We start from the raw sequence: 56,257 nt of genomic DNA on the forward strand, positions 1-56,257 counted from the left end.
TTTATTGAAGAGAGTGCCCCGCCCCGACTTGTCGGGACGGGGCCTGGAACAGCTTGAATGTATTTTCTCTTGGTATGTCATAAGATATTTGTTGTTGAAAGAAGTTCAACGACGTTTAAGTACTCATCAAAAGATGAGTAAGTAATCAACGAGCTTTAGGTGACTATAGCGACGGGGTCCACCTCTTCCCATTCCGAACAGAGAAGTTAAGCCTGTCTGCGCCGATGGTACTGCTGTGCAAGGTGGGAGAGTAGGTCGTTGCCTGATTTTATCAAACAACCCACAAGGTTGTCACAAGCCTCTAAGAGTAATCTTAGAGGCTTTTTTGCGTTTAAAAGGATTTAGAATCATGCGGAAAATCTGGGTGCTGATTGTACTAAGCATAGATTTTAGAGAGTCTGTATAGGAAGAAGCTGACGATTCTCACCCCTCTGAACTAACTTCTGAAGGCTTTTATCTTGGCATTGAAAGATCCAGCAGCAGCATTGATCCTTCTTTTGTTGAGGAAGTTCAGGCCGGTTTGATAGTGTTTGTAGATGCTTCTTGCTTCTTTGTTGAAAGATTTGAAGCCACCTTTCCCACTCATCTTGTTGGTTTGGCGAAAGCTTGTTTCCAGATGGATTCCGGTTAGGCTGCCGGACGGACTTTCATTCTTTTCAGGCAGAGTGCGCTGGAAGCCGTAGTTTATTCTTTTTGGGAAGCTAACAGGTCGGCAGCTTGAGGCCTGCCGTTGGGTACAAAAAAGAAGCCTCAATACAAATAGCTTTGAGGCTTCTTAATCTTTTCAGTGGGGTCTTGTTCGGCCCTATTCCTTATTCTTGGACTTTGATTTGGAAGAGCCGGAGCCTGAAATAGATTCTCTCATCTCAGTATCAGCTTTTACGTTTTGCATTTTGTAGTAGTCCATGATGCCCATGTTACCTGAGCGGAAGGCTTCTGCCATCGCTTTGGGTACTTCAGCTTCAGCTTCGATAACCTTGGCCCGGGCTTCCTGAGCTTTTGCTTTCATTTCCTGCTCAAGGGCAACGGCCATGGCTCTTCTCTCTTCCGCCTTAGCTTCAGCCACTTTCAAGTCGGCTGACGCCTGGTCAGTTTGGAGTTTGGCACCGATGTTAGCTCCAACGTCTACGTCGGCAATGTCAATGGAAAGAATTTCGAAAGCTGTTCCAGCATCAAGGCCACGGGCCAATACCAGTTTGGAGATTTTATCTGGGTTTTCTAAAACAGCTTTATGTGTAGCGGCAGAACCAATTGATGTTACAATGCCTTCCCCAACCCTCGCAAGAATGGTGTCTTCACCAGCGCCACCAACAAGTTGTTGAATATTGGCACGGACGGTAACTCTGGCTTTCGCTACAAGTTGGATGCCGTCTGCAGCTACCGCAGCTACAGAAGGTGTGTTGATTACTTTCGGATTAACCGAGATTTGAACTGCCTCAAACACATCTCTACCTGCAAGGTCAATAGCAGTTGCCTGCTTGAATGACAAGTTGATGTTAGCCTTGTCAGCTGAAATAAGTGCCCTGATTACCTGGGGCACATTACCACCAGCCAGGTAGTGCGTTTCAAGATCTGAGGTTTTCAATTGGCGTTTTTCCCCAGTGTGTTCATCCGAAATAGCGATACCCGCTTTTGTGGCTGTAATTAATGAGTTTACCACAACACTTGGAGGCACCTTTCTGATGCGCATAAAAACAAGTTCAAGTAGCCCAACCTTTACGCCGGAAAAGATTGCTGTGATCCAAAGGTTCACTGGCACGAAGTATAGGAAAATGAAGAATCCTATAATGGCGGCGAAGACTAAAAATAGAAAAGAAAGATTACCCATTATTGATTAATTTAAGATTGATTCAACGAATATTTTACTATCGACAATTTTCGAAATCTGTATTTTGGCATCGGCCGGGATATAGTCGCCACTGCTTCGAACTTCCATTATTTTCTCATCAAATAGACCGTTGCCTATAGGCTTTAGAGTTGAAATGGCTTTGCCAATATCGCCAACTTTTGCTGTTACTACAATTTCTCCGTTTACCTTCCCCTCCATGGTCGATTTGAGGGAAAACTTTTCCCAAACGCCACTCTTTAGGCTAACAACCACCACTGATATCCCCACAATCAGTGAGACAATAGAGATAATTGCGCCAATGGTGTTTCCGAAATACTCGAAGCTGAGATAGAGAGCAGCAACACCAAAGATACATCCAAGTATTCCAACGATAGTGGTTCCAGGAATAAACACCACCTCGATGACTATGAGTGCCAGCCCGAAAACCACAAGCCCGATAACAATGAACCACTCTGCCATAATTGTTTAAGTTCCTGAAATTTAGAAATTAACTTCGAGCTTACCTTGAGAAATGTTCGCTTAGTAAGCTCTGGCGAAAATTACTCTTTGCTTAGACGGCTTACCTGTTACCATGCATTTACCGGCTTCTTCTTCTCCATCAAGAGGAATACATCTAATAGTGGCTTTTGTTTCGTCCTTCACTTTTTCTTCGGTCTCGGGGGTGCCATCCCAGTGCGCTAGTACAAATCCACCCTTTTTGTCAAGCACACTTTTAAACTCCTCGTAGGATTCAACTTTCGTAATCATGCCGGCTCTGAAGTCATGTGCCTTCTTATAGATATTAGCCTGCATGTCTTCAAGTAGCTGATTTATCGTCGTCGTAAATTCCTCATTTAACGGAATGACCGACTTCTCCAGGGTGTCTCTTCTTGCTACCTCAACAGTTCCGTTTTCAAGGTCTTTGGGGCCGATAGCGATGCGAACCGGTACGCCTTTTAGCTCGTACTCAGCAAATTTCCATCCAGGCTTATGCGTATCTCGATCGTCATATTTTACGGAAATACCCGCTTTGCGAAGTTTGCTGATCATTTCCTTAGTTACCTCATTGATCTGTTCCTTCTCGTCATCTGATCGGTAAATAGGGACGATAACGACTTTGTTTGGAGCAAGATTCGGAGGAAGTACCAAGCCGTTGTCGTCGGAGTGAGCCATGATGAGAGCTCCCATTAACCTGGTGCTTACGCCCCAACTGGTACCCCAGACATACTCAAGGCCACCTTCCTTCGACTGAAACTTGACGTCGAATGCTTTGGCAAAGTTCTGCCCAAGAAAATGAGAAGTACCTGCCTGAAGCGCTTTTCCATCTTGCATGAGTGCTTCAATACAATAGGTGTCCTCAGCTCCGGCAAACCGTTCGTTTTCGGTTTTAACACCTTTAATTACCGGAAGGGCCATAAAGGTCTCGGCGAATTCAGCGTATACGTTGAGCATACGTACAGTTTCCTCAACTGCTTCTGCTTTGGTGGCATGGGCAGTGTGGCCTTCTTGCCAGAGAAATTCGGCTGTGCGAAGAAATAGCCTTGTGCGCATTTCCCAGCGAACCACATTAGCCCATTGATTAATGAGTAAAGGAAGATCTCTGTATGATTGAATCCAATTTTTGTACGTGCTCCATATAACTGTTTCGGATGTCGGCCTCACAATTAATTCTTCTTCCAACTTAGCCTCTGGGTCTACAATAATACCACCCCCGTTTTCATCGTTCTTAAGTCGGTAATGAGTAACCACGGCGCACTCTTTTGCGAACCCTTCTACGTGTGCAGCCTCTTTACTTAAATAGGATTTTGGTATGAAAAGTGGGAAGTAGGCATTGGAATGGCCCGTTTCCTTGAACATGCGATCAAGCTCCTGCTGCATTTTTTCCCAGATAGCGTAGCCATAGGGTTTAATTACCATACATCCCCGAACAGGTGAATTTTCGGCCAAATCAGCCCTTTTTACCAGTTCGTTATACCACAGTGAATAGTCCTCGCTCCTTTTAGGTAATCCTTTACTCATCGAAAAATTAATTTTTGGTACAGATATTGCTTAAATTGTAAATACCATTGACGACAAATATACGTGAATGAAAGGAAACGGGAAGGGAAACTCTTTACGTTGTTTTGTTGTCATTAAATTATAGGGAGTCAAAAAATATAAAGCTATGAAAAGGTACACGAAGTTCGCAGCGTTAAAGACAGCTCTAAGCTTAGGGGCAATGATTGCATTGGTGCCTTTTGCGGCAATGTCTCAGTCATCCAAGGAAGTGGACGATCTCTACTTTTCGAAAAATGACAGGGTTAAAATCAAATATGCTACCAACGAGGAAGGGCAACCTGTGACTGAGTCTCAGGCAACTTATGAGTCGTACAGCAACAATACGTACAACCCAACTTATTCCGCAAAGACAGTCAATCCTGAGTATATAGCTAAGTATAAGAGTGCTTCGCAGGAAAGTGTGCAGTCTCAGCTTGATGAGCAGGCTGCGCTCGACAATCAGGAGAATCAGAACTATAGCAGCGAAGACTACTATGTGGATGGTTATAACTCTAATGGCTATACTACATCGGGAGCCAGCACAGTTAATATCTACACGGGTGGTTACGGTAACAATTGGAATTCCTGGATGCCATACAATAATTATTACTTCAGCGCATGGAATAGTCCTTACTGGAATCCCTATATCGGCTTTTCAATAGGCTATAATTGGGGCTGGGGTGGAATGGGGTATGGTTTTGGCTACCCTGGTGGATTTTATGACCCATGGGGATATACCTGGGGAGGCTATTACGGTGGCGGCTGGGGTAGGTACGGTGGTTGGGGTTGGAACAGACCTTATAGTTACTTCGGATATGGAAACGGCTACTATCATGGGTTCTACGATGGCTACTATTCAGGCGGCGGCAAAGGCGTATATGCGAAAAATGTAGTGAGAGGTGGGAGAGTGAATAGAAGTGCCGTTGGTGGTGGCAGTTATGCAAACACGGCCGGGTCTAGCAGATACAGAAATGCCAATGTGCAGAATGTGACTGGGTCGACCGACAGAAGCGGTTCTACATCATCGAGAGGAAGAACTGTTTCGAGTTCGACAAGCTCAAGAGACTACTCGGGTACTCAAAACGAGTATTTTCAGAGATCCAGGGCTGGTTACAGTTCAGGAGTAGGCACTAGCGACAGAAATACTTCTGCTGTGACCGATAGAAACTCAGGCAGAACCACATATGAGTCGGGTGTGAGATCAAGGAACTCATATACGGCGGTCGGCAGGACTTCTGAGAATGCCAATACTGGCAGAGGTTCTTCCACTACAGGAACGACTACTAACTCCAATAGCTCAAGAAGTTTGAACCCGACATCTTCTGGAAGGACGAACAATAGTTCGACCAACGAATTCAGGGGAGTGGCGCCTAGCAACTCCAGGTCGTCATCTGGACAGATGAACAGGCAGGTAATTCCTAACAACAATTCGTACAGAACAAGATCCAATAGCAGCGGCTATTCCAGTCCATCATATTCTGCACCTTCTAATAGTGGGCGAAGCAATAATTCTTATTCAAGCCCCTCTTATAATAGAAGCAGTGGGTCGAGTAGTGGTAGCAGAAGCAACTCTGGCTGGTCTGCTCCGGCTCCCAGCAGAAGTAGTGGTGGGTCTAACACCTTTTCTGCTCCTAGCAGAAGTTCTGGTAGCAGCGGTGGGTTTTCGGCACCTAGCCGATCTTCCGGAAGCAGCTCCGGAGGAAGCAGGTCATCAGGATCCTCTTCGGGAGGATCAAGAAGTGGCCGTGGTAATTAAGTTTTATTCATAAATACCAGACTAAAATGAAGAAGTTGACTAAGCTTACTGTCGTAGGCATGCTAATGGTATGCTCTTTTGGAAAACTAAGTGCGCAGGTTGAAAGTGGGTCGTTTGGTTATTATACTGATGCACTAAGGTTCAGCAGTATTTCATCGACAACCGGTTCGGCCAGGATGCAGGGATTAGGGGGAGCCAACACATCGCTTGGGGGAGACATTACCACTGCTGCAAGTAACCCGGCTGGTCTTGGGTATTTTAACAGGTCTGTGTTTGCTGTTACACCCTCATTAAATTTTAATACTTCGGATGCCACGTTTGCTGACGAAAAAAATAGCGGCTACCTCAATAAATTTAATTTGAGTACGTTAGGTGTGGCCTTTAATTTCTCGAAAGGGGATGTTGTTCAGGATAAATTCAAAGGAGGAACGTTTGCTATTAACTATCAGCGGGTGAATGATTTTTATAATGAATTCACATATGAGGGCTACAACGACAATAGCTCGATAATTGACTATTTTCTGGAGCAATCGAACGGAATACCTGTAAACAGCATCGACAACAGAGGGTTGCTAAGCCTTGCTTACTACAATTATCTGATCAATCCTGTAGCAGATCAGGACGGAACTTATGATTCGTTTGTGCTGGGATATCCTCGTCAGAGCGAAACGGTTAAAACCGTAGGTGGCCAAAACCAGTGGAGCTTTTCTTACGGTGGTAACTACGACGACAAATTTTACTTTGGAGCTGGTCTAGGGATTGTGGGGTTAAGGTATAAGAATACTAAACGTTATACAGAGAATAGCTTTTACGACTTCGCTAATGATGCGGATGACCCGACCATCAACAGCATTTCGGCTGACGAAAGTCTTGAGATAACAGGAACTGGTGTGAATGCGACTTTTGGTTTCATCTACCGCCCGTTAGATTTAGTTAGGGTTGGGGTTTCGTATACTACACCGACGATCTACGATTTGAACGAAGTGAGTACATACGCTCTCACTACCAACTACAACAATTTCTATTATGAGCCGGAAGATACCGTTCTGAATGTTTTGACCTCCGATGGAGACCTTCTCGAGTCGAGCTATCAAATGACTACGCCAGGTCGACTATCGGCGGGAGTGTCAGTATTTGCTGGAAAGAATGGGTTTGTTTCTGCTGATGTGGAGTTGGTAAACTATTCTACTGCAAGGTTGAGATCAACCGATTTTTCAGCTAACGCAGATAACAGAACGATCGAAAATTTGTACAAGCCGACTTTAAACTATCGGATTGGGGCTGAAGCAAGGTTGGATATATTCAGGCTGAGAGCCGGTTATGTGCTTTATGGCAACCCTCACGCCAGTTCTGATTCTTCTACCGGGAACAAACAGTCAGTTACGGCTGGCGCTGGTATCAGATTAAGTAACTTCTACGTTGACCTTGGCATTATCAATACTTTTTCGAATCAGAATTACTCACCATACATATTGGCTAACAATGTAAGCCCGGAGGTTAGCATCAAAAACAGAACGACCTCAGGTCTGATTACCTTTGGTTTTACATTCTAAAGCCGGGCCAGGAGCTCTTTAGCTACGTTTGATGCTAATTTATTCTCGGTTGAGATGATGATTTGGGCTTTTTGATAGAACGGGAGTCGCCATGAAAAGCGCTCCTGGAGCTGGTTTTCTATTTCAGACCCTGCCAATCCTTTGAACAAAGGCCTTGTGCTTTCTTCTGGAGCTACCCTGGCTGCGAGTTCATTCCAGGGTGTTTCCAGATAGCAAGTGATTCCATGTCTTTTCATTTTTTCGAGATTATCGAAAAAACAGGGAGTGCCTCCACCAGTGGCTACTACCTTGATATCCTTTGATTCAATAAGAGTGGCAAGGCAAGCAGCCTCCACTTTTCTGAAATAGTCTTCGCCTTCTTTTTCAAACACTTCGCTGATGGCCCTGCCCTCCCTTCGCACTATTATGTCATCGAGGTCGATGAATGGAATGCCGAGTTGAGTGCTCAAAAGTTTTCCGACAGTGGTTTTCCCAGACCCCGGCAGGCCAATTAAGAAAATCGGTTTTCCGCCAGCCAACATTTAGCGAAGAAGACTTTGGACTTCGTATGCCGTTGGGACGTCGTTGAAATGCCACTTGCCTTTCACCACGCCATCTTTCACTAGTAGAAGCCCCGGATTAGACCTGATGATGGTTTTTAGAACTGTGGCGTCGGAATAGTAGTAAGGAACTGCCAGTTGCACTTCGTGCCTAAAGGCTTCGAAGCTTGTGGGATCTGACGCTGTCAGTGCCCAGGTGTCTGCTTGTCCACTAAGCTGACTGATAAGTGTGTTGATCTCAGAAAAGTGTTCTTTATTGACCTTTCCCACATTGTAGGTGATCACAAACAGCTTATTCCCAGTGAATGTTTCCTGCGTAAAGTCGCCATCATCGTTCCACACGGCATAGTCCGTGATTTTAGGTTGCACTTCAGGGTTAAGGATGACCATTTCCTTGAAGGTGTACGACTTATCGGTGGGGTACTGCTCCATTCGATGCTCTTTGCCATCCTTTTCCATCACGTATTCATACTTCAGTTCGCCTGACGGCTCCATAAGCTCGGGCAGGTTGTTGCCTACTTTGTATGCTCTGAAATCGATGAAAGGAAGGTGGCGAATGGCGTATATGCCAATGAAAAGTGATAGAGCTGTTGCGCCTCCAATGATAATATCCCTGGTGCGACTTTCCTCAGACTCGCTGGCTACGAGGTTTCTTTTGAGGAATAAGAAAGCTATGAAAATGGTGAGTATGATATCTTTTATGAATGACTCCCACGGAGTAAGTTTGATGGCGTCGCCAAAGCAGCCGCAGTCAGTCACTTTGTCGAAGTAAGCTGAGTAGAATGTGAGAAATGTAAAGAAGACAATGATGATAAGCAGCAGCCAATAGGTGATTTTTACCCGATAGTTAAGAAGGACGGCGATTCCCAGTACCACTTCCAGCACGCAAAGAAACACCGCCAATGGTAAAGCAAGCGGAACGAATATTTCGAAGAACGAGGCAATATCGGAAGCGAAAACCTCGAAGTACTCCTCAAGTTTGATGGCAGTGCCTACAGGGTCGTTGATTTTGATGGCACCAGAAAAAATAAAGAGACCACCGACGAAAAATCTTGATATTTGTAATAACCACTTCATTTGCTGAGATAGTTTAGTTTTATCAAACAAAACACTGCGTAATTGATCATGTCCTGATAGTTGGCTTTTATGCCTTCCGACACCAATGTTTTTCCTTTGTTGTCTTCAATTTGTTTTACTCTCAATAGCTTCATTAAAATAATGTCGGTCATCGAGCTCACTCTCATTTCCCGCCAGGCCTCACCATAGTCATGATTTTTGTTGAGGAGCAATTCCATTGTCTCCCGGGCAATTTTATCATAGTGGGGTTCCAACGCTTCATACGGCAGTTCCAGCGCCGGGTTTTCGGCCAGCTCCATTTGAATCATAGCAATGATGCAATAGTTGATAATACCAATAAACTCTCCACTGATATTATCTTCGACCTTCTGCGTCCCCTTTTCCTGAATAGAGCGGATTCTTTGCGCTTTGATGAATATTTGATCGGTGAGGGAAGAAAGCCGCAAAATGCGCCAGGCGGTGCCATAATCACGGGTCTTCTTTTCAAATAATTCTTTACAAGCCTTTATTACTTGAGTATATTCGCCAACAGTTTTTTCTTCCAAAGGAGTAAATCTTAATTGTCTCAACAGGGCGCTAAAAATAACGAAATTGCTTTCAATTCATAAACCCTTTGATGCTAAAAGGAGTATCGAAGTTCGGGGACAAATCATATCGCTGGAATATCCATGCGTGATGGGCATTGTTAACTTTACTCCCGACTCGTTTTATGATGGAGGGCGATTAAAGACTGACAGTGATATCCTGGCTCTCGCCGAAAGGCATTTAACCGACGGGGCCACTTTTCTTGACATAGGCGGTTATTCCTCCCGCCCTGATGCTGATCATATTAGTGAAGAAGAAGAGCAGCGGCGGGTTGGCCATGTAGTTGCTACCGTCATCCGACAGTTTCCTCAAGCTATTCTATCAGTGGATACCTTCAGAGCGTCAGTTGCCAAAGCAGCTCTTGATGCCGGTGCTCAAATGCTTAATGATATTTCGGGAGGAGAACTGGACGCTGAAATGTTTTCATTAGTAGCGGAGCGGAATGTCCCTTACATTCTCATGCACATGAAGGGTACGCCGCAGACGATGAGGCAGATGTCGGATTATGAGGATGTTTTACAGGAAGTTTGTGACTACTTTAGTAGCAAGCTTAACTACTTGCGTTCGAATGGGGTGAAGGACATCATTATCGACCCGGGTTTTGGGTTTGCAAAAGGGCCTTCCGCCGGCTTTGAGTTACTAGGAAAGATGTCGTTTCTCGAAGCATTGGGTGCTCCAGTTATGGTCGGGTTATCGAGGAAGTCGATGATTTATAAAACACTTGAAATAAATGCGGAAGAAGCGCTTAATGGCACAACAGCTTTGCATATGATTGCGTTAGAGAATGGGGCGAATATTCTGAGAGTACATGATACAAAAGAGGCTATTGAGGCCATAGAATTATACAGGAGGGTATATACTTGATACTAGCGTTCAAAATTGGGTTTTTAGAAATTGGGTGGGTTGATGTCATCGACATAGGCTTTGTGAGCGTGCTCCTGTACCACGTGTATAAGCTCATGAGGGGGAGTGTGGCCATTCGGGTGTTTCTAGGCTTCTTGTTTCTCTACCTAGTGTATCTGGTGGTGAGGGCTGCCGAGATGGAACTATTGTCGATCATTCTTGGTCAGTTCATGGGAGTGGGTGTGCTGGCGGTAATTATCTTGTTTCAGCAGGAAATCAGGAAGTTCCTGCTTATTATCGGACGAACCACCGCATTTGACAAGGAAAGTTTCTTCAAATCGTTTGGTGTCTTTTGGCGCAGCTCATCTGCCAGCAATAAATTTGATGTGACTCCCTTGGTAGAGGGGATGAAGAGCCTGGGCGGATCAAACACCGGTGCCCTTATGGTGGTTTCTAAGAACACTGAGCTCAAGTTTTATGCAGAATCCGGTGACAGAATGGACGCCATACTCTCCAAAAGGCTGCTTCTCTCTATATTCAACAAATATAGCCCACTGCATGATGGCGCTGTAATCGTTTACGAAGGGAAGATAGTGGCCGCAAGGTGTATTTTGCCCGTAACCGAAAGAGACAATTTGCCAGCTCAGTTCGGGCTCAGGCATCGGGCGGCAATAGGAATGTCGGAGCAGACAGACACGTTGATTCTGGTGGTTTCAGAGGAAACAGGTCAGCTTTCTGTCGTGAGGAACGGAAGAGTATTCTACAACCTGGCACCTCAGGACATTAGAAAGAAAATCAACGACTACCTTTCAGAAAACGAGGATGAGGAGCTGCTTTCTGAAGCAAATAAGGCAGCTGCCGCCGAAGCCGAAAAACCTCTAAAAAAGGAAAAGACCTCTGCTTAGTGATGGTCGGCATTTACTGGCTTTTCTAGCCGCACGCCGAACGAATACTCCAGCAGTTTGCGTACGGTGAGCCCCTGAAACAGGATAGATAGCACAACAACTGTATAAGTCATTGTGACAATGATGTCTTTTCCCTCAAATTCCGGGAGAGAGAGTGACAATGCAATAGGTATGCCTCCCCGGAGCCCTCCCCAGGTCATGATTGTCACAGAGTGTTTTTCGAAATGGTGTTGTTTGAAAACAGACATGAGCTTTATAGGAATTCCCACACTGATAAACCGGGCTACCAAAATCAACGTAAAAGCAAAAAAGCCTGCTGCGAAATAGTCGAGACGGATGGTGATGACCAACATTTCGAGCCCAATCAACACAAAAAGCATAGCATTTAGAGACTCCTCCATCAAACTCCAAAACTTAAACACGTAGTCGCTGGTGACGCTGGTGATATAGTTTCCACGGCCTTCGTTTCCTATAATCAGCCCGGCTACCACTGCAGCCTGCTTGGCGGAGATGTGGAGAATTGTTGCTATTTGCGCTCCCGTTAGTACCAGCGCCAGCGTAACCAGGATCTCCAGTTCCGATTGATCGTTGTCAATGTACTTAAGCAGCCGGTAGCCAACAAAACCAAGGATAAGCCCAAGTATGATTCCCCCCCCAACATCGAGGGAAAATATAAAGCCGACATCCCAAAAGCTGATTCTGTGGTCTTCGCCGGTATGCGCCAGGTCGAGCAATGTAAGTGCCAGCACCACAGCCACGCCATCATTGAAAAGTGATTCACCGGAGACTTGAATGGCCAGTCTTTTGGATAGGTTATACTTCTTGATGGTCGATGTAAGGGCAATGGGATCAGTGGGCGATATCAGGGCGCCAAAGACCAGGCAATAAATCAGGTCAAGATGGATGCCGGAAAACTTCAGAATGTAGAAAATGCCAAGGCCCACGATGACCGTGGAAATGAAAATACTGGCCGTGGCTAATATTAACACAGGCCATTTCTCCTGGGCGAGTTTCTTGAAGTCGATTTGGAGTGCGCCCGCAAAGAGCATGAAAATGAGCACTACCTGATAGAGCACATCGGAGTAATCGTAGTTTTCCATGACACGCTCGGTGCCTATGATGAAATCGGGGAACAGCCAGCCAGCTACTAAAATGCAAAAGGACAGGCAAAGCGCCATTAACATCAGCCCAATGGAAGAGGGCAATTTGATGAAGTATGTGTTTACGTATATAAAGATGCCTGCCAGGCAGACAAAAATTGCGACTATATCAAGTATATGCATAGAAGGCGTTCAATGCCGGGTAATTTTTTTGTTGATAATAACTATGCAGGTGATTTAGATAAAATTTGCCCAAATTTAGTGTATTATGAATAAATGACCCGTTTTTTTTTACGGTTACTCAAAACTTGTACGAATGCGGTCTTTTGAGTTCCAGACGTAAATTGTGTCAAAAGCGGATTAACCCGATGTCAGTAGCGTATGACCATCAGTTTTTTATGAAGAAAGAAAAGCTAAAGAAGCAATTTGAGGTGTTGCGGGAGAAAAGGGAACAGCTATTTAAAATAGTTGCGTCGGTAGATGCAGCCTTGTTGGATCGGCCACCTGCGGAAGGCAAATGGAGCATACTGCAAATTCTTTATCATGTGAAGGCATCTGAGGCGGGAACCCTGCGCTACATTGAGAAAAAATTATCGTTTTCGCAGGATGGACTTCCAAACTCATCTTTTCTTTCGGGAGTAAAGTTGGTGTTGCTCGAAATTACTTTGAGGTCACCGCTAAAGTTCAAAGCCCCGAAAGGACTAGCTGTGTTTCCTGAGAGGTTGGTGCTGGAAGAAATCAGTGCAGACTGGGATCGGTCCGATGAGGGCTTCTTGAAGCTTATTGATCGCCTCGACGAGCATCAGTTTGGCTGGCAGCTTTTCAAACATCCCATTATTGGGCGGCTCGACATGCAGCAGACAATCAAATTTATGATCAGTCATTTTGACCACCACGCACGTCAAATAAGACGATTAACGAGCTGATTTTCTTTCAGATAAAAAATCGTTGAGAAAAAAGCCGACCATCGGTAAAACCATTCCTATGAATGCGAATAAGATTGTCATTTTATACCTCCTGAGTTTTAAGTTGCGTTTTGATATTTTCTATGAGCTGATATATTTCTGTTTCAAGGGAGCTAAGTTGGTGATCCAGTTCCCACTGACCCTGGCTGGCAAGCTCTGAGATTATCGATATTTTCTTTGAAGCCGCTTCATCGCTTAGTAGTTCAAGCAGAGTTTTTGATTTGTGTTTGATGAAGTTCAGCCAATACATATTTTTTGTTTCTACTCCTTCTCTGATGCAAGACAAATAGTTTGCCAATTCTTGCGTGCTTTGATCAATAAATGTGTTGATGAATGACTCATCATCTTTTCCAAGCTCCAGTACCTGACTAAAATTGTTTGTGTTCATTTCCATAACTTTCAGCTTCAAAGTTATTGTGCGAATGCTGATTGAACCGTGGATAATTTCTTCATTACTTACACGGCTGAGAACATCTTGACTAATTAGCAATTCTGTCATTTCTTTCATGAAAGCCTTAAAAACCAGCTTTCTGTTAAGAGCGAAGAGTGAAATTTTTGCCGGGAAGTTGCGAGAAAGTTTCAAATTGGGGATAGAAACTACTTCAACGACCACTCAGCACATTCTCTGTGAACTTCGTAAAGCATCGTTTCAGGCTAACATATTAACCTCTATTTTTGACCCGACTTAGTTTTATGATAAGCGTACAAAGCGTTATTTACACGTATGGGCCAGACAAGCGCCTGGCATTTCCTGACTGGGAAGTTGAGCAGGGCAAGCATAGCCTTATCCTGGGTGGGTCGGGGTGTGGCAAAACAACTTTGCTTCACTTGCTGGCCGGGCTTAGAACGCCAACGGCTGGTATTGTGAAGGCAGCAGGTCAGGTGCTTTCTGAACTCGGAGGTCATAGAATGGATGTGTTCAGGGGCAAGCATATTGGGCTTATTTTCCAAAAGCCTCACTTGCTGAGTGTGTTAACAGTTGAAGACAATTTGCTGCTTGCTCAGTATATGGCCGAGCTTCCTCAAGACAAAAAAAGGATACGGGATGTGCTTGACGTTCTTAACCTGTCTGATAGAAGAAATGCGAAGGTTTATGAGCTAAGTCAGGGTGAAGCCCAGCGAATAGCAATAGCAAGGGCTGTACTTAATAAGCCAAAAGTGATTCTGGCGGATGAACCGACTGCCAGTTTGGATGACGATAACAGCGAAAAGGTTTTGAACATCCTTGAAGAGCAGGCAAATATGTATAATGCTACGCTCGTTATCGCCACACACGATCAAAGGGTGAAGAGTCGATTCCCTCACCAACTCAAGCTTTAAATAGAGATATGAACCTTTTTGTTTTGAGCTGGAAGTACATAAAAGGCAAGCCGCTGAGTACAGCGCTCAACGTGCTATTACTGTCGTTCGGAATAGGCATTATTGTCGTTTTGCTCCTTGTGAGCAAGCAGTTGCAGGACAAGCTCTCGGAAAATGCCAGTGGCATTGACCTTGTGGTGGGAGCCAAGGGCAGCCCTCTTCAGATAATACTTGGAAGCATCTACCATATTGACTACCCAACGGGAAACATATCTCTCAAAGAAGCCGCAAAACTTTCCAGGAACAGGCTGGTGAAAAACGTGATACCATTGGCCCTGGGGGACAGCTACAAATCTTTAAGAATTGTAGGGTCGACCAGGGGGTTTGCTGATTTGTATGGTTTGATGCTTGATGAAGGAACCCTGTGGGAGGATGACTACGAGGTGACACTCGGGGCAGCTGCGGCACAAACGTTGAGCCTGGCCATTGGCGACACCTTTTTTGGAGAACATGGCATGGCGGACGGGGGCGAGGCGCATGAGGCTCATGCCTACAAGGTGGTGGGGGTGCTACAGCCCACGGGCAAGGTCGTTGACAATCTTATTCTGACAAGTGTTCCCAGCGTATGGCTGATGCATGGCCATGATGAAGCAGGGGACGGGCACGAGAACTTGCCGGACACGGCGGCGATTGAGGTTTTGGGAATAGCAGTTACTCAGGAGCAGCTTGAGGAAAAAGAGGTGACTTCATTGCTGGTGCAGTATCGGGGTCCGATGGCGGCAGTTCAGCTTCCTCGCATGGTTAATACGCAAAGCAGCATGCAGGCTGCTTCACCTGCTTTTGAAACGGCCAGGCTTTTCTCACTGATAGGCATTGGGGTTGATGTGGTGCAAGGCTTCGCCTACCTGATCATTCTGATGGCTGGGCTAAGCATTTTCATAGCATTGTACAGTTCGCTGAAGGAGAGGCAGTATGACCTGGCCATTATGCGATCATTGGGGGCATCCAGGCTCAGGCTATTCATTCACATTGTTATGGAGGGCGTTATCATCACGTTGCTGGGAGCTGGGGTTGGTTTTGTGCTAGGCCATGGCGTGGTAGAAATACTTGCTCAATTCATTTTGAAAGGGTCGTCTGCTGGCATCACCGGCCTTGTATTTTTGCCTTCCGAACTTTACATATTATATATAAGTTTACTTCTGGGAGTGGTAGCTTCGCTTATTCCGGCTATCAATGCCTACAAGACTGACATTTCTGAGGTACTCGCTAAAGGAGCATAAATTATGAAGAGAATTTTGATCGCAGTGGCTTTTCTTATCGTTGGCGTGTCGTATGCGTCGCATGCGCAGGATAACAACAAGTCGCTGGCTACGGCTAACTGGGCCACTCTGGCCAAGGTAACTTACAAGGTAGGTAAAGATGAATATGGGGAGCTGAGTATTCCTGTGTTTGGTGATGAGATTCAAAAACTTGCAGGCAAGGAAATAGAGCTTCCAGGCTATATCATCCCTTTTGATGGGATGTTTAAGCCGGATCATATCATTCTGTCGTCGTTGCCCGTTGCGGCGTGCTTTTTCTGCGGTAGCGGGGGACCTGAATCGGTGATTGAAATTTATCTTAAGGAGCCCATTAAGTACACGGCCAACGGCATCAAGGTGAGAGGTAAACTTGAGCTGAATGAAACCGATTACAACCAGCTAATGTATATTCTGAAGGATGCTGTGATGGTTGGCCCGGCTAACTGATGTAAACTAAGAGCGTTAAAAAACCAATGGCAATGAAAATAAAAAAGGTAGCATTTCTTCTTCTCCTGGTGGCTACTGCCACTGCGTGCTCCAATGAACAGAGGGAGCAAAAGGATGCCTTAATGGCCGAAGTGATGTCGGCGCATGATGAGGTAATGCCCAAGATGGGAGAGTTGAGAAAGACGGCGAAAGCACTGCAGGCAAAGGCAGACTCACTGGGTGCTTTAACGGGGCAGGATTTTTCGACCGAAATAAATACTTTAAGACAGACTGCTCAGAAAATAGAACATGCCAATGACGGCATGATGGAGTGGATGAGGCAATTTGAAATGCCTGACAATGAAGCGCCGGTAGCTGAGGTTTTAGTTTACCTAAAGAACCAAAAAGAAAAAATCGACAAGGTAAGAGACGACATGCTGAAGTCACTGGAGGAGGGGCAGGCACTACAATAGACTTCTGCGTCCAATCTTCACTAAGAGACTTGCAGTGAAGGCAATCGATCAACAACAAAAAGTTTAAAAGGAAAGGCCGCCGCCATCGGCAGCCTCTTCTGTTACTTTGTTTCGCAATCCTTTAAAAAGCCAGCCACGTCATTCACATCAATCAACCCTTTTTTGTTGCCCCACGAATTGGAAATGTAGGTGAGTATTTCTGCTATCTCCAGGTCTTTCAAATTGAGCATGGGCATGACTCCGTCGTATTCAACTCCGTTTACCGTGATTTTACCGCTTTGGCCATTTTTAATGATGCAGGCGGCTTTTTTGGCATCGGCCATTAGAAAGTCGGAGCCTGCCAGGGGTGGGATGAGGGCAGCAAGTCCCTGGCCTTCAGTTTGATGGCAAGCAGAGCAGTTTTGCTTATATAGTTGTGCCCCCTCGCTCATGTACTGGCGCAGCCTGATGCTCGTTCTCTCATCGAGCCCGTCGTAGATATCGTCCGATTTGGCTTCTTGCTTTTTGTCGCCTGAAGAACAGCTTGTCATTGAAATGCTGGCAGCCATGAACGAAACCAGTGCCAATGCTAAAATTCTCTTTCTACTCATGATTTTTCTTTGTTGTATTCTTTAAGTAAAATTTTCATGTCTTCCATCAGTTCATTTACCGCTTCCTCTACCGTGCCATCGTAAACACCCCTGATTCGGCGGCCTTTGTCCACCAAAAGAAAGGCGCCGCTATGAATGTAACCACCAGGAGCATCGGGATCCTCACCCGCTACAACCATGTAGCTGGTTTCTCCCAGGTCGTAAATAGCATCTTTGTCGCCCGTAACGAAGTGCCACTTATCGCTTTTCACTCCCAATCGCTCTGCAAAATCGTGCAACACCGCTACGGTGTCATGCTCCGGGTCAATGGAGTAGCTTAGCAGGCCCACTTCAGGATTGCTCTCAAAGGTTTCATAAATGCGGATCATTTGTGTTTTCATGATCGGGCAAATGGTGGGGCAGCTTGTGAAGAAAAAGTCAGCCACGTAGATTTTGCCATTGTACGTTTCGTTGGTGACCCAGGCACTGTCCTGATCGAGAAACCTGAAGTCGGCAATGGTGTGGTAGATAGTGTCGGCTGTTGTTACGCCATCAATTTCTACCGTCGTCACTTCCCTTCTGCCAAGGATGGGTAGTTTTTTTTCGCCTCCGAAATTTGCACAGGCACCAAGGCTCGCAACCATTAGCACCGAGAATATTAATTTTTTCATTTTCAACTCTTTGAATTCGTTTTCTCTCTCCACTTCTTATAACTCCTGATGGCGAACATGAGTGCCCCGGTAAAAACTATCAGTCCTCCCATGCCCCATGCCAGGCTTACGATGTTTTTGAGCACTACAAGGAAAACAGTGGCTACGAGAAGAATGGTGGCTACTTCATTGAAAACCCGTAAGTAGTAGCCTGAGTCTTTATAGACATCCTTCTGCAGGTTCCTGAATTTTACATGACAAACCCACTGATAAACATATAGGAAGAACACGAAAACCAGTTTGGCGATCATCCATGGCTGGGTGGCCAGTGCCCACCCCAGGGAGTTGAGCACAAGCGGGCCAAATATCAGCGTTAAAATGGCGGAAGGCCAGGTAATGCCAAACCACAGCAGCTTCGAAATACGCTTGTATTCTTTGGTGAGGATGCTGCGCTCAGGCTCCGGTTTTTCCTGGGTTTCTGTTTGATAGATAAACAAGCGAACCATATAAAACAGGCCTGCAAACCAGGTGACAATAAAGATGATATGAAGCGCCTTGAGATACAGATAAGACATGCTTGTCCTTTTGCCTCAAAAATAGTGGCTGAAAGGCGAATCTCCTTGCTTTGGTCGGAATAAAAGCGTGTATTTCTTGCTCCGGGGAAATCAAAAGAAAAGGCCGTTTCAGGCACCGATGTGGCAAATGTTTACAAAAGGGTTACCACGTCCCCCACTTTTACCACTCCTTGTTTTTCGACGACGGCATTCATGCCAAAAAGGATTTTGTGCTCTTGTTTTCTGAATGCTGCCAGCGTTTTTGTGGGCTCCTTACCCATTTTGCCTGTTTCCTGATCGATAGTAGGTATCTGACACCTGGCGCAGGGCTTCAGGCAATGGAAAATGGCATCGCCGGCTGAAAGTTTCCCCCAGGTGTCTTCTTCAAACGGTGTTGCATTTGCCACTACAATATTGGGACGAAACCTGTTCATGGGAATGGGTTGTTCGAGCTTGTCGTTCAGGTCCTTCAACGAGGCGTCGGATATGAAAAGATAGGGATAGCCATCGGCGAAGCTCACCATGGAATTGGCTCCGTATTTTTTTTCCACTTCTCTTTTCTTGCTTTCGTGCTGAAAGCAGAACCATACTTTTTCGCCGAGCACGTCGGAAAACCAATCATTGAAGTTTTTTCCAACGATCCGTGCTTCTACTTCGTCGTCCCAAATGGAGACCTTCTCTTTGCTGCCTGAATAATGTTCGCTGTTCAGTGGTACCATAATGGAGCTGTCCTGATAGGTGATTACAAGCGACTCCCCAATGATTGCGGTATGAATCAAAGCCAGCATAGGTGTTTCTCTTTGCGAAATGAATTTACCTGTTGTGTCGGTCAGCATCCAGCGCCTGTCATACCTGAAGCCTTTTTCAAGCGCCTCCGCCTCTTTTACGCTTATCCCTTTCAAGCCCTTCACAGGGTAAATATTCAATTCGCTTATCTGCAACGCCATGGGCAATGAACTTTTTAGATGGTAAATATGGTTCCTTTTGCTGAAATTGCTTTTGTTTCAACCTTGATTTCCTGCCAATTATGAGTGAACGCACCAGTTTATGGTATTTTGAGGAGGTAGATCTTTACAACGTGCTCTGCCCTCACAAGGTACCGGACATGAAAGAGCGGCACACGTTCAATCATTTCCGGAAGGATCAGTTCATTTATTTTCCCAACGAACCATCAAGTCATATTTACCTTATTGCCGAAGGGCGGGTTAAAATAGGTTCCTATACCGAGGACGGCAAAGAAATCCTGAAGGCCATTCTTGGTGCCGGGGAAATTTTTGGCGAGTTATCTATTGCAGGCGAAGAGCGAAGGACAGACTTTGCGCAGGCCCTGGACCCTAACACCACGGTTTGCCCTATGACCATCGACGATATGCAGGAGTTGATGAAGGAGAACCAGGCCTTAAGTTTGCGAATTTTTAAGCTGATGGGCCTTCGCCTCAAGAGGGTGGAGCGCAAACTGGAATCGCTGGTATTTAAAGACGCCCGTAGCAGGGTGATTGATTTCATCAGAGAAATGGCAGAAGAGCGAGGGCAGAAGGTAGGCTACGAAATGCTGATCAAGACAAAATTTACCCACAAGGACATTGCCAGCCTCACAGGCACCAGCCGCCAAACCGTGACCACCATTCTCAACGAGCTGAAATCTCAAAATGTGATCAATTTTGACAGGCGAAGGATTTTGGTGAGGGATATGGATAAGTTGAAGTAGTTGACGAAGTCACAATCTGTGATGGAATGGACGTTATTTTTCCAAAATCACTTTTGCTGTCGAGTCATCGACTCCGTTCACCATGATTTTTTTCCCATCTGTAGTGATGATTTCTATGAAAGGGCCTTTGGTCGACTGAAGAAATAGCAGGCATTCCCCAAGTTGTTCAACCATAAAATGCCCCTTATAAACATCGCCCATATGAAAGCCGTTTGTTTTCAAACCAATCTTGCCGATTTCGTTCACCTGTCTGGCGCTTTCGACTTCCGCTTTTGTTCCAAAGAAGCCCGATATGGTAATCGTTCTTCCGTCGACTGTAATTTGAGCGGGTTGGCTGGAGTAGTATAGAAAACCGCCTGTTCCGACAAATAGTATGACAACAAAGGCGATGACTACAGCTAACTTGCCGGGCGACCTCTTGTTGTGATCATATTTTTGAGCCTGAATAAGCATGAAGGGAATTGGAACCATGACGGCAACAATCAACCAAACGCCTGACATGTTTTGCCAACCCATCCAATCCAAGATCAAACCTCCGACAATTACCAGCAAGCCCATGGCAATCAGGTGGTTTCTCATCATAGACGACAAGCCTTTGATGTCTACATTTTTTCGTTTTTCCTCCGACATCGTATTGTAGCCGGCAATAGCCATCGGGTTTGCTTTTACCAGAAAGCCAGTCCCAATTAAAAAGCCACCTATGATAAGATTAATGAGCAGATCCATTGATTAAAAATAGGAAAATGGGCGCAGGTTTTCCAATTGCCATTCTGATAAAAAGAAAGGTGGTGTACCCACTCAAGAGCTCGAATGAGTGGCTTGTTCAGGAAAGCAGATCCATGTTTACTTCTCCCAGTATTTGCTCCTCTTGTAGTTCTTCAGCCGAAGCTTGCGGCCATCCCAGGCGACCATTTCCACGAGGATGTTTGGATAGGCTTGCGTGAAGATGTATTGGTTGATTTTTTCTTCATCCAGCTGTACCGTCACTCGCCAGGTGTCTTGCTGGGGCAATCCGCCAGGCAGTGAGTCGATGGCCTCAAGGGGTGCCACGCTAAACTCGGCATCGTACACCCGGGGCATGTCGGCACGGCTATTGATTTGTGTGGCATACACTGGCATGCGGAACCACAGCTTGTCTTTGAATTTCAGGGTTCGCAGGGTGTACGGCAGCTGATCTTCCCAAAGCGGCGTGGCATCCAGCATTTTGGTGTCGTCGCCCTGCCCGTCCCAGTAGCTGTGGTAGGTGTACTCCAGCTGACTACCTTTTTCCTTCAGCATCTTGAAAGTATTGCCGCACCATTCCTGGCTGGAGTTGGTGAATTTGTGGATTTGCACCGGATTGTTTCTGTGAAAGAAGATGCTTGTAAGAAAGTGGTAGGGGTAGTTGTCAGTTGGGATATCCGCAAACTGGTTCACCTTCATAACTTCATAAAGGTCAGTTCTTTCGTAGTCATCCGTTTTTACGCCGAACTCAATATTGAAATCCTCCTTTACCAGGATATGGACGTAATCAAAATAGCGGGGTTTGTTGTAGATGGTTCGTGCGGCATTGTAAATGGCCACTTCTGCCTGCCCGTCGTCCCATAGTTCATTTTTGGCCCAACTTGTGTCGAAATATTCGTTGAGCCCCCGTTCATCGGATGAGTCAAATACTTGATCGCAGGCCGGAATTAATGCCACGATGGTTAATGCAGGAAGGATTAAGTTTGAGATTTTCATGGGGGCTTGCGAATGTGGCCGATGAAGTGTTATGGACTTTTGAACTATTACCCGAATTTGGGTTCTATTCTCTAGTGTCAAAGTGCTTTGACTGCTATGCAGCTTAGGCTGGAACGTAAGGAAGAGTATCGATGTCAATATGCATTTTGGCTATGACTTTTCTTAGTTATTCGCTTTAAGCTTCTCTTAGCACTTTAAGCTTCTCTTAGCACAAAGGACTTCCATGCCTTTCTCGTTTTGGTATAAGCGAAGGTACAAAAACCGCCGTCGCAAAAAAAGTTAAAAAATTCTAACAACACATTATTGTGAGTTATTGTACACAATGCTATATTTGTGTTCAGAGCACGAATACCTACTTATAGTACCGAACATTATAACTATCGTAACCATGCAGAATCCAATTGCAACCAAGGAATTACCAACAGTAGTTAAGACAGTCAGACTAAAGACTACCTTAGCTCAAGAAATTGAAGCAATTGCGGAGAGGGAGAACCGCAATTTCAGCAACATGGTGGAAACCATGCTGTTAAAATTTATTTATGATGAAGATAGACACAAAACTAAATTATCAGCTCAATAGAGTAACATTTAGAGCAGAAGTACAAATAGTAGTAATTACTGAAGAGGGCTCTAATTCCTTAATGGGATTAGACCCTCTTTTTTGTTTTGGATTAAACTAGAAAGGCATAGACATAATTTGAGAGAAAAACATAATTAAAAAAATCGGCCTTAGCTATTGGCCTTGTGATCTACGACTTGGAATGAAGAAAGTTAAACTAAAGCTTTAACTTAGCGGGTAATTGTGATACCTTTGTGTCGCAACTTGTTATCACGCTGAGAATTGCGCCTCTTCTATTCAACGAAAGGAGTAATCGCTTGGCGGAAAAAATAGCCCTGGCCCCTAAAGCCAGGGTTTTTTGTTTGTGATGTTACAAGCAGGGTAAAAACGGTTAGACCCATATCAACACCGGTTAAATTGGTTAAGCGTGAATAACAAGTTGCCACAAAGACGCAAAATCAATGGTAAGGAGCATAAATTGGTGTTTCGTAAATACAAAACCGACAAGAACGGTGAGCGTATTTATCCCAAGAATGCTACTTGCTTTGCATTTTACGTCCCAGTTTAGTGTAGTTTTTTAACTACAAAATGTGCTACGTGTCGGTGTAACCGGCACCCGGGCTTCCCGGTTGAGTGAGATTAGTCCGTATTTTAGGGATGCTGAACTATATCACTTTAATAAGGCCTGCACCTCCACGTGCGGGCCTTTCTTTTCTAAAGGAACATAAAAAAAACTTCACTAGTGCTCCATTTATATAATTTAACATACGGTAAACATCCGTTATGAGTTCGGCCAGTATTTCATTATTGGACAACTAAGACGCTTCTGTGTCTCGTAAGCCTTCTTCCTAGCGAACCTCTATGAAAATAGGCAAAGATTTCTTCTGAGGGTTCTTACTTTTCATTGTATCAATAATCTTTTCAGCCTCCCCAAATCATCGATGGTGTCCACATCGCTCAGAGGCGGGAGCTTGTGGAAGTCTTTGTTTTGGCTTTCAATATAGTCAGTTGTCTTTTTGTACACCGAGCTAGTGCTCCACTCAATGCCCTTGAAAATACCGCTGTCAAAAGTTTTCATTCCCAGCAAGTAGTAACCTCCATCACGGGCTGGGCCAATGATGAAATCACGAAAAGCAAGACACTCAAAAGCCTTTTCGATATAGAGGGTTTCTAGTTCCAGACAATCGCTGCCAATGATGGCTGCCCGTTCATAGCCAAGCCCGAGCACTTCTTCGAACGCATTGGACATGCGCTCGCCAAGGTCATCGCCCTTTTGCTGTTTCAATATGTATCCGGCGTTAGAGAAAATATCGTCTTCAGGAATGAAGCTGGAATAGAAGACGTATTTGTCTTGCGAAAGGTCGGCAGTGATGTCTTTAGTGTGCTGCAAAAGCTCAAGATAAACGTCAAGGGCTTTTTCATCACCAATGTCTTTTGCGAGGCGGGTTTTTACCTTGCCCAGCTCAGCATTTTTCACAAAAATAATGAGTGCTTCTTTAGTCATATACTTTTATCCCTTCCTTCAGCCACACTGACCAAAGCTTGTTGTAGCAATGCACACTGTCGGTTGCCTGGTTTTTCGAATTCACCACTGTGTGCCCTTCGTTTTTCCATTCAAAAATACCGCCGTACAGGTTTTCCACATGGGTATAGCCCAGGGCTTTCAGCTTTTCTCCAATTTTTTCGCTTCGATAGCCGACGGAGCAATACACCACAATTGGTTGATCTTTGGCAATGTCTTTGACCATTTCGGGCTTGAACGTTTCGTAGTCTACCCATTTGGCACCCGAAAGATGGCTAACATCAAACTCAGCTTTGGCCCTTGTATCAAGTAAAATTGGCTTTTTTGCCTGTTGGATACTTGCCAGCGAATCAGCCGAGATGGTAGGCACCGACCTGCTGTAAAGCGTTGAAAGCAGCACGTCGTAAGCACTTTGCGCTTGCGTAAACTGTGGCAAGGCAATGGCGAAAACGAGCAAGAGTAGTCTTCCTGGTGTTGTCATCTCTTTAATAAGCTTATTGCCCTCTGTTTTGTTCTCTGGGGTAACACCACTTCCCACATAAAAACTCCAATAACCAACAAATATTCTGTGATGATGGCCCACCAGGGAATTTCGTAGCCAGTGGCGGTATAGCCAATATATGTCCAAAGAATGGTGTATGACCACATGATGGGGAATTTATAGCCGGAATACACGGACAGGGCTACCAGTGGCACCACATACCATGGGTGGACGGTCGTGGCCGCCAGGTAGTAGATGAAAAAAACGATACTTAGGGCCTGGAAAAAACTGCGGCCTTTTGGCCAGTTTGTCCAACTTACTATCAGAATGAGAACGCCGCCTGAGAGTGCTAATCGTGGCCCAAGTGTAGCTATAATATTGTAGCCTTTCCACCAAAAGCCTATTTCCCGGAACAGATAGTAGAAGGAGGCATTGAACTCGAACTTCCGAAAATACAGATCGAGACTTTCCCCCTGGCCGGTTAGCCAGGTGAGGTCGATCAGTGGCATAAAAAAGAGCAGAGAACCTAGCATGGTCACCAGCACCACTTTCCACCAATTCTTTTTACCAGCAGCAAACATCAGCACCGGCCCGGCAATGACTGGCGTTAGTTTGGTAGCAATAGCTCCTGCCAGCGCCAGGGGGCCGGTAAACAATTTCTTGTCGGCGATTAGGATGATGGACAGTATCAGGAATAAAGCCATCATGCCTTCAAAGTGAAGGTTGCCAGACACTTCTGTGATAACCAGTGGATTGAGGGCATAGATGGCCAGCAGTGACGAGGGTTTGCCTGTTTTCTTCAGGTAGCCGGCGATAACAAACAGGAATACTATTTCTGAGCCTGTGAGCATCAGGCGCATTGGCAAAACAGCGCTAATCAATGATCCGTCGTAGAAAAAGGTGCTCAGCCAAAATACCAGTTGATGAAAAGACGGGTACACTGTGAAGTATTCTTTTGAGTTGAGCCCATCGTAGAGGTCAGTGGTTAGTGCGGGAATGGCATTACCTGCTTCCATATAAAATGATGGAGGGTGGCTGAAAGGATGAATGCCCTGGTGCCACAGCAAGCCATCCCATATGAATCGGTAGAAGTCATCGGAAAGCGCCGGAACGGAGAATAGGAAAACCAACCGAAAAAGGATGCCAAGACCAAGAATCCATTTCAATTCGGCTTTTTGTAAAGCCAGGAAGGCGAGAAAAAGTAAAGCGAACGAGCCCTGAAGAATCCAGGCGTCTGTTCTTTGAAGCTTGTAGGCCAGCAAAAAATAGACGAAGCAGGAAAGACCTCCTGCCATAGCCCATTTAACCCTTTGAGGCAGCAAACCCATAAGGTTTAATTGAGAGTAAGAAGATACCTCCGAAGCCTATGGTGAGCATGAGGTGGAAAAATATCAGCCCAAAGTCATACAAGTAGAAGGCCGACCATAGGCCAAAGGCAAAGTAAACAGCCAGGAGCCCCTCGACAATTGTGGCGGGCGTCAGCTTCCAGTTGACGTACTTATTGGTTTTCCAGGAAATTTTGTCCTTTAGCACATTGAATTTGGGCGTGCGCAAAAATGGTGTCTTAATGCCGAGCCAGCCTTCAAGCACCGCAATGGCATTGTGCAGCGACATACCCATAGAGAAGGTGATGAACATGGGGAAATGAACGATGAAGTATTTCAGTGTCTTTTTGGGAAATGAGGAGCCGCTGGCAACCCAGTAGAAATAGCTAACAAAGAGAAAACCTAATACAAATACACTCGCCGCATTGAATAGCGTGCTGTACGTGGGCAAATGATTCATTGTGTAGAGCAGGGGCAGGCTTAGAAAAGAAGCAGTGAAAAGGAAGAAGAAAAGGGAGCTGTTGAGCAAATGCTGGACGGCGTGAAGCTTGTTTTTCAGCGGCAGGGCCGATGTGAGCACAGCACCCAGGTTTTTTCTGGCTGTTTCGGCGGCGCCTTTGTTCCAGCGGTACTGTTGTGATTTTACTGCGGGCATAAGTATGGGCAGTTCGGCAGGAGATTCAATGTTCTCAAGGAAAGTGAAACGCCAGCCTTTCAACTGGGCCCTGTAGCTAAGGTCGAGGTCTTCGGTGAGGGTGTCTGCTGTCCAGCCGCCGCCGTCTATAATGCACTCCTTTCGCCAAATGCCTCCGGTGCCATTGAAGTTGATAAAACTGCCCGATGCACTACGGCCAGTTTGCTCTACCGAAAAGTGGGCGTCGAGCCCGAAGGCCTGTAGTTTCGTCAGCCACGAGTAGTTGCGATTGAGATGACCCCAGCGGGTTTGCACCATGCCCACTTTTGGGGTGGTAAAATGGGGCAATGTTTCCTTCAGGAATTGAGGGTCTGGCAGGAAGTCGGCATCGAAAATAGCAATAAACTCAGCACGAGCCTGCTCAAGTCCGTCCTGCAAGGCACCCGCTTTGAAGCCTGTTCTTTCTTGCCGGCGCAGCACTTTAATGTCGAAGCCCATCTGTCGATATTCTTTGGCCACTTTGTCGACAACCGATTTCGTCTCATCGTCGCTGTCGTCGAGTACCTGAATTTCCAGTTTTTCTTTTGGGTAGTCGAGCAGGCATACTTGCCTGATCAGCCTTTCCACAACGTACAGCTCGTTATAAATTGGCAGCTGTACCGTGACCAGCGGGAACTCTGTCAGTGGTGCAAGGGTGGCTGGTGTTGACTTCTTGCTTTTTCGGTAGCGAATGGCCAGGTGCAGCTGTCCCAGGCTGAACAGAAAGATCAGCGTTAAGGAAGCTCCGTACCCAATTATTACCAGCCAGTCGATCATAAGTACCTGAAGATTGTCCAAAGTATTTTGTAGCCTGCACCGAAAGTGCCTTTCACCGTGCCCGACACTTTGGAAACACCAATGCGCTGCCGATAGTTTACCGGCACCTCGGTGGTTTGCATCCCCAATTTAGCCGCTTTTAGCTGCATTTCTACAGTCCAGCCGTAGGTTTTGTCCTGCATGTTGATGCGCAGCAGGCTTTCATATTTCACAGCCCGGAAAGGCCCAAGGTCAGTAAACTGCACCCCGTAAAACCAGCGGAGCAGAGTAGTAGCCAGCCAATTGCCAAATATTTGCTGGGGTGTCATTGAGCCTTTTTCTTTTTTGCCCAGGGCCCTGGAGCCGATCACGAGGTCAGCCTTACCATCTATAATCGGTTGCACCAGTTGGTACATTTCTTCAGGATAGTCGGAGTGGTCGCCATCAAGAAACACCACGATATCTGGCAGGTCGTTGACCTCGCTGGCGACATGCTGCATGCCGCAAAGACAAGCGTTGCCATAGCCTCTTTTTTCTTCTCTGAGTGCCGTTGCCCCTCTGGATTGTGCCTGACCGAAGGTGTCGTCAGTTGAGCCATTGTCCACCACGATGATTTCGGATACCAGGGCTTTGGGAATCTCGTCAATCACCATACCTACGGCGTTCTGCTCATTGAAGGCAGGAATGATGACTTTGATATTGGGTTGGCGCACTTACGGTTGATTTACATGCAAAAATAGGGAATGGATTGGATTGGGAGGTCGGGGGTGGGACAAAAGGTTGGCATTAGTCCATATCCGCATCTTTTATCAGGCGTTTGATTTCGGACTTTAGCAAGGGGAGGTGTTTGGTCAAAATAGCCCAAATGTTTTCGTCTGAAATATTATCGTAGGAATGAATGATTTGATTTCTCAACCCGACGATTCTGATAGCATTTGTGATGGGGAATTCGGGCTCCTTGTCAAGAACCCTTCGAACGGCCTCGCCAATAATTTCCAGATTTCTCTCGACGCCTCTCTTCAAAAGAAGATTTTTTTTGTAGCTTATAAAGTCATGTGCTTGCCCGTCGAAATAGCTTTCAATTTCATTGATGGAGCCATCAATGTCATATAGCCACTTCAGTACCTTTTCGTCCATAAACCAGCGCCTTGGTTCTATTGATAGATTTAATTAGAATAGGATTCCGAAGGGTTTGGACTTCTAAAAGATCCACTTTTCTACCGAGTAGTGATTCCAAAGATTCTTTCAGATCCATATAGTTATCGAAATAGTCAGTCAAATCCACATCACCAAACTTCACCAGAAAATCAATATCACTGTTAGCGTCAAAAGAGTCTGATAGTATGGAACCAAAAGCGAACAGCTCATTTACCTGGTGCTTTTTGCATAAGGCGGATATTTCGGTAATATGATCCTTGATAATTTTCATCTGTCGTAAGTAAATATAACAAATATATTTCTCACATAATTTAATTCAGTAACGACTCCCGAAATGCAGAAGGTACTTCCAAGTATAGGAATAACTCTATTGATAGTTGCTTGCCAGGCCCACATCGCCGAAACCGTTCTTGGCCCTGGCTGGGCAAGCACGTCCATCAATGCCGTCAGCTTTCGCACCAATTCCATTGTCAGTGACGAGAACTGGCAATTTGCGGTCTATTATGATTCTACTGGTCACATAGTGCTGGCAGGGAGGCTTGAAAGAAGGGCAAAGCCTGCTGAGGCAGTGAGGGTGGTGGAGTTGAAGCTGTAGTTTTTACAATTTGGGAATCTAATTCCCAAATTGTAATTTCACTACGTGATTATCCGAATAGCAGATAAAGAAATCCGAGTGCTTGCCTCTATGTACAAGTCGCTGGCGATCGTTGGCCCAAGACAATCGGGAAAAACCACACTCGCAAAACACATTTTTGGGTCGAAGCCTTATGTGTCGCTGGAAAACCCCGATGCACGGCAGTTTGCCGAGAGCGACCCTCGAGGATTTCTCGAACAATACCCGAATGGAGCTGTACTGGATGAGATACAACGAGTGCCACAGTTGTTTTCCTATCTGCAGCAGATCATTGATGAAAGTAGCGAGACGGGCCTTTTTATTCTTTCGGGGTCGAACAATTTTTTGCTTCAGGAAAATATTTCACAGAGTCTTGCTGGCAGGATCGCTTACTTGTTTCTTCTTCCTTTTTCTATTGAAGAGCTCGCAAAAGAGGGGCTGTTGCCATCGGATGCATACCAGGCAATGTTTGCCGGAGGATATCCTCCGATTTATGATCTAAAAATACCGCCATCTACCTGGTATCTCAACTATATTCGTACCTATGTGGAAAGAGATGTGAGGCAGATAAAAAATATCACAAATCTTGGTGCTTTTGAAAGGTTCCTGAGGCTTTGCGCCGGCCGGGTAGGTCAACTGCTGAATATGAACAGCCTCGGCATTGAAGCTGGTGTGGATCATAAAACAGTGGCATCGTGGTTGGGGGTATTAGAGAGTAGCTTTATTGTTCATTTGCTTCGGCCTCACCATCAAAATTTCAATAAACGAATTGTGAAAATGCCCAAGCTGTATTTTTATGACACCGGGCTGGCCTGTGCACTACTCGGCATTCAAAATGAAGCACAGTTGGTTACCCATCCGTTGCGGGGGAGTCTTTTTGAAAACTTCATTATCAGCGAAATGGTGAAAACCAGGTTTAATAAAAATGAACCTAACAACTTGTATTTTTGGCGTGATAGTACCGGCAATGAGATTGATGTGATAATAGATAAGGGTGGAAAGCTATACCCGGTCGAAATCAAATCAGGAAAGACAGTCACTGACGATTATTTCAAGGGATTAAATTTTTGGTCTAAAATAACTGGAGCAGCGGAAGGGGTAGTTGTCTACGCAGGAGACGCTCAGCAAAAGCGAAGCAATGGAATGGAGGTAAGGCCGTGGAACCAGGTGGGAGAGTTGTAATGGGCGTCGGGTTCGCAGGTTTAACATAGTGAATCATCCAACATATTTGTCTTTCATGTAATCCACCGACTCTTTGACCAGCGTCTTTAGAACGTCAATATCCACATCAGTTAACTTGTTAATATAGAGACAAGACTTCCCTGTTTTGTATTTTCCGAGCTTTTGCATCAGCTCTTCGTACCGGCCGAAGCCTGGCATGATATAGAGCGTAAGGCTCGTTTTTCTTGGCGAGAAGCCGGTTATCATCCAGTCGCCTTCCTGTCCGCTGGCATATTTGTAACGATAGGTGCCAAAACCAACTATAGATGAGCCCCACATCTTTGGTTTTTCGCCAGTCACCTCCTTCATCAGCTTCAGCACCTCAAAGGCATCATTTCGTTTTTTCTCATCTTCCACTTTGTCGAGAAAGCCTTCCACGCTTACATCGTTGACTTTTGTTTTTAGTTCGTAGGCCATAGTGATGTATTTTGACTCTGGAATTAAGAAAAATCTACTTTAAATGCAAGATACTACAGCCCAAAGCATTACACCTTTTTGTTTTCCTTTTTATCGTACCAAAGCTGCACCAGCCCCGAAGGGAAAGTCAGACTTTTTTTAAAAGCCAGGTTTTGCTCCGGGCGGCCGCCTTTGAAAAGCCTGATGCCGCCGCCTAGTAAATGTGGGATGATAGAAACGATTACCCTGTCAATAAGAGAGTGCCTGAGCAGTTCAAACACCAGGTCGCCACCACCGTCGCAGTAGATGTCCTTGCCCTTTTCCTTTTTGAGTTTTTTAATGAGAGCCGACAAGTCATTAAAGTACTCAACGTTTTCATCCCTGCCGGTTCTGCTATTGGATAGCACCCACACCTTTTTATCCTTGTGATGAAAGTCTCCTCCAAATGATAAGACTTTATCGTACGTCTTCCTGCCCCAAATGACCGTGTCGATGCCAGCGGTGAATTCCGCATAGCCATAGTCTTCACCAGGCACTTCTACCTGTGACAGGAAATCTATATTGTCGTCTTCTTTGGCGATGTAGCCATCCAAGCTCATAGCGATGTAGAGATTTATTTTGCGCATAATTTAAGTTTTTTGACAAAGGTCGGTAAGCTGTTGTTACTTGAATTGTAAAAATCGGACATCAGAAAAGTACATTTTTTGCCTGCCGCAATTCGCCCGGTGTCATCCCGGAAAACTGCTTTGCATCGTGGATAAAATGCGCCTGGTCGAAATACCCGGCTTCATGGGCGACGTCTGTGAGACTCCATTTGGCCACTTTCAACAACTCAGAAGCTGAGAGAAATCTTCTCATTTTGATGTATTCTTTTGGCCCCAGGCCCAAACACTGGTCATACTTTCTAAGTAATTGCCGATGGCTGAGCCCTACTGCCCTGGCTAGCGAGTCAACGCTGACCTGGGCCAGCGATTTTTCAATAAGTGTCAGAGTGGATTGAAATGACTCTTCAGCTCTATAGTTTCGACTCAATTTCTCAATAAGAAACTCCTGAACGGCTTGCACCTTCTCCTCGTCGGACAAAGCAGCCTCGACTCTTTGTTCCATCTCTTTCGCCGCTTCAGCCTGCGATTTACCAATGTCGCTCAAACACACTGTTTGGTTGGCTACAAGTGACATTGGAACATCGAAAAAAGGCCAGGATCGACCCGGGTAAAACCATATGGTAATAAAGTGAACCTGCTTCGGGCTGGAAATATCCATAAAGCAGTTCATTCGGGACGTGATGAAGCTACCGCCATTTATTTTTCGTCCATTCACCTCAAATGAATCAGCGGTGTCGCCAATATTGACGAACAGTTCAACACATCCGTCAGGAAGTACTCGTGAATGGGGAGGGCGCTCCCCCGTGCCAGGTGCCTGCATCAGGTAAATCGCCTTAACAAAGGGACGGAGTTGCACTGGTATCTGGTAGTTTTTTAAATGTGTCATAAGCGACAGACCTAATTGTGACCCCGGGAGACGGTTCTATGACAATTTTTTACAATGTGTATAGCAGACACATTTCTGCTATTAACTACTTTGCGCACCAAGTTTGGTAATGCCCTTTCGGGGCAGCAACGTTTAACGTTGCACGGTTGATTAGGTTTGGTAGCCCGGCGGTCTTTTAGAGCGCCGGGCTTTTTTCATTTGTTCTGTTCGGCTCCAGGCAAAGCTCTCGGTTTCTTCACCAGCTTATGGTTGATTGATATAATCCTTAAAATATTTTTCTAGTACAAAAGGAGGTTGGTGCACGTCCGGCTTCCTTTCGAAAGTAGTTGGGTCGTACTCCATTGACACAATTGTTTTGGCTGTAAGCTTCAGCGTATCGTCGGTTCTCCTTTGCCAGCTGCTTAACAGGCCCATCATTTCCCTCACTTTTACCTTGTGCTCCTTTTCACCGGCCAGATTGACTAGTTCATCAGGGTCATTTTCAAGGTCGAAGAGCTGTGTGTAGTCGATCATCGGATATCGTATCAATTTCCATTTTTTGTCTCGCACTGCCCGATGCGTACCCCTGTAGGTGGTGAATAGTGAGGTTCGAACGCCTCCCTCTTTGCCCATAATTACCTTCGAAAGGTCTTTTCCATCCACTCCCTTAGGTGGCTCTACACCTGTCAGGTTGCAAAGTGTAGGGAAAATGTCGTAGAGGTATACCAGAGCATCGCTGGTTTTATTGGCTGGCAAACCAGGGCCGGCAAACACCAGGGGCGCTTTCATGCTGTGCTCATACAGGTTTTGCTTCCCCACCAGGCCATGGCTTCCCAGCGCTAGCCCATGGTCAGCAGCGTACACTATAATGGTGTTCTCAGCAAAACCGCTTGCCTCCACAGCGGCAATAATGTCGCCTATCCTGTTGTCGGCATGGGTAATCATGGCGTAGTATTCCCTCAGCTGATCCTGGATCATCCCAGAGTCTCTTGGCCAGGGTGCCAGGTGCTCATCTCTTACCTGCATTTCATTTATTTCCCCAAAATTGAATGGGTGCCAGTGCTTAAAGTTGGCAGGTAACGGAATGGTGTCTCCCGCATACTGCTCCAGGTATTGTGGCAATGGGCTTCTCGGGTCGTGAGGGGCTGTGAAGGCTATGTAAGCAAAGAAAGGCTTTTCGGCTCCTTTTTGTGAGGTAATGAAGTCTATCATCGCATCAGCAAAAAGATCAGTAGAGAAGCCTTTTTCTACAGGCTCTGTAAAAGTGGAGTCATTCACTTTGTCACGGACAGCGGTATTGAAGTGATCATCCATTCCGCCGAGAAAGACATTCTTGCCCTGTTGAAACGAAGCAAGAAAACTATCGCCTCCATTGTGCCATTTGCCGGTTCCAAAAGTAGTGTAGCCATTGGCGGCCAATACCTGAGGTATGGTGGTAACGGTATCGAGCTTGTCGTACACATGGTAAAGGCTTTTGCCACTCATGAGCATGGCTCGGCTCGGGGCGCAAACTGCTCCATGAATGGATCCCATGCAGTAGTTGTTGGTGAAGCGCACACCACTTTTCGCAAGCGCATCCAAGTTGGGTGTTTTAATAATTTCGTTTCCAGCTGCTCCGAGCGCATCTGCTCGCTGGTCGTCGGTAAAAATGAAAACAATGTTGGGCTTTTTAGGCTCCTCTTTCTTTTGTGAACATCCTACCAGGGCTTGACAAAAAAGTAGGGCGGCGAGAGCACCGACACTAAAAATTGAGCAATATTCTTTCCTCATGGCTAAAAATAGAAAACCATCCACATTTATAAATGGCTTCTTGCTAATATTTGACATGCCTAATTCTATTTTATTCATTAAACTGTGATATAATCGTTAAGTATGAAAGCAGTATTTGGCAAGGTCGCTCTTTTTACCCTCGTGGCGGTTGTCTTCTTTTGTCTGGGCCAGTATGTGTCGCTAACAAATGAGGAAACGATTAGCTGCGACAATATTATCAAAGCAGGTGAACTGATAGGCGTGCCGCTTACCCGTGCCGAAGCCGACTCCATGCTTGAGGGTGTTGCCTCACAGAGGGAGAGCTATCTTTCGATGCGCAAAAGCCCATTGACTAACGACGTGGTGCCTGCCATGCAGTTTAATCCGCTCCCATTGGGTTTTCAATATCAAAGCCATTTTAAAGGACTAAAGTTTGGTGATTACACTGGCACAATGCGACCTACGGCTGATGAAGAGCTGGCGTTTATGAGTATTGGCGAACTGGCTGAACTCATTACAACCAGCCAGATTTCTTCTTTGGAGCTTACCAAATTTTACATCAACAGAATAAAAGCACTGGATCCAAAGCTGCATGCGGTAGTAACATTGATGGAAAGCTATGCGCTGGAAAAAGCGGCAATTGCTGATGAGGAAATTTCGCAGGGTAATTACAAAGGTCTTTTGCATGGAATTCCTTTTGGTGCGAAGGACTTGCTGGCCAAGAAAGGCTTCAAAACCACATGGGGGGCCATGCCCTACAAAGACCAGGAGTTTGACGTCGATGCGACTGTTGTCGAGCGGCTGGAAAACGCTGGAGCAATTTTGGTGGCAAAAACCACACTTGGGGCTCTTGCCATGGGTGATATTTGGTTCGGAGGCAAAACACGGAATCCGTGGAATACCGAAAAGGGGAGCAGTGGCTCATCGGCGGGTTCGGCTTCGACGGTTTCAGCCGGGCTGCTTCCATTTGCTATTGGTTCGGAAACGCTGGGTTCCATCGTATCGCCGTCTACAGTCTGCGGTGTTACCGGACTAAGACCCACTTATGGCAGGGTAAGCCGCTATGGAGCGATGGCCCTAAGCTGGAGCATGGACAAGCTGGGGCCATTGTGCCGCAATGTGGAAGACTGCGCTATCGTGCTGGCCGCTATAGGCGGGCCCGACGGAAAAGACGCAATGGTGCTGGATTTTCCTTTCTACTTTGAGCCAGCTATCGACCTGAGGGCACTCAGAATTGGTTACGTGAAAGACGACTTTGACAAAGAATACGCCTTTCATGACCAGGACAGCGTGGCGCTGCAGGTCTTGAAAAAACTCGGGGCGGAGTTGATTCCAATTGAATTACCCAACCAGCCGGTAGGGGATATGACCATCATACTTTCGGCAGAGGCTGCGGCTGCCTTCGAGGAATTGACGTTAAGTGGGCGGGATGACCAGTTGGTGAACCAGCTAAAGTGGGGCTGGCCCAATAGCTTCAGAGAGTCCCGGTTAATTCCAGCTGTAGAATACATCCAGGCAAACAGACTGAGAACACAGCTTATTCAGGACATGACCAAAGTTTTTGAGAAAGTGGATGTATACCTGGCTCCTTCCAGAGGAGGCAGTAACCTAAGAGTCACCAACCTGAGTGGCCATCCGTCGGTGGTATTGCCTAATGGCTTCTCTGATGACGGCACTCCCACGAGCATGACCTTTACCGGCCGACTATTTGATGAAGGAACAGTGCTGGCGGTGGCAAAAGCATACCAGAATGCTACAGACTGGCATAGCAAACATCCGGTACTTGATTGATGTAATATCAAAATAATATTTTGTTTTTAGTCCCTATATCGGCGTATTTTATTCGTTTTTAATAATTACGCCCAAAATACTTCTATTAAATTTTTCCGAGAATATTTGTGAAGGTGACAAAAGTCACCTTTTCTGTTTTGTAGCGTCATACCCTCCCCTTGTTCCCGCCTATACCTTAGCATCATCAAAATGTTTCACCAAAACCAATTAGAAACATGAAAACGTTGCTAACAATTACCGCCCTCGTATTTCTGACTGTAGCCGCCACAGCCGGGCAGCCATTTAAGGCAGAAAAGGGATCAAAAATTACTGTAGCTGGCACCTCAACTATGCATGACTGGACGATGGTTTCAGAAGAAATTCAGGTTGAAGCAACCATAGCTGACGGAGGAGGAACCGTTGAAGGGTTGAAACTAATCGTGCCGGTTACCACACTAAAGAGTCATAAGAGTAGCATGGATGACAATGCTTACAAAGCGCTGAAGTCTGACAAGAATCCGCAGATCATTTTCAACCTGAAGACATCACAAGCTAAAGGCGCATCACTTCTGCAAGGATTTGGTCAACTGACTATAGCTGGGGTAACCAAAGACGTCAGTCTTGACGGAAAACTAGAGGCCCTGGCGAATGGTAAATACAAAATCACAGGTTCCTATACGCTCGATATGGAGGCTTACCAAGTTGAACCACCCTCTTTTATGTTTGGCACAGTCAACACAGGAAAAGAGGTAACAATCTCGTATGAAATTATTCTTTCTAAATAAATAAAAAAAACCAATAAATGTCCCTTATTATGAAAACGCTAAATAAATTTTTTGGGATACTGATTGTCTTAGGACTATCCGCATCCAGCACATTGATGGCTCAGCAACCTGACCTTCAATTCTTCAGAACAAATGACGCAAAAGGCCTGAATGTATTTGAAACCACCAAAGCCGACACGGTACCTTTTGACGGCTTAAAAGTAAGAGTAGGTGGCGATTTTGCCATCGAATTTCAGGGCATTAACCAAACGAACTCCCTGGACAGTCTTTTGGACTTGGGTACCAACTTGAACCTTCCCACAGCCAACCTGAACCTTGATGTTCAGTTGTCTGACGGTATGAGGATGCACTTGAGAACCTACCTTTCTGCCAGGCACCACAATGAGTCTTGGGTAAAGGGTGGTTACATCCAAATTGACAAGCTTGACTTTATTAAGCCAGACTTTGCAGCCAACCTGATGAAAGTAGTAACTTTTAGAGTAGGTTTGGATGAGATCAACTTTGGTGATGCACACTTCAGAAGAACTGACAACGCCAGGGCTTTATATAACCCTTTTGTTGGCAACTACATCATGGACTCTTTTACCACCGAGGCCTTCATCGAGGCAAATGCCCAAAGCAACGGCTTCATAGGTGTGTTGGGTATTTCTAATGGCAAGTTGAACCAGAGCGTGGTTCTTACACCTACGACCGACAACAAAATTTCCTTCTATGGTAAAGTGGGCTACGACAAGCAGTTCAACGATGACCTTCGTTTCAGACTTACAGGTAGCTGGTACATGAACAGTGGTTTATCTACAGGCTTTTACCTCTACGGTGGTGACAGAGCAGGAGATAGGTATTACAACACATTAATCTCTCTTGCTGAGGCAGCCAGTGGAGTGAATGCAACAAGTGCATATGCCAATGCCCGCTTTAACCCAAGATTCCGACAAATGACTGCCATACAGATCAATCCATTCCTAAAGTATCAGGGACTTGAGTTGTTCGGCATCTATGAAATTGTATCGAACAGTGAAGACCAGGGAAATGGTCAATATACTCAAACAGCAGTTGAAGCAATCTACAGAATTGGCGCTGCCGAAAAGGTATTTGTAGGAGGCAGATACAACTCCGTAAGTGGAAAAGCAACAGATGCAGCCACTGCTACCCAGAAAATTAACCGGATCAACCTTGGTGGTGGCTGGTTCATGACTGACAACGTGATTGCTAAACTAGAGTATGTTAATCAGCAATATGCTGAAGGATGGGCTGGTAAATATGACGGCGCCGAATTCAAAGGCATCATGATCGAAGCAGCCATAAGTTTCTAGTTGATTTTTGGTAAATTAGTGATGGAATGCCTGCTATGCAGGCATTCCTTTCTCAGTTTGATATGAAGCTCCTTCTCTTTGTAATTAGCTTGTACTCCTTCATCTTCAGCAATGGAGATGAAAAAAGAATGGTTGCCTGGGTGATAGAGCCTTCCAGTACCCTGGTTATTAATGGGGCTTCCAATGTCAATCACTTTACTTGTGGAATGTCGTCGTACCAGTATGCCGACACGCTGGAGCTTGCCGAACGGACGGCCTCATATATCAAATTTTCCCCTAACAAACTATCACTCCCTGTTGTCGATTTTGATTGTGCGCACAAAATGATTACCAGCGACTTTCAGGAGACACTGCAAGCCGACGTATATCCTCAAATCGGCGTAAGCTTTTTGTCGTTGAACGCCGCCTCACCTACGATCCCGGGCGTCACAAGCTACGATGCCGTGGTGCTCATAGAGCTTTCAGGAAGAAAACGAGAGGTGAGTATTCATTTCGATTTTTGGGAGAAAAGCTACAGCCTTTATAATCTGGTGGGGTCAAAAACTCTGCGTTTTACTGACTTTGAGATGGTGCCTCCGTCAAAGATGATGGGCCTGGTGAAGGTAGCTGATGAGCTTACCATCGACTTCAATCTGGTCATCCGGCCGCTGTAGTCGTAACTCCTTACGGATTGATTTTCAGTAATTTATCGAGCTAGCCTGCATTGGTTTTCAGTCGCTTTTGACTATTTTCATGGAAAAGCGAGTCCTATGAAAACGAAAAGGGCAATTTTTATCGTCGGCTTGATTTTTTACCAGGCTGCAACAGCACAAATTGGAACCAAAGTAAAGGAACAGACAAACCAGGGAGTAGTTGGTACATGGGTTAATAGCGAGTTTGGCTACACCATGACATTGCTGCTGCTCGACAATGGCTCCGGTGAACTTGATGGTGAATCTATTACCTATACTGCAGGTGAAAACAGTTTAGCGATCAAATTTGCCACCGAAGTAGTGACCTACCAGTATAACCTGGCGGGTGATCAGCTAACGCTTTCCGGAGGCGATTTGGATGCGGCAATCAATTTCGGGAAAAGCGGGGCCGAAAGGCAGGCCACTGGCAATACACTGCCGACCCAGGCTGCTGACCCTCCAGCAGGCTCAATCGTTGGTAAGTGGGAAAGCCAGGGGCAGGTGCTCGACTTCATGGCCAGCGGCAAGGTAGTGATCGACGGCAATTCCTTCGACTACCAAACACAGGGCACCACTGTGATACTTTCCACGCCACAGGGTGCAGTGCAGTTTCAGTACCAACTGGGAGGAAATACTTTGACATTGACCGGCCCTGGAGGAAGCCTTATCTACAACAAATTTGAGGGGAATATGCTGCCTGCCGGGCAGGCTGGAGTCTCCACAAGCTCGGGTTCCGCTTCAGCCGAACTCTCAGGGAAATGGTGCTATGTGAATGTAACCGGCACAGGATCAGGCGGCTGGACTACCGACGAGTGTATCATTCTAAATGCAAACGGTACCTACGAATACTACAGCGAAAATTCGGGCAGTGCGACGGTGACCAATCAATATGGAACGCAGATAGCCACAGGCGGGACAAGTTCGCAGACTTCCGACGCAGGCACGTGGAGCTTGCAGGGAAATATGTTAGTCGCTAGTTCTAGATCCGGGGGCAGCCAATCATTTGCGTTCGAGAAACGAAATCATCCCAAAAATGGAGATCCAATGATTGTGCTTAATGGCCGTACGTATGTGACTTTTTACCAGAAACCGCCTTGGCGGTAAAGCAGTCTACCTTAGAAAACGTTGAAAAAAGTACCGAGCCAGCCAAGTATAACGCTAAATAGAAAAAGTAGTAGTAGAGTAATCATAATGCTAATTACGTGTTTTTTGCGAAAAGGATTTTAAAACTTTAGCTGTACAGACAGTTAACACTATTTCTTTGCAGTCGCTTTGACTTCATTTTGTGATCCGAGGTTACATTCCTTTGTCGACTTTTTTCACCGCCGCTAGTGGAATAAGGCCAGCCATATATGGTGACATACGATTTTCCCTTTATTTTCGAAGGTCAAATAAACAACTATGGCTAGAGATAACTGGGGAAGTAAGTTTGGTTTTGTAATGGCCGCTGCCGGCTCCGCTGTGGGCTTAGGCAACATTTGGAGATTCCCTTACCTGACAGGAGAGAATGGTGGCGGCGCTTTTGTATTTGTCTACTTTATCTGCATCCTTTTAGTGGGAGCCCCATTACTTTTTAATGAAATGGGGCTTGGTCGTTTCTCCCGAAAAAACCCTGTGGGTGCATTTAAGGATACAGGAGGAAGTAAGTTTTGGGTTTTTGGTGGAGGTATATTATCCCTGTGCGTAAGCTTCTTTGTGCTCTCCTATTATGGTGTTATTGCGGGCTGGACAATCGGGTATATGTATACTGCCCTGTTCGATATTCCGCTGGATTTTGACACTTTCCGGGCTAATCCGGTGGCAATTTTACCACTGTTTGGCATATTCATGGCGGCGTCCACACTTATCGTTTTGGGGGGCATAAGCGGAGGTATCGAAAAGGCAGCCAAGATCATGATGCCGGTGCTGTTTCTTTTGCTAATTGTTGTAATTATCAGGAGCGTAACGCTTCCCGGGGCCATGGCAGGCATTGAGTACTACCTTGTTCCGGACTTCAGCAAAATCGGAGGTGGAACTATTCTGGCCGCTCTCGGTCAAGCCTTTTTCTCTATGAGTATCGGCTGGGGCATGATGATCACCTATGGCTCTTACCTGTCAAAGGACAGTAACATCGTCAGCTCAGGCCTGTGGGTAGGTATTATGGATACTGGTGTGGCACTGCTGGGTGGCTTAATGATTTTTCCGGCGGTGTTTGCTTTCGGCATGCAGCCGGATCAGGGCCCCACCTTGGTTTTTAAGATACTACCAGTCATTTTCGAATCGTTACCTGCTGGCGGCAATATCATAGGGGCTTTTTTCTTTCTCCTGCTTTGCCTGGCTGCTCTCACGTCTTCCATAGCAATGATTGAAGTGCCTGCTTCCTTTTTCATCGACAACAAAAACTGGAGCCGGAAAAAGGCTGCCTGGGTGGTAGGAATTGCCGCCACAGTAGTGGGACTGCCATCTGCACTCTCCAGCGGTGGGGCCAGCATATTCACCAATGTTTCTATCACTGTATTTGGCAACACCTATGCTGGTGTAATGGACATCATGGACTTCTTCTTCGGCACGTTCTTCATTGTGATCGTGGCATTGATGACCTGTCTTTACACTGGTTGGGTCATGGACATCACCAAGATATCGGATGAAATAGCTGAGGGCGCTCCATTTTTCAAGAAAGAGCTAGTGGCGGGCATCACTCCGGCAGCCATTTGGCGATTCTTCATTCGCTTTGTGTGCCCGGCGGTTATCGGATTGGTGCTGATTAATATGATGGGGATATTCTAAAACTAAAGAGTGCTCCGGGAAGTGCTAATCAACACCTTCCCGGAGCGCTGGATTTCTACTTCTTAGGCGCTGGGCCTAGTCCTTTCTTAGGATCATCTTTTCCCTTTGCAGGATGCGACGGCTTTGTTTCAGCAGGTTTTTCTTCCTTCTTCTCTGAGGTCGTTTCCTTTACTTCCGTTGCGGCTACCTTTTTCGCTGCTTCTCCCAAATAGGCTGGCAACTCAAGGCCTGCCATTTCAAAGATTTCCTTCAATGGAGGCACCGACTGGTACATGCCCGAAAGGAAGTTGGCTGTCGACGTTTTGCCGTCTTTGCCAGTGCCCGAATCCCAAACGGTGATTTTCTCGATCTGGATATTCTTGATGGCTTCCGACTGTAGCCTCACCAGCTCAGGTAGTTTTTCGGCAATGATAAGCATGGCGGCATCTTTCGAACTGTTGCCAGCTGCGTTCACTATTTGTTTCAAACCTTCGGCCTGCTTGGTCAGTACTTCATAAATACCCCTGGCCTCAGCTTCTCGCCTCATAATAATCGAATCGGCCTCACCTTTGGCACGGCGTCTGATCATTTCGGCTTCGGCCTCGGCGGCAATTTCTACCTTGAGCTTGTCTATCTCCGCCGGCACCACAATGTTGGCCGTCTGGCTGGCTTTGTCTCGCTGTGCTCTGGCGTTTTCCGCTGCTTGCTCGGCTGCATACGACTCCTCCAGCGCTTTGGCTTGCTTCACCTTTTCGGCGGCCATCGCTTTTCTGAGTGCTTCAGCTTCTTTTTCCCTTCTTTCGGCTTCAGAGTTGGCTATATCAATTTTGGCCTTGTTTTCACCTTCCACCGCCCTTGCATTGGCCTCAGAAGTTTGGATTCTTTCCGTCTTTTGAGCTTCGGCCTCACCAATATTGGCTTTTGCCAAAGCTTCCGACTCGCCCACTTTAGCGCTTGAGTCGGCATTGGCAATTTGAATTCGTTCTTTTTGCGCTGCATTGGCCTCACCGATTTTTGCCAGGGCGTTGGCATCAGCCACCTGCACCCTCTGATCCTGGTGCGCCATTGCCTCACCGATGGATCCGTCTCTGGTTTTTTCGGCCACGCTTTTACGGGCGTCGTTAATCGCTTTGGCGGCCGCTTCTTTTCCAAGCGCCTCTATATAGCCCGACTCATCTTTAATGTCGGTTACGTTTACGTTGATAAGCTTAAGGCCAATTTTCTTTAATTCTGCCTCCACATTGCTGGCAACGTTCGCCAGGAACTTGTCACGGTTGCTGTTGATCTCCTCAATATCCATCATGGCCACTACAAGCCTTAGCTGACCAAAAATGATGTCTTTGGCAAGGTCATGAATATGGTCTTTGGTTAATCCGAGCAGTCTTTCAGCCGCATTTTCCATCACGCCGGTTTCTGTAGAGATACCCACAGTAAAGCGGGAAGGCACGTCAACCCGAATGTTTTGCTTGCTGAGTGCATTGGTAAGGTTCACCTCTATCGAATTAGGGGTGAGGTCGAGAAAGGCGTAGTCCTGAAACACAGGCCACACAAACGCAGCACCACCATGGATACACTTAGAGGAGCTGTGGCCGTCGGTACCGCCGCCCACTTTTCCGTAGACAACCATGACCCTGTCGGAGGGGCATCGCTTGTAGCGACTAAAAAATGTGATAAGGATGATAAAAACAAAGAGGGCCACAATGGCCACTACGGGTAATGCGAATACGCTCATATTCAGCTAAAGTTTGCGGTAACTAAGAGTAGATTATTGTCTATAACATCACTGACTTTCACCACTTTGCCCGTTTTAATATCGGTCTCATCGTCGGTGATTGCCTCAAGGGTTCTCAGCGAACCCTGTACTTTTATCTGGATTTGGCCTATGCTGTTTCGCTTTGAGGCAATAGTAAGGTACACCTCACCCAGTTTTCCTTTTGCATTGCTCATTTTCAGGTTGCCGCTCTCGTCAGCCTTCGAAAGAAAGTAAAAGATGCTGGCCATAATTAACATCATTGCCAGCCCGGCGACCGAGGAGGCTACCAATGACCAGCCATCCGACATTCCGCTATCCAGGCAGGCTATGCCGGTCCATGAAAAAATGGAGAAGAAGGCCACAAGGTTTTTCAACGTAAGGAACTGAAAAGGAACACCGGTGTCGCCGTCTATTTCTGCATCGGTAGACAGATCGTCGCCCATATCGCCACCGCCAATGAGGGTCATCAGCATCTGCAACAGGAAAAAAAGAGTGAATGGAACTGCCAGCGACCAGTATATTTTCTGCAGCAGGGTAAGGGTTTCCCACCAATTGGTGTATTGCTCAATCATTCTTTTTGAACCTTAGGGTTGAAAGGTTCAGTAAAATACGAAGTGTTGAGAAATTTCCTATTATGAAAAGAGAATAAAGAAAGTATTGGAAGCAAGATTTATGCTTCCACTTTAATGCTGTCGTTACCAATCAATATCGGCTGACCAAACCTGCCTTCTTCGTCTCTGTTTTCCAGGTTGAGTACGCCACGAGGGCAAACTGATGAGCAAACGCCGCAGCCTACGCACGATGAGCGAACGATGTTTTGGCCTCTCTGGGCATACCAGCGTACATCTATTCCCATTTCGCAATAGGTGGAGCAGTTGCCGCAGCTAATGCACTGTCCGCCATTGGTAGTAATGCGGAAGCGGCTTTTGAAGCGCTGCACAATGCCAAGATAGGCAGCCAGCGGACAGCCAAACCGGCACCACACCCTATTGCCCATCAAAGGATAAAAACCGGTGCCCACCACGCCAGCGAAGCCAGCACCGATGTAAACACCATACACTTCTCTGAGTGTGTAGCTGTCGATCACACCCAGCCAGGAGTTGCCCGACCAATAGGTGTACAGTACGCCGCCAGTCATCACAACAGAAAAGGCCAGCACTGCATGGATCATCCATCTTTCGATTTTCCATGCCTTCAATGATTTATCGGAAAGCTGACGGAAGGGGTCGCCCAAAGTTTCGGCCAATCCACCACAGCCGCACACCCAGGAGCAGTACCATCTTTTGCCAAAGAAGTAGACAAATACAGGCACAGCAATGATGATCAACGCAATGCCCCAGCCTAGCATAAAGATGCCCAGGCTGCCTGAAGAGATAAGCTGGTTGAGCTCATTGTCAAAGAAGAAGTCGTAGTCGAGCGGCCAGATGTTTTTAAAGTCGAAATAGGGTTGGTTAAGCCTTAGGAGTATTTCGGGAATAAGGAAAGCGAAAGCTGTTTGAAAGAACATCACGGAAATCGTGCGCATGATCTGGTATTTGCTGTGCCGATATTTAATGAACATGCGCACTCCCATCACGAGAATACAAAGTGTGTAAATGAAGCCGTAGAGGAAAAAACGGCTGGCGTCACTGTTCTTTAGTAGCTGACTCACTGGATCGACCATAATGATCCATTCGGTCATGTATTCGGGGAAGAAATACAAAATGATGTAGAAGACAATAAGGAAGCTGCCGAGCATGATGCCAAGCCAGCCTTTGTTTTTCAAAGCACTGTGGAAGATGCCATTGTTCTTAATACCTGCCGGGCCATCAAGTTTGTTTTTAGGTAGCAAATACATCATTGCCCCAATAATTGGTAGCAGGTAACAAAGGACCAAAAAGAGGCCGGGGCTAGACTTGATTGGCCCGTGAGAGGCAAGTTTGGTAGCCTCGTACCTGATATCTCTGGCTTTGTAGCGGTCGATACCTACCTCACTGATAATGCCATAATCGTTGATCGTGTTGGCCACTGACATCAGGTCTTTCTTCAGCGCTTCTCTGGAATCATATTTTCTCCCCTCCAGCCAGTTGCCGTATTCCTCCATTTTTCGTCTCTTGAATATAGTGCTGGTGTTGATCTTCGGGTAGATGTAGTTCAGCATTTCAAGGGAGAAAGTGTAGGGAGGAGGGCCCAGCTCGCTAACTAATAGATTTATCTCTGATTCCTTGAGGGCAAAGAGCATCATTTGCTGCCTGTTGTAGGTGTTGATGCCTTTTTGGATGGTGCCGACAAACCCGAAATTCGTGCTGTATTCTGTGTCGACTATCTCCGGTGTGAAAGTGAGGATACCTTGGGTCTTTCCCTCGTGAGCAACAACTTTGTCAAAGTCACTCCTCGAAATTTTGTAGTCAGCCATAAAGAAGCTGGCCAGAAAAAGGCCAAAGCCAAGTATGAAAAGTGCCAGCCCGGTTAGTTGTATTGCTCTCATCTCTTTCTTCCTCTTGCTTTAGAAAATACCAAACAGCTTTTTCTTCTTTTTCTTTTCGATTTCGAAATAAGGGAACTGCGTCGAAAACGCCGCTCTGATCTCCTGCTCACAGGTATCAAAAAACTCCGGATCAAAATTGGCCTTCTCCAGTTCGTTTATCACTCTATCTACTTTTGTTTTCTGCCTGATCAAGCCGTCCCAAACTTCGTGTCGCTGCCGGATGCCCATGGCATTCATGCCGAGCACTGTGCCGGTTGCCTGATCAAAATTAATTCTGATGCCCTTTTTCCCGGCAGCATGCTCCCACCAGAACGAATCTACTCCTTCAGAAGCAAGGGCGGGCACTGAACCATAGGTCTGATACTCGATATCAAGGAACTTGGCAGAATTGAACCAAATTCCAGGCACATACCTGGTTGGTTTACCAGTCAGGGTCAGAGCAAGCGTTTCTCCCATCATGCGGCCTGTGTACCACACCTGCTCTATGGCTTTCCGGTGAGGTAGCGGGTTTCGTAGTTCCGCACAGTCGCCAATGGCATAAACATCAGGCAAATTGGTCTGTAGATGGTCATCGACCAGAATGCCACGCTTGGTTTCGACGCCGAACGACTTGGCCAGGTCAATATTGGCATGCACACCGGCAGTCAGTCCTACTACCTGGCAGGGTATTTCCTCACCAGTACTGGTAATGATGGCAGAAGCTTTCCCATCAGGCCCTGCTTTTATCTCCTTCAACTCAGTGTTCAGCCGGAGGTCAATATGATGCTCAACAATGTGCCTGTTGATCATGGCCGATTCTTCCGCTGGCAAAACCAAATCCCAAAAGCTTTTTTCTCGTACCAGAAAGGTCACAGGAATCTTTCGTGACGCCAGCATTTCCGCCAACTCAATGCCGATGAGTCCACCACCAACAATGACTGCTCTTTTGCAATTCCCGGTGTTTTTCTCGAGCGTCTCCAAATCCTGATAGGAGTAGAGCCCCTGCACCCCGGGGAGATCCTGGCCGGGCCAGCCAAACTTGTTGGGCTGTGAGCCTGTCGCCAATACTAGCTTATCGTACTTAATTTTTTTACCGGACTTCAATTGGAGGGATTTTGCCCCGGTTTCGATGCCAGTAACAAAATCGAACACCAGGTCAATCTTGTTCTTTTCCCAAAACCAGTCCTCGTAGGGTTTGGTGTGTTCGTATTTCATGTGTCCCATGTAGATATACATGAGGGCTGTTCTGCTGAAGAAGTGTTCCGTTTCCCCCGAAATGACGGTAATCTGATCACCTCCTTGCTTTCTCACATGCCGGGCACAGGTAATGCCAGCGATTCCATTTCCGATAATGACGATGTGTGCCATAAGTATGCTCCAAACTTAGCTAGCAGACCGCAATTGCTTTGTCTTAGCAGCGACCGAACCAGGCAGTGAAGATACAAAAGCAACGATTAGTTGTAACGTTCGATGCTTTTAACTTGATCAATATTTGGATGGAGTAACTTTAGAAGTGCAAACCAAAGCTATACCCGGGCCAGTACTGTACGTTGAGCTTGTCTTCCTTTTTTTGGAAAATTTCCTGGCTGATTTTAAGGTCCTGACTTTCATGGAAATACGCATTGAGTGAAACACCGGCAAACAGGTGGGGCCCTTTCTTCTTTCTGCGTAGTCCTATTTCAACATGCATTTTGTGCAGTAAACTAAGCTTCGGATCAAATTTCATCGTTTGGCTGAGGTACATTGTTCTGATACCTGCACTTAAAAACCAGCGAGCGTTCAATGTGTCGGCTCCTATCATAGAGTGTTTGTTGTAAAACACCTTCATAAACCCATAGCCCAACCCCCACTTTACCTGGTTTCTGAAGCCTTCGAAAGGATTGTATGCGAATATGAGTGCATTTTGATTGACTACTTTGAACCGCCCCGTAAAGGGCATTTGTGAAGGTGTGTAAGTGCAGTTTTGACAGTTGCCCGTGGTGCGTTCCAGCACAGCTGCAAACAGCTCGTCGGTGAAAAGCCGGGTGTGTACACCGCTGGAGCCAAAGTTAAGAGGCCCCACCTGCGTGCCGTACGTGGGCACGGAAGAGCCCTGGTAAGGACTCGGCTTAAAGATGTTGATCAAACCTATTTGCGTGCCGTGCACTTTCCTGGCTATGTTGATGAGGCCAACCTGCGTTCCGTCCATTTCGCTTGAAACATTCACCAGGCCGAGTTGAAAGCCCCGGTCGGGGCCCGGTGGTGAAGAGTTTTTGCCTTCCATTTGTACCGCACGGTTGATGGCGCCCAACTGTAGTCCGCTGAGTTCGCCATAAGTGTAGTTGAACAACAGGGAAGCCTGACTGCCTGTCATGCCACGAATAGCAATATTATAGAGCCCGGCCATTTGCACTCCGAAAACTTGTTTGCCAGCCATATTCCCCAGCCCAGCCAGCTGAAAGCCGTGCACGTAGCCATTGTTGAAGTTGAACCCGCCTGTTAGCTGGATGCCTTCGACGTTGTTTCTGACAAAATTGAGGAGCCCGGAAAACTGGATGCCCTTTAAGTTGCAGGAAAAACCTTCGTTGACAATGGAGAGCTCTTCGCCATCTGTCAGATTAAAGTAAGCCTGGCTTCCGATAACGTTGGCCAGCCCTGCCATCTGGATGCCAGTGCTTGAGTTGGTGTTGATATTTGAAATGCCGCCCAGTTCAAAGTGGTGGCTACCTGCCGACATACCGCCGAATAGGTTAAGGGAAAATCTATTGAAATAGAAGCCGCTTTCGAGTCCATTCGTGCCTATGCCCGGAAAAAAGGAGAGCTGGAATGTTCTTTCCTTGTACCTGCTTTTGGCTGGTTGACTAAGCAGATCGCCGTAGACTGCACAAATGGTGAGCAGCAAAAAAATTACTCTATTCAAAGCTTTATCCTTTACGTGTTTAACCTTCAGATAAAGGACGACCGGAGGCGGAGAGAATTACAGAGGAGGTGAAAATGGGCCTTACTTGCCCTTGTGCCCTGGCAGAAAGTTGAGGAGGCTTTCGAGGGAGAGGAATCTTTGGTCTGCTACCACCCAACTGGTGGCATTTCCCTCAGTTTCTATAGTAAGCTTAATTGTTGCGTTTGCATCGCCAGGCAAATAGCCATGCCTTTCCAGTGCCCGTTTTGTCCAGTTATGGGCCTGTGAATTTCCAGATAAAGAAAATGTTGTGCCTTCTTTTGTTGGCAACAGCACTCTGCCATTTAACAGGTCAAACCCAAACCCTTCGTGGTACAGGCTTTCCTCTAACTGTCCGTTTAGTGCCAAATCCTCAGGCAGTCCCTCAACCAAAGGACTATTGAAATTGGTCAGCCAAAGTCTGTCAGCAAACTCCATTGCCAGGTGAAAATCATGTGTGGATACCACAACGGCTTTTTCTTTTTCAAGAGCAAGTTGTCTGAGTAGCATAAATATTTCCACGCTATTGTTAAGATCGAGAAACGCCGTGGGCTCATCGAGGATCATCAAGTCGCCGTCTTGCGCCACCGCTCTGGCTATCATAGCTTTCTGGTACTGGCCGTCACTCAGTTCGCCTACTTTTTTATTCAGTAGGTAGTTGATTTTGGTGAGAGCGACAGCGTCATTCACGGCTGCCCTGTCTTCTTTTGAAAGCAAGCCGAGCCAGTTAGTATAGGGATGGCGGCCCAGTGCCACCAACTCTTCTACGGAAAGGTTGCCGCCGCCCACCTTTTCAGTGAGGACCAGGCTAATCTTTGTGGCCAACTCCTGGATGCTGTATGCTTGAACAGGCCGATGGGCAAGAAGAACCTCGCCAGATAGCGGAGGCTGCAAACCGGCGATTGTTCGCAGCAGCGTTGACTTTCCAACGCCGTTTTGCCCCAGCAGGCAAACCACCTCACCGGGGTTGATGTCCAGGTTGATATCTTTCAAAAGCGGGGTAGGGTGGCCTTTTACGAAGTAGCCGACACTCAGTTGCCGCAATTTCATCACCGCTCTTTTGTTAGCCATCATAGTGAGTACCTGAGGTTTCGTTTGCTCACAATGATCCAGATAACAACGGGGCCGCCGATCAAAGAAGTGACGGCGTTGATGGGTAGCAACTGCGATGTGCCTGGCAGCTGAGCAATCAAGTCGCAAAAAAGCATGGTGCCTGCGCCCATCAGGCAGACCAGCGGAATAAGCAGCAGGTGGTTCGAAGTCGGAAACAGCATGCGAACCATGTGAGGCACGGCAATGCCTATAAAGGCAATAGGCCCGCAAAAAGCAGTGACGCTGCCTGCAAGCAGGCAGGTGCTGATAATGATGGTAAGTCTGGCTCGTTTGATATTGAGTCCCATGCTTCGGGCGTACTGCTCACCAAGCAAGAGCATATTGAGTTGCTTGGCCGAGGCAAAAGAGAGCAACAGACCAATTGTGATTACAGGCGCAAAGATTTGCATTTCCTCCCAACTAAGTCCGCCTAGACTTCCGAATGACCAAAGCATATAAGCCTGGATGTCTTCGGCCTGGCTGAAGTATTGCATGATGCTGACGAGCGCTCCTGTGGTGCTGCTAAACATCAGTCCTACGATGAGGAGGCTCATGGCGTCACGCAGTGAGCGGGCCACGGAGATAACGGCGATCATGACAAGAATGGCTCCGAGCGCTGCGGCAATTACCTGAGCACTGGCAAAAAGCTGCCCACCCAGCTGATGAAGCCCCAACGACGCCCCGCCCAGAATCAGCAGGGCAGCACCAAGGCTGGCACCGGAGCTGATGCCAAGCACAAATGGCCCAGCCAGAGGGTTCCTGAAGAAGGTCTGCATTTGCAGTCCGCTGATGCCTAAAGCGGCGCCAACCAGAATGGCAGTCAATGCTTTCGGGAGCCGGAAGTTGAGAATAATTTCCTGCCAGGCTTCGTTTTGGCTGGTAAAGCCAGATACGATTTTCAGTGCGTCAAATGCCGGGATCACCACCGACCCCAGGGCCAGACTGAGAAGGAAAAGAACGAAAATCACAAGACTGAGAAGCACGAAGTACTTCCACCATTGCTTCCACGACTGTTGGATGAAATCCCTAAGCATGGCACAGATTAGGGTAATTTTCTGTAAAAATAAAGTTTGTGGTCGGGTAGGAGCCCAGGATGCATAATATGTATCAGGTCCGCCAACACAATATCTGGCCTGCTATATCCCTCCTCCAGATAGTTATTTCCACCCTTTTTGTTCAACTGATTGTCGTAGTTGTAAACGGCGCCGTTTTTCCAGGCACTAAACAAACCGTACCTGCTTTCTTGCGCCTTCATTTCCTGCAGCGTCGTGAAGGAGGCCACGCCAATCCAGTAATCTGCTTTCAACCCTTTTTCAAAGACAGACTCAAAACTTAGTTCCAGCCAACCATTTTCGTCTGTTTCTTTCCAGAGGTAGCTCCCCCCGGCATCTTCAAAAAAAGCAGCACCATAGTTCTTGCCACCCGGCAGAAACCAGGTCTCGCCATACACCACGCCGGTCAGCACGGTTGGTTTTGCTTCGGCTTTCTGCGCTTCGGCTTTTAGTCCCAGATAGTTTTTTTCGATCACGGAAAAAATGGAATCAGCCTCGTCGAGCTTATCGAAGAAGGCGGCTGTGAACTTAATCCATTCTGCACGGCCAAGAGGCGTCGTTTCGAGGTAGTCGGCATTGTAGAGCATGTCGATGCCAGCCAGCTCCAGCCTTTCGTCAGTTGATCGGTCGTTGCCCATGGAAAAGGTAAACAATGCTTCTGGCTTCAGGTTGAGGCAGGACTCAAAGTTGACCCCGGCACCGTCCCCAATTTCGACCAGCTCTCCACTTTCGAGCCTGCTCCGGAAAACCTTGGAGTATACATAGTCCGCATTGGCAAAGCCCTTTAGGCTGGTTTCTTCTCCTATCGCAGAGAAATGAGGGAGGTGAGTAGTGCTGGTGGCTGCCGCTTTGCTTAGAGGTACTTCCACTATTTTGTAACCATCAAATGGTGCCCCGGCATTGACTTCTTTATCGACCAACGCATACTTGATCGCCTTTCCGGCACCCTTCCACGGCTGCTTCACCACCACTTCCGTCCAACCTGAGTGCTGGGTGATGACAAGCCCACTTGCATACTTTATGTAAGAGAGTTGGGTTGGGTTATCGGCTGCTGTTTCTGTCTTTTTTTGCTGGCAGGAGAACGTAAGCCCCGCTAAAAAGGAGATGAAAAGAAGTGTTTTGTTGAACATGGTGCGGCAAAAATAAAACAATCCGCCCCTTTTGGGAACGGATTGTATTTTCATTTAGAATATTTGCTCGTTGGGCAGCGGAGCTTTTATCTGATCTTATTGCCTCCCGCCAGCATGGTGGCATATTCTTTTATTTCTTCGTAAGTATCTTTTTCAAGCACCGCTTTTGCGTCGCCCGACTTTGGTGGGTTGTACACGCCTTTGGATTCCCACCACTGTAGCGCATGTTTCTTGGCTTCGTTGGTATCCACCTCGAACTGCTTTATGCAAGTGTCGCATACAAGCCAGGTCTGGTCTTTTTCAGCCGTTTTTTCAAAAATGATCCCTCTCATTTTTGTAGCATTGGCATCTTTCTGCTTAAAGTGAGCAGTCGTATACCCAAGCGTTTCGGGCTCGACCATCTTATGATCCCAATATTCCTTTGAGCTAACTACCTCAGAGGTAGTAAGTGCATATCCTTCGTTGTACTCCAAAAGGGTTTTGCAAATTTTGCACTGTGAAACAGGAGTTTTTTCCTTTTTACCAAATAGCTTTCCAATAAACGACATCGTAGTATTTTATAATTCTAGTTCTCGACCTAAACCAATGTAATGACGCTTTAACAGGGGTTGAGGTTGCGTGCACCACTCAAATTTCTTCCAAATATACCCTCAACGGGCATAAAGGTTACTTGAAACGGTATTAAAAAGTGTTAAATAGGAGAATTTTTACAGAATCGTTTTAACATCATTACAATTATTGCGTATTTCGCATCGACCGTTGGTTTCTGCCTCAACTCATCAGCAGTTGTAGCAGAATTAAAAGGGAACCCCGTTAAAATCGGGGGCTGTCCCCGCAACTGTAAGCCTAAAAAGGCCTCTATCAAAAAGTCACTGTTCCGATAAACCGGGGTGGGAAGGCGATAGACGGGCCAGGCGAGCCAGGAGACCTGCCATAGTCAAACAATTCAAAGCTTTCGGGTGAAAAGCGGCGGATGATCTGAAAAGGCCGTGTTCCGGCTTCACATTTCATTCCACCTTATTCCCTCTACTGCTTTGAATTAAGTTAACAAACTGGGCTTGCCCGTTAATTTAATTCAAAGAGATGTATGCAGTTGGTATAAGGGTGGTCGGGCTGGTAGCCTGCGTCATCCTTTTTTTGTTTGGTGCAAAAGGTCAGGAGGTTGCTACTGATTCTGTTCGCATGGGTAAAACCCTGGCGCCAGTGGAGATCAGTGACTCATGGCTTCACAGCTATGCAGTGGGAGGCCATTCGGAGCCACTCGACTCGATGGCTATTCAAGCCCAAGCAGCTGCTTCGTTAGGCAAGTTACTTCAGGCGCAGCAAGGCATTTACCTGAAGGAGTATGGCCCCGGTATGCTGAGCTCTATTAGCCTCAGGGGCACCTCCGCCAGCCAAACCTCCATGCTTTGGAACGGTCTTCCCATCAACTTCCCCTCCCTGGGCCAGGCCGATTTCTCGCTGATCCCTAATTTCTTTATCGACAAAGCGGAGGTTTTTTACGGAGGGGTAAGTGCTCTCGCCGGGTCTGGCGCTATTGGAGGTGCGGTGGCTGTCAGCGATAGGCTTGACAAAAACGTCCTAACCATTGGGCTAACCCAGGAAGTTGGAAGCTTTGGCACTAGCTTTTCAGGGCTGAAAGGCAAATTGTCGGGTGAGAGAGCTGGCATTTCGCTCGCTGGCTTTTATAAGAAATCTGATAACGACTACACCTACAGGAATCTGGCAAAAGCCGGGCAGCCGATTGAAAGACAATCGCATGGTGCCTATAGTGGCAAAGGCCTGAAAGCTGCTGCCTTCTGGAATCCCTGGTCAAAGGGTGTTTTTGATATGGAAGGCTGGCTGACTCACTATAATAGAGAGATTATTCCACCCTACACCGTTGCCTCAGTCGGCGACACTCAGGTTGATCAGTCGCTGCGACTGTCGCTGGGTTATGTGCACCGGATCCAGCCTTTGTTGAAATGGGAATCACGGGTTGGGAGAATCTATGACTTCATCAAGTTCAACGGGCTGGCCTCTGCCACCACTCAATACATGTGGAATAATAGTATCGAATGGATGCCGTTTTCCCACCTTCAGCTCCGGCTTGGTGGTTTAATCAATCATATGCTAGCTGACGTGCCGGAATACGGTGGCGATTTGAGTGAAAACCGATCCAACGTCTATTTAATGCTCAATTGGTTTCCAACATCACGATGGACATTGAATGCAAAGGCTCGTCAGGAAATTGTTGCTGGCATGTGGAGTCCAGTTGCTCCTTCGCTGGGAGCTGACGCTCTGGTTTTACGATCGGAGGCAGTTTCCCTCAATTGGCGCTCGCAGCTCTCCAGAAGCTATCGGGTGCCCACGCTCAACGACCGCTACTGGAGCCCTGGTGGCAACTTAAACCTGAAGCCAGAGCAAGGTTGGAATGCAGAATCTGGCCTCGATTATTCTGTCAAACAGGGAAAACATGCGCTAAAAGCATCTGCAACCGGCTTCGCTCACTGGATACAAGACTGGATTCTTTGGCTGCCACAGGTGGAGGGAAACTGGTCTCCTGTGAATGTGAGGAATGTGTTTTCCCGTGGCGGTGAGCTATCTGTTGGGCATGAATGGAGCGTCGGAAAATGGGTGTTGACCAACGGCATTAATTACAAACTGACCGTATCGCAGATCCGGGCAGGCTATTCTGGCGACGACAGCAACATCGGTCATCAACTGCCTTATGTGCCGCTGCACCATGGAAACTGGAGCTTTGGGTTGCAAACGGAGCCATGGCATTTTAATTCACAGGTTTCATTTTATGGCAGCAGGTATACGCTCGTTGATAACGACATCAACTTGAACGCCTATGCGCTCTGGAATCTGGAGACTGGCAGGCAAATTCAGGCTGGGAAGTCCCTTTTTGCGCTGTCGATCAAGGTCGACAATGTGTTGGGCACCCGGTACGAGAACCTGCAATACAGGCCGATGCCGGGTCGCTCATTCTCCTTTCAATTGAATTACACTTTAAATCAAGATAAAAAATGAAAAAGCTAGCATTATGGAGTTTAGTGGCCGCAGTTTTCCTAACCAGCTGTGGTGGTGACGACGAAGGTGATCCGAAAAACGGTGTGGGATCCGTGTATGTAGTCAATGAGGGTAATTTTAACCAAACGAACGGAAGCATCACTTCCTATGACCCGGAAAGCGAGGAAGTTTCTGCCTTTGTTTTTCAAACTGCCAACAGTCGACCCCTGGGTGACGTCGTGCAGTCGTTGTTTATCGATACCGACAAGACTGGCTATGTAGTAGTGAACAACAGCAAAAAAGTTGAAGTCGTGAACGCTGACTTTGTTTCAACAGCCACTATTGAAGACAACCTGGCCAACCCAAGGTACCTGATCAGAAACAAGGAGCGGCTTTTTGTCAGTAACTGGGGCACTTTCGACGAGAGCTATACCCTTGATCAGTCCTACGTCCTCATTCTTAATGCTGTGACTTTTGAGAAAGAGGGAGCGGTAAATACAGATGATGGCACTGAAAACCTGGTCTATGCCGATGGCTATGTGTATGCATCCAATAGTTTCGGAAACACAGTATCTGTAATTAAAACCAGCACCGGAGAACTTGAAACAACCCTCGAAGTCGGTTACTCGCCGGGAGAAATGGTGGTAGATGAAGACGGGGCCGTTTGGCTGATCTGCGGTGGAAGCTATCAGGGAAACGACGGAGCAATCTATAAGCTTGCAGCGTCCGCAGCTACCAAAGAGGTAGATTTGGAAGTTAATCCCTCTTCACGATTGTCAGTTAGTAAAACAAGTGGTGTGCTCTACTATATAGCTGGCACGTCGGCTGGAAGCTATCAAATGGAAGGGAAAGTGCTTCAAAAGGCGTTTATTACGATTGATGATGCCGTTGGCTTTTATGGACTAGGCTATAGCGAGGCCGAGGATGTTATCTATATAGCCGATGCCAAGGGCTTTCAGGGTAAAGGTACTGTTTACAGGTATTCTGCTGACGGAACAGCAATATCGAAGTTTGAAGCGGGGGTGGCGCCAAACGGATTCGTATTTAAATAGAACCATCACTTGCAACCCTTCAATTTGCCCGCAGTCTTTACTCAAAATGAACTGATAATTATGAGAAAGATAGGAGTACTTATACTTGGGTTGCTAATCGCCGGTCAGGTGTGGGCTGGAGAGGAAACAAGAGAGTTGTCTTCGTTCAGCAGCCTCGATATTGGCGGTGCTTTTAAAGTGACACTGAAAAAAACCGGCAAGCACAGGGTACTCATTGATGCAGATGACAACTTGATAGACAGAATTCGAACTGAGGTTGTAGGCAGCACTTTGAAAGTCTATATCAAAGACAATAATTTTAGGTCGAACGGGCCCATGAATCTGACCATTGAGTTTTCGAACATTAATGGCATGGATTTAAGTGGTGCTTCCACAGTTGTATGTGATGATGTCATCACCGCCTCAACATTCGAATTGGATGTGAGTGGAGCGGGTTCTACAAGGCTAATCGTAGAAGCTGACAGGCTAAGGGCCGACATGACAGGTGCTGGCACGCTTACACTAAGGGGGAAGGCGAGGGAGCAAGTCATTGATATAACCGGCGCTGGTAGTTACAATGCGGAGGACTTCGACTGCGACTACACCGAGGTGGAGTCTTCAGGGGCTGGCACAGCAAGGGTAGTAGCCAACAAAGAGCTTAGGGCTGAATGCAGTGGAGCAGGCTCGGTTCGCTACAAGGGCAATCCGCAGAAGGTATACGCCGACTCGAATGGGGCAGGATCGGTCAAAA

The 56,257-nt window shown here is 46.6% G+C and carries 57 protein-coding genes, 1 rRNA gene and 1 riboswitch (1 of these 59 cut by a window edge); of the genes, 23 read left to right on the forward strand and 35 right to left on the reverse strand.

All coding sequences use genetic code 11. The annotated features are described in order from the left end of the window. The first annotated feature begins 155 nt into the window (after positions 1-155). Positions 156-267 (forward strand): 5S ribosomal RNA (rrf, locus tag RIF36_RS02775). A gap of 169 nt (positions 268-436) precedes the next feature. On the opposite strand, the gene RIF36_RS02780 is transcribed toward rrf, so the two are convergent. The 4 genes from RIF36_RS02780 to proS all read right to left on the reverse strand — a co-directional run bounded on the left by RIF36_RS02780 (position 437) and on the right by proS (position 3,847). Then, positions 437-586 carry a hypothetical protein gene (locus tag RIF36_RS02780; RefSeq protein WP_350129726.1) on the reverse strand — a complete coding sequence of 50 codons (150 nt, stop codon included), beginning with the start codon at positions 584-586 and terminating at the stop codon, positions 437-439. 219 nt (positions 587-805) lie between these two features. Next, positions 806-1,828: a flotillin-like protein FloA gene (floA, locus tag RIF36_RS02785; RefSeq protein WP_151999621.1), complete on the reverse strand. Its 1,023-nt coding sequence runs from the start codon at positions 1,826-1,828 to the stop codon at positions 806-808. A gap of 6 nt (positions 1,829-1,834) precedes the next feature. Then, positions 1,835-2,308, reverse strand: coding sequence for an NfeD family protein (locus tag RIF36_RS02790; protein WP_350129729.1), 474 nt, complete (start codon positions 2,306-2,308; stop codon positions 1,835-1,837). A 60-nt stretch (positions 2,309-2,368) separates the two neighbouring features. Then, positions 2,369-3,847 (reverse strand): proline--tRNA ligase, encoded by a 1,479-nt coding sequence (gene proS, locus RIF36_RS02795; RefSeq protein ID WP_350077085.1) that lies wholly within the window; start codon positions 3,845-3,847, stop codon positions 2,369-2,371. A 145-nt stretch (positions 3,848-3,992) separates the two neighbouring features. Between proS and RIF36_RS02800 the strand changes: the two genes are divergently transcribed. Continuing rightward, complete coding sequence (locus RIF36_RS02800; RefSeq protein ID WP_350149310.1) at positions 3,993-5,621, forward strand: hypothetical protein; 1,629 nt, start codon at positions 3,993-3,995, stop codon at positions 5,619-5,621. Between the two features lie 26 nt (positions 5,622-5,647). After that, positions 5,648-7,174 carry an OmpP1/FadL family transporter gene (locus RIF36_RS02805; protein WP_350129734.1) on the forward strand — a complete coding sequence of 509 codons (1,527 nt, stop codon included), beginning with the start codon at positions 5,648-5,650 and terminating at the stop codon, positions 7,172-7,174. Here the strand turns inward: RIF36_RS02805 and RIF36_RS02810 are convergent. The 3 genes from RIF36_RS02810 to RIF36_RS02820 are packed head-to-tail and all read right to left on the reverse strand — an operon-like array spanning position 7,171 to position 9,335. Further along, positions 7,171-7,695, reverse strand: coding sequence for a shikimate kinase (locus tag RIF36_RS02810; protein ID WP_350129736.1), 525 nt, complete (start codon positions 7,693-7,695; stop codon positions 7,171-7,173). The two genes, RIF36_RS02805 and RIF36_RS02810, sit on opposite strands and share 4 nt — an antisense overlap. Further along, entirely contained in the window at positions 7,696-8,790 is a 1,095-nt protein-coding gene (locus RIF36_RS02815) for a BT_3928 family protein (RefSeq protein ID WP_350077093.1), read from the reverse strand. Further along, positions 8,787-9,335, reverse strand: coding sequence for a DUF1599 domain-containing protein (locus tag RIF36_RS02820; RefSeq protein WP_317489640.1), 549 nt, complete (start codon positions 9,333-9,335; stop codon positions 8,787-8,789). The genes RIF36_RS02815 and RIF36_RS02820 overlap by 4 nt, the downstream gene beginning before the upstream one ends. 46 nt (positions 9,336-9,381) lie before the next feature. Here RIF36_RS02820 and folP point away from each other — a divergent pair, with 46 nt between their 5' ends. Beyond that, on the forward strand, positions 9,382-10,239 hold the full coding sequence (folP, locus tag RIF36_RS02825) for a dihydropteroate synthase (RefSeq protein WP_350077095.1): 858 nt from the start codon (positions 9,382-9,384) through the stop codon (positions 10,237-10,239). Then, positions 10,236-11,123 (forward strand): diadenylate cyclase CdaA, encoded by an 888-nt coding sequence (cdaA, locus tag RIF36_RS02830; RefSeq protein ID WP_151999629.1) that lies wholly within the window; start codon positions 10,236-10,238, stop codon positions 11,121-11,123. The genes folP and cdaA overlap by 4 nt, the downstream gene beginning before the upstream one ends. On the opposite strand, the gene RIF36_RS02835 is transcribed toward cdaA, so the two are convergent. Continuing rightward, on the reverse strand, positions 11,120-12,406 hold the full coding sequence (locus tag RIF36_RS02835; RefSeq protein ID WP_151999630.1) for a cation:proton antiporter: 1,287 nt from the start codon (positions 12,404-12,406) through the stop codon (positions 11,120-11,122). The genes cdaA and RIF36_RS02835 overlap by 4 nt on opposite strands. A gap of 185 nt (positions 12,407-12,591) precedes the next feature. On the opposite strand from RIF36_RS02835, the gene RIF36_RS02840 reads away from it, so the two are divergent. Then, the gene (locus tag RIF36_RS02840) at positions 12,592-13,149 is read left to right on the forward strand and encodes a DinB family protein (RefSeq protein ID WP_350129739.1); all 558 of its coding nucleotides are present in this window, start codon (positions 12,592-12,594) and stop codon (positions 13,147-13,149) included. Positions 13,150-13,231: 82 nt separating this feature from the next. Here RIF36_RS02840 and RIF36_RS02845 read toward each other — a convergent pair whose 3' ends face one another. After that, positions 13,232-13,801 carry a hypothetical protein gene (locus RIF36_RS02845; RefSeq protein WP_350129742.1) on the reverse strand — a complete coding sequence of 190 codons (570 nt, stop codon included), beginning with the start codon at positions 13,799-13,801 and terminating at the stop codon, positions 13,232-13,234. A gap of 80 nt (positions 13,802-13,881) precedes the next feature. On the opposite strand from RIF36_RS02845, the gene RIF36_RS02850 reads away from it, so the two are divergent. Genes RIF36_RS02850 through RIF36_RS02865 form a run of 4 tightly spaced genes read left to right on the forward strand, consistent with a single transcriptional unit; the run spans position 13,882 to position 16,684 of the window. Beyond that, positions 13,882-14,508: an ABC transporter ATP-binding protein gene (locus RIF36_RS02850; RefSeq protein WP_350129745.1), complete on the forward strand. Its 627-nt coding sequence runs from the start codon at positions 13,882-13,884 to the stop codon at positions 14,506-14,508. 8 nt (positions 14,509-14,516) lie between these two features. Beyond that, on the forward strand, positions 14,517-15,767 hold the full coding sequence (locus tag RIF36_RS02855) for an ABC transporter permease (RefSeq protein ID WP_350129748.1): 1,251 nt from the start codon (positions 14,517-14,519) through the stop codon (positions 15,765-15,767). A gap of 3 nt (positions 15,768-15,770) precedes the next feature. Continuing rightward, the gene (locus tag RIF36_RS02860; RefSeq protein WP_350129751.1) at positions 15,771-16,232 is read left to right on the forward strand and encodes a hypothetical protein; all 462 of its coding nucleotides are present in this window, start codon (positions 15,771-15,773) and stop codon (positions 16,230-16,232) included. A 32-nt stretch (positions 16,233-16,264) separates the two neighbouring features. Beyond that, a complete protein-coding gene (locus RIF36_RS02865) occupies positions 16,265-16,684 on the forward strand; it encodes a hypothetical protein (RefSeq protein ID WP_350129754.1) in 420 nt (139 codons plus the stop codon). 101 nt (positions 16,685-16,785) lie between these two features. Here the strand turns inward: RIF36_RS02865 and RIF36_RS02870 are convergent, their stop codons facing one another. The 4 genes from RIF36_RS02870 to RIF36_RS02885 form a co-directional block, all read right to left on the reverse strand. Continuing rightward, complete coding sequence (locus tag RIF36_RS02870) at positions 16,786-17,274, reverse strand: c-type cytochrome (RefSeq protein WP_350129757.1); 489 nt, start codon at positions 17,272-17,274, stop codon at positions 16,786-16,788. Continuing rightward, a complete protein-coding gene (locus tag RIF36_RS02875) occupies positions 17,271-17,924 on the reverse strand; it encodes an SCO family protein (RefSeq protein WP_350129760.1) in 654 nt (217 codons plus the stop codon). The genes RIF36_RS02870 and RIF36_RS02875 overlap by 4 nt, the downstream gene beginning before the upstream one ends. Positions 17,925-17,926: 2 nt before the next feature. Continuing rightward, on the reverse strand, positions 17,927-18,478 hold the full coding sequence (locus RIF36_RS02880) for a CopD family protein (RefSeq protein WP_350129763.1): 552 nt from the start codon (positions 18,476-18,478) through the stop codon (positions 17,927-17,929). Positions 18,479-18,609: 131 nt separating this feature from the next. Next, the gene (locus tag RIF36_RS02885) at positions 18,610-19,404 is read right to left on the reverse strand and encodes an MOSC domain-containing protein (RefSeq protein ID WP_350129766.1); all 795 of its coding nucleotides are present in this window, start codon (positions 19,402-19,404) and stop codon (positions 18,610-18,612) included. Positions 19,405-19,484: 80 nt separating this feature from the next. Here RIF36_RS02885 and RIF36_RS02890 point away from each other — a divergent pair, with 80 nt between their 5' ends. Further along, the gene (locus RIF36_RS02890) at positions 19,485-20,165 is read left to right on the forward strand and encodes a Crp/Fnr family transcriptional regulator (RefSeq protein WP_151999642.1); all 681 of its coding nucleotides are present in this window, start codon (positions 19,485-19,487) and stop codon (positions 20,163-20,165) included. A gap of 33 nt (positions 20,166-20,198) precedes the next feature. Here the strand turns inward: RIF36_RS02890 and RIF36_RS02895 are convergent, their stop codons facing one another. Together RIF36_RS02895 and RIF36_RS02900 are read right to left on the reverse strand one after the other, a co-directional pair. After that, positions 20,199-20,891, reverse strand: coding sequence for a DUF3784 domain-containing protein (locus tag RIF36_RS02895; protein WP_350129769.1), 693 nt, complete (start codon positions 20,889-20,891; stop codon positions 20,199-20,201). A 117-nt stretch (positions 20,892-21,008) separates the two neighbouring features. After that, positions 21,009-21,884, reverse strand: coding sequence for a hypothetical protein (locus RIF36_RS02900; RefSeq protein ID WP_350129772.1), 876 nt, complete (start codon positions 21,882-21,884; stop codon positions 21,009-21,011). A 388-nt stretch (positions 21,885-22,272) separates the two neighbouring features. On the opposite strand from RIF36_RS02900, the gene RIF36_RS02905 reads away from it, so the two are divergent. Further along, the gene (locus RIF36_RS02905; protein WP_350129774.1) at positions 22,273-22,464 is read left to right on the forward strand and encodes a hypothetical protein; all 192 of its coding nucleotides are present in this window, start codon (positions 22,273-22,275) and stop codon (positions 22,462-22,464) included. Between the two features lie 880 nt (positions 22,465-23,344). On the opposite strand, the gene RIF36_RS02910 is transcribed toward RIF36_RS02905, so the two are convergent. The 7 genes from RIF36_RS02910 to RIF36_RS02940 form a co-directional block, all read right to left on the reverse strand. Beyond that, positions 23,345-23,947 carry a TIGR04282 family arsenosugar biosynthesis glycosyltransferase gene (locus RIF36_RS02910; RefSeq protein ID WP_350129776.1) on the reverse strand — a complete coding sequence of 201 codons (603 nt, stop codon included), beginning with the start codon at positions 23,945-23,947 and terminating at the stop codon, positions 23,345-23,347. Beyond that, positions 23,940-24,446 (reverse strand): rhodanese-like domain-containing protein, encoded by a 507-nt coding sequence (locus RIF36_RS02915; RefSeq protein WP_350129778.1) that lies wholly within the window; start codon positions 24,444-24,446, stop codon positions 23,940-23,942. The genes RIF36_RS02910 and RIF36_RS02915 overlap by 8 nt, the downstream gene beginning before the upstream one ends. Then, positions 24,443-25,741, reverse strand: a complete 1,299-nt coding sequence (locus RIF36_RS02920) for an MptA/MptB family glycosyltransferase (RefSeq protein WP_350129782.1) — start codon at positions 25,739-25,741, stop codon at positions 24,443-24,445. The genes RIF36_RS02915 and RIF36_RS02920 overlap by 4 nt, the downstream gene beginning before the upstream one ends. Before the next feature lie 7 nt (positions 25,742-25,748). Next, positions 25,749-27,242, reverse strand: coding sequence for a cellulose synthase family protein (locus RIF36_RS02925; protein ID WP_350129785.1), 1,494 nt, complete (start codon positions 27,240-27,242; stop codon positions 25,749-25,751). Continuing rightward, positions 27,218-27,913 (reverse strand): glycosyltransferase family 2 protein, encoded by a 696-nt coding sequence (locus RIF36_RS02930; RefSeq protein ID WP_350077129.1) that lies wholly within the window; start codon positions 27,911-27,913, stop codon positions 27,218-27,220. The genes RIF36_RS02925 and RIF36_RS02930 overlap by 25 nt, the downstream gene beginning before the upstream one ends. A gap of 73 nt (positions 27,914-27,986) precedes the next feature. Then, positions 27,987-28,337 (reverse strand): HepT-like ribonuclease domain-containing protein, encoded by a 351-nt coding sequence (locus RIF36_RS02935; RefSeq protein WP_350129788.1) that lies wholly within the window; start codon positions 28,335-28,337, stop codon positions 27,987-27,989. Further along, complete coding sequence (locus tag RIF36_RS02940) at positions 28,306-28,629, reverse strand: nucleotidyltransferase family protein (protein WP_350077133.1); 324 nt, start codon at positions 28,627-28,629, stop codon at positions 28,306-28,308. Before RIF36_RS02940 ends, RIF36_RS02935 begins: the two co-directional genes overlap by 32 nt. A 63-nt stretch (positions 28,630-28,692) precedes the next feature. Here RIF36_RS02940 and RIF36_RS02945 point away from each other — a divergent pair, with 63 nt between their 5' ends. Then, the gene (locus RIF36_RS02945; RefSeq protein WP_350129791.1) at positions 28,693-28,953 is read left to right on the forward strand and encodes a hypothetical protein; all 261 of its coding nucleotides are present in this window, start codon (positions 28,693-28,695) and stop codon (positions 28,951-28,953) included. A 45-nt stretch (positions 28,954-28,998) separates the two neighbouring features. Beyond that, the gene (locus RIF36_RS02950; RefSeq protein WP_350129794.1) at positions 28,999-30,153 is read left to right on the forward strand and encodes an ATP-binding protein; all 1,155 of its coding nucleotides are present in this window, start codon (positions 28,999-29,001) and stop codon (positions 30,151-30,153) included. Between the two features lie 33 nt (positions 30,154-30,186). Here the strand turns inward: RIF36_RS02950 and RIF36_RS02955 are convergent, their stop codons facing one another. The 4 genes from RIF36_RS02955 to RIF36_RS02970 form a co-directional block, all read right to left on the reverse strand. Then, positions 30,187-30,609, reverse strand: coding sequence for a DUF1801 domain-containing protein (locus tag RIF36_RS02955; RefSeq protein ID WP_350077139.1), 423 nt, complete (start codon positions 30,607-30,609; stop codon positions 30,187-30,189). A 68-nt stretch (positions 30,610-30,677) separates the two neighbouring features. Next, positions 30,678-31,214 (reverse strand): dihydrofolate reductase family protein, encoded by a 537-nt coding sequence (locus RIF36_RS02960; RefSeq protein WP_350077141.1) that lies wholly within the window; start codon positions 31,212-31,214, stop codon positions 30,678-30,680. 61 nt (positions 31,215-31,275) lie between these two features. Beyond that, a complete protein-coding gene (locus RIF36_RS02965; RefSeq protein ID WP_350129797.1) occupies positions 31,276-32,079 on the reverse strand; it encodes a helix-turn-helix domain-containing protein in 804 nt (267 codons plus the stop codon). 243 nt (positions 32,080-32,322) lie between these two features. Continuing rightward, the gene (locus RIF36_RS02970) at positions 32,323-33,885 is read right to left on the reverse strand and encodes a sulfatase family protein (protein WP_350129800.1); all 1,563 of its coding nucleotides are present in this window, start codon (positions 33,883-33,885) and stop codon (positions 32,323-32,325) included. Positions 33,886-33,930: 45 nt separating this feature from the next. On the opposite strand from RIF36_RS02970, the gene RIF36_RS02975 reads away from it, so the two are divergent. The 6 genes from RIF36_RS02975 (at position 33,931) to RIF36_RS03000 (ending at position 41,112) form a co-directional block, all read left to right on the forward strand. After that, complete coding sequence (locus tag RIF36_RS02975; RefSeq protein WP_350129803.1) at positions 33,931-35,598, forward strand: amidase; 1,668 nt, start codon at positions 33,931-33,933, stop codon at positions 35,596-35,598. Positions 35,599-35,813: 215 nt separating this feature from the next. Then, positions 35,814-36,362, forward strand: a complete 549-nt coding sequence (locus tag RIF36_RS02980; protein WP_350077151.1) for a YceI family protein — start codon at positions 35,814-35,816, stop codon at positions 36,360-36,362. A gap of 29 nt (positions 36,363-36,391) precedes the next feature. Further along, entirely contained in the window at positions 36,392-37,675 is a 1,284-nt protein-coding gene (locus tag RIF36_RS02985) for a hypothetical protein (protein WP_350077153.1), read from the forward strand. Between the two features lie 26 nt (positions 37,676-37,701). Further along, complete coding sequence (locus RIF36_RS02990; protein WP_350077155.1) at positions 37,702-38,328, forward strand: hypothetical protein; 627 nt, start codon at positions 37,702-37,704, stop codon at positions 38,326-38,328. A 96-nt stretch (positions 38,329-38,424) separates the two neighbouring features. Further along, the gene (locus RIF36_RS02995) at positions 38,425-39,450 is read left to right on the forward strand and encodes a hypothetical protein (protein WP_350129806.1); all 1,026 of its coding nucleotides are present in this window, start codon (positions 38,425-38,427) and stop codon (positions 39,448-39,450) included. A 297-nt stretch (positions 39,451-39,747) separates the two neighbouring features. Continuing rightward, positions 39,748-41,112: a sodium-dependent transporter gene (locus tag RIF36_RS03000; RefSeq protein ID WP_350077159.1), complete on the forward strand. Its 1,365-nt coding sequence runs from the start codon at positions 39,748-39,750 to the stop codon at positions 41,110-41,112. A 55-nt stretch (positions 41,113-41,167) separates the two neighbouring features. Here the strand turns inward: RIF36_RS03000 and RIF36_RS03005 are convergent, their stop codons facing one another. The 9 genes from RIF36_RS03005 to RIF36_RS03045 form a co-directional block, all read right to left on the reverse strand. Next, positions 41,168-42,823, reverse strand: coding sequence for a flotillin family protein (locus RIF36_RS03005; RefSeq protein WP_350077161.1), 1,656 nt, complete (start codon positions 42,821-42,823; stop codon positions 41,168-41,170). A gap of 2 nt (positions 42,824-42,825) precedes the next feature. Further along, on the reverse strand, positions 42,826-43,416 hold the full coding sequence (locus RIF36_RS03010) for a hypothetical protein (protein ID WP_350129809.1): 591 nt from the start codon (positions 43,414-43,416) through the stop codon (positions 42,826-42,828). A gap of 98 nt (positions 43,417-43,514) precedes the next feature. After that, positions 43,515-45,311 (reverse strand): 4Fe-4S binding protein, encoded by a 1,797-nt coding sequence (locus tag RIF36_RS03015; RefSeq protein ID WP_350129812.1) that lies wholly within the window; start codon positions 45,309-45,311, stop codon positions 43,515-43,517. Between the two features lie 18 nt (positions 45,312-45,329). Further along, the gene (locus RIF36_RS03020; protein ID WP_350129815.1) at positions 45,330-46,658 is read right to left on the reverse strand and encodes an NAD(P)/FAD-dependent oxidoreductase; all 1,329 of its coding nucleotides are present in this window, start codon (positions 46,656-46,658) and stop codon (positions 45,330-45,332) included. 139 nt (positions 46,659-46,797) lie between these two features. Next, positions 46,798-48,189 (reverse strand): LA_2272 family surface repeat-containing protein, encoded by a 1,392-nt coding sequence (locus RIF36_RS03025; protein WP_350129818.1) that lies wholly within the window; start codon positions 48,187-48,189, stop codon positions 46,798-46,800. Between the two features lie 81 nt (positions 48,190-48,270). Continuing rightward, positions 48,271-49,281 (reverse strand): ABC transporter ATP-binding protein, encoded by a 1,011-nt coding sequence (locus tag RIF36_RS03030; RefSeq protein WP_350129821.1) that lies wholly within the window; start codon positions 49,279-49,281, stop codon positions 48,271-48,273. Next, complete coding sequence (locus tag RIF36_RS03035; protein ID WP_350129824.1) at positions 49,278-50,333, reverse strand: FecCD family ABC transporter permease; 1,056 nt, start codon at positions 50,331-50,333, stop codon at positions 49,278-49,280. Before RIF36_RS03035 ends, RIF36_RS03030 begins: the two co-directional genes overlap by 4 nt. 8 nt (positions 50,334-50,341) lie before the next feature. Further along, complete coding sequence (locus tag RIF36_RS03040; protein WP_350129827.1) at positions 50,342-51,535, reverse strand: ABC transporter substrate-binding protein; 1,194 nt, start codon at positions 51,533-51,535, stop codon at positions 50,342-50,344. Positions 51,536-51,567: 32 nt separating this feature from the next. Next, on the reverse strand, positions 51,568-52,029 hold the full coding sequence (locus tag RIF36_RS03045) for a hypothetical protein (RefSeq protein WP_151999671.1): 462 nt from the start codon (positions 52,027-52,029) through the stop codon (positions 51,568-51,570). 195 nt (positions 52,030-52,224) lie between these two features. After that, positions 52,225-52,431, forward strand: a riboswitch (cobalamin riboswitch). Positions 52,432-52,564: 133 nt separating this feature from the next. On the opposite strand from RIF36_RS03045, the gene RIF36_RS03050 reads away from it, so the two are divergent. The 3 genes in view from RIF36_RS03050 to RIF36_RS03060 are tightly spaced (at most 60 nt apart) and all read left to right on the forward strand, a layout consistent with a single transcriptional unit that may run on beyond the window. Further along, the gene (locus RIF36_RS03050; RefSeq protein ID WP_350129831.1) at positions 52,565-54,496 is read left to right on the forward strand and encodes a TonB-dependent receptor plug domain-containing protein; all 1,932 of its coding nucleotides are present in this window, start codon (positions 52,565-52,567) and stop codon (positions 54,494-54,496) included. Then, positions 54,493-55,527 (forward strand): DUF5074 domain-containing protein, encoded by a 1,035-nt coding sequence (locus RIF36_RS03055; protein ID WP_350129834.1) that lies wholly within the window; start codon positions 54,493-54,495, stop codon positions 55,525-55,527. The genes RIF36_RS03050 and RIF36_RS03055 overlap by 4 nt, the downstream gene beginning before the upstream one ends. Positions 55,528-55,587: 60 nt before the next feature. Beyond that, a protein-coding gene (locus RIF36_RS03060; RefSeq protein ID WP_350129836.1) for a head GIN domain-containing protein crosses the window boundary here: on the forward strand, positions 55,588-56,257 show its 5' portion. The gene runs 11 nt beyond the window's last position; the window shows 670 of its 681 coding nt (coding positions 1-670); the start codon lies at positions 55,588-55,590; its stop codon lies beyond the right edge, outside the window.

The sequence above is a fragment of the Imperialibacter sp. genome (genome assembly GCF_040222815.1).
Classification (GTDB): Bacteria; Bacteroidota; Bacteroidia; order Cytophagales; family Cyclobacteriaceae; genus Imperialibacter.

Excerpts from the sequence above, each read along its gene's own strand:
- RIF36_RS03045 (WP_151999671.1), bottom strand. The coding sequence starts at position 52,029 with ATGTCGTTTATTGGAAAGCTATTTGGTAAAAAGGAAAAAACTCCTGTT.
- RIF36_RS02940 (WP_350077133.1), bottom strand. The coding sequence starts at position 28,629 with ATGAAAATTATCAAGGATCATATTACCGAAATATCCGCCTTATGCAAA.
- RIF36_RS03000 (WP_350077159.1), top strand. The coding sequence starts at position 39,748 with ATGGCTAGAGATAACTGGGGAAGTAAGTTTGGTTTTGTAATGGCCGCT.
- RIF36_RS02960 (WP_350077141.1), bottom strand. The coding sequence starts at position 31,214 with ATGCGCAAAATAAATCTCTACATCGCTATGAGCTTGGATGGCTACATC.
- RIF36_RS02905 (WP_350129774.1), top strand. The coding sequence starts at position 22,273 with ATGCAGAATCCAATTGCAACCAAGGAATTACCAACAGTAGTTAAGACA.
- RIF36_RS02840 (WP_350129739.1), top strand. The coding sequence starts at position 12,592 with ATGTCAGTAGCGTATGACCATCAGTTTTTTATGAAGAAAGAAAAGCTA.
- RIF36_RS03055 (WP_350129834.1), top strand. The coding sequence starts at position 54,493 with ATGAAAAAGCTAGCATTATGGAGTTTAGTGGCCGCAGTTTTCCTAACC.
- RIF36_RS02875 (WP_350129760.1), bottom strand. The coding sequence starts at position 17,924 with ATGAAAAAATTAATATTCTCGGTGCTAATGGTTGCGAGCCTTGGTGCC.
- RIF36_RS02880 (WP_350129763.1), bottom strand. The coding sequence starts at position 18,478 with ATGTCTTATCTGTATCTCAAGGCGCTTCATATCATCTTTATTGTCACC.
- RIF36_RS02870 (WP_350129757.1), bottom strand. The coding sequence starts at position 17,274 with ATGAGTAGAAAGAGAATTTTAGCATTGGCACTGGTTTCGTTCATGGCT.
- RIF36_RS02910 (WP_350129776.1), bottom strand. The coding sequence starts at position 23,947 with ATGACTAAAGAAGCACTCATTATTTTTGTGAAAAATGCTGAGCTGGGC.
- RIF36_RS02885 (WP_350129766.1), bottom strand. The coding sequence starts at position 19,404 with ATGGCGTTGCAGATAAGCGAATTGAATATTTACCCTGTGAAGGGCTTG.
- RIF36_RS03030 (WP_350129821.1), bottom strand. The coding sequence starts at position 49,281 with ATGATGGCTAACAAAAGAGCGGTGATGAAATTGCGGCAACTGAGTGTC.
- floA (WP_151999621.1), bottom strand. The coding sequence starts at position 1,828 with ATGGGTAATCTTTCTTTTCTATTTTTAGTCTTCGCCGCCATTATAGGA.
- RIF36_RS02990 (WP_350077155.1), top strand. The coding sequence starts at position 37,702 with ATGCCTGCTATGCAGGCATTCCTTTCTCAGTTTGATATGAAGCTCCTT.
- RIF36_RS03035 (WP_350129824.1), bottom strand. The coding sequence starts at position 50,333 with ATGCTTAGGGATTTCATCCAACAGTCGTGGAAGCAATGGTGGAAGTAC.
- RIF36_RS02985 (WP_350077153.1), top strand. The coding sequence starts at position 36,392 with ATGAAAACGCTAAATAAATTTTTTGGGATACTGATTGTCTTAGGACTA.
- RIF36_RS02810 (WP_350129736.1), bottom strand. The coding sequence starts at position 7,695 with ATGTTGGCTGGCGGAAAACCGATTTTCTTAATTGGCCTGCCGGGGTCT.
- RIF36_RS02955 (WP_350077139.1), bottom strand. The coding sequence starts at position 30,609 with ATGGCCTACGAACTAAAAACAAAAGTCAACGATGTAAGCGTGGAAGGC.
- RIF36_RS03010 (WP_350129809.1), bottom strand. The coding sequence starts at position 43,416 with ATGATTGAGCAATACACCAATTGGTGGGAAACCCTTACCCTGCTGCAG.
- RIF36_RS03005 (WP_350077161.1), bottom strand. The coding sequence starts at position 42,823 with ATGAGCGTATTCGCATTACCCGTAGTGGCCATTGTGGCCCTCTTTGTT.
- RIF36_RS03040 (WP_350129827.1), bottom strand. The coding sequence starts at position 51,535 with ATGAAAATACAATCCGTTCCCAAAAGGGGCGGATTGTTTTATTTTTGC.
- RIF36_RS02900 (WP_350129772.1), bottom strand. The coding sequence starts at position 21,884 with ATGAAAATCTCAAACTTAATCCTTCCTGCATTAACCATCGTGGCATTA.
- RIF36_RS02920 (WP_350129782.1), bottom strand. The coding sequence starts at position 25,741 with ATGGCAGGAGGTCTTTCCTGCTTCGTCTATTTTTTGCTGGCCTACAAG.
- RIF36_RS02915 (WP_350129778.1), bottom strand. The coding sequence starts at position 24,446 with ATGACAACACCAGGAAGACTACTCTTGCTCGTTTTCGCCATTGCCTTG.
- RIF36_RS02790 (WP_350129729.1), bottom strand. The coding sequence starts at position 2,308 with ATGGCAGAGTGGTTCATTGTTATCGGGCTTGTGGTTTTCGGGCTGGCA.
- RIF36_RS02890 (WP_151999642.1), top strand. The coding sequence starts at position 19,485 with ATGAGTGAACGCACCAGTTTATGGTATTTTGAGGAGGTAGATCTTTAC.
- RIF36_RS02815 (WP_350077093.1), bottom strand. The coding sequence starts at position 8,790 with ATGAAGTGGTTATTACAAATATCAAGATTTTTCGTCGGTGGTCTCTTT.
- RIF36_RS03050 (WP_350129831.1), top strand. The coding sequence starts at position 52,565 with ATGTATGCAGTTGGTATAAGGGTGGTCGGGCTGGTAGCCTGCGTCATC.
- RIF36_RS02860 (WP_350129751.1), top strand. The coding sequence starts at position 15,771 with ATGAAGAGAATTTTGATCGCAGTGGCTTTTCTTATCGTTGGCGTGTCG.
- RIF36_RS02975 (WP_350129803.1), top strand. The coding sequence starts at position 33,931 with ATGAAAGCAGTATTTGGCAAGGTCGCTCTTTTTACCCTCGTGGCGGTT.
- proS (WP_350077085.1), bottom strand. The coding sequence starts at position 3,847 with ATGAGTAAAGGATTACCTAAAAGGAGCGAGGACTATTCACTGTGGTAT.
- RIF36_RS02895 (WP_350129769.1), bottom strand. The coding sequence starts at position 20,891 with ATGGATCTGCTCATTAATCTTATCATAGGTGGCTTTTTAATTGGGACT.
- RIF36_RS03015 (WP_350129812.1), bottom strand. The coding sequence starts at position 45,311 with ATGAGAGCAATACAACTAACCGGGCTGGCACTTTTCATACTTGGCTTT.
- RIF36_RS02935 (WP_350129788.1), bottom strand. The coding sequence starts at position 28,337 with ATGGACGAAAAGGTACTGAAGTGGCTATATGACATTGATGGCTCCATC.
- RIF36_RS02850 (WP_350129745.1), top strand. The coding sequence starts at position 13,882 with ATGATAAGCGTACAAAGCGTTATTTACACGTATGGGCCAGACAAGCGC.
- RIF36_RS02835 (WP_151999630.1), bottom strand. The coding sequence starts at position 12,406 with ATGCATATACTTGATATAGTCGCAATTTTTGTCTGCCTGGCAGGCATC.
- RIF36_RS02995 (WP_350129806.1), top strand. The coding sequence starts at position 38,425 with ATGAAAACGAAAAGGGCAATTTTTATCGTCGGCTTGATTTTTTACCAG.
- RIF36_RS03020 (WP_350129815.1), bottom strand. The coding sequence starts at position 46,658 with ATGGCACACATCGTCATTATCGGAAATGGAATCGCTGGCATTACCTGT.
- RIF36_RS02945 (WP_350129791.1), top strand. The coding sequence starts at position 28,693 with ATGCAGAAGGTACTTCCAAGTATAGGAATAACTCTATTGATAGTTGCT.
- RIF36_RS02800 (WP_350149310.1), top strand. The coding sequence starts at position 3,993 with ATGAAAAGGTACACGAAGTTCGCAGCGTTAAAGACAGCTCTAAGCTTA.
- RIF36_RS02865 (WP_350129754.1), top strand. The coding sequence starts at position 16,265 with ATGAAAATAAAAAAGGTAGCATTTCTTCTTCTCCTGGTGGCTACTGCC.
- RIF36_RS02970 (WP_350129800.1), bottom strand. The coding sequence starts at position 33,885 with ATGTCAAATATTAGCAAGAAGCCATTTATAAATGTGGATGGTTTTCTA.
- RIF36_RS02980 (WP_350077151.1), top strand. The coding sequence starts at position 35,814 with ATGAAAACGTTGCTAACAATTACCGCCCTCGTATTTCTGACTGTAGCC.
- RIF36_RS02805 (WP_350129734.1), top strand. The coding sequence starts at position 5,648 with ATGAAGAAGTTGACTAAGCTTACTGTCGTAGGCATGCTAATGGTATGC.
- RIF36_RS02965 (WP_350129797.1), bottom strand. The coding sequence starts at position 32,079 with ATGACACATTTAAAAAACTACCAGATACCAGTGCAACTCCGTCCCTTT.
- RIF36_RS02855 (WP_350129748.1), top strand. The coding sequence starts at position 14,517 with ATGAACCTTTTTGTTTTGAGCTGGAAGTACATAAAAGGCAAGCCGCTG.
- RIF36_RS02780 (WP_350129726.1), bottom strand. The coding sequence starts at position 586 with ATGAGTGGGAAAGGTGGCTTCAAATCTTTCAACAAAGAAGCAAGAAGC.